We start from the raw sequence: 56,836 nt of genomic DNA, 5'->3' as shown, positions 1-56,836 counted from the left end.
CGCGGTGCCGACCACGGCCGCACCGCAGGCCATGGCTTCCAGGTTCACGATCCCGAGGGGTTCGTACACGGACGGGCATACGAAAGTCGTCGCGGCGCTCAGCAGCGCCCGCAGCTCGCGTCGAGACAGCACCCGGTCGATCCAGACGACGCCGCCGCGTTCCTGCTGCAGACCCCGGACGGCGGACTCGACCTCGGCGAGGATTTCGGGGGTGTCGGGCGCGCCGGCGCACAACACCAGCTGGACGTCGGGCGACAGCAGGGCGGCAGCACGAAGCAGGTACGGCAGCCCCTTCTGCCGGGTGATGCGCCCGACGAAGACGACCGACGGACGGTCGGGGTCCAGCCCCAGGCCGCGCGCGAGGTCCGGGTCATCGAGCGGGGCCCATTCGTCGACATCGATACCGTTGTAGATGACGTGCACCTTGTCGGGATCCAGGGACGGATAACTGCGCAGGATGTCCGTGCGCATGCCCCCGCTCACCGCGATCACCGCGGCGGCCGACTCGTAGGCCGTCTTCTCGATCCAACTCGACACCGCGTACCCGCCGCCGAGTTGCTCCGCCTTCCAAGGGCGAAGTGGCTCGAGGCTGTGCGCCGACACGATGTGCGGGATTCCGTGCAACAACGACGCCGTGTGGCCCGCGAAGTTGGCGTACCAGGTGTGCGAGTGGACGACATCTGCGCCCGCGACATCCCCGACGATCTCGAGATCCACGCCCAGCGTCTGCACGGCGGGGTTCGCCGAAGCGAGTTCACCGGGAACGGCATATGACGTCGTACCCGCTTCGTCACGGGGCGCGCCGAATGCTCGGACCCGCACGTCCATACGGGTCCGGAGCGCTCGCACGAGCTCGGTGACATGAACACCGGCACCTCCGTATACCTCAGGCGGATACTCCTTGGTGACGATGTCGACGCGCATGCTTGCAACGCTAGTCGTCGTCGGAAGTGGGGCATAGTCTGTCGGCATGGCTACACCGCCGAAGGTATTCGGAATCATCCTCGCCGGCGGCGAGGGCAAGCGCTTGATGCCACTGACGGCAGACCGAGCAAAGCCCGCGGTGCCCTTCGGGGGGCAGTATCGCTTGATCGACTTTGCGATCTCGAATCTCATAAATTCGGGGCTGCGACAGCTCGTCGTGCTCACCCAGTACAAGTCGCACAGCCTCGACCGCCATATCTCGCAGACGTGGCGCATGTCGACGATGCTCGACTCGTACGTGACCTCGGTGCCAGCGCAGCAGCGACTGGGTAAGCGATGGTTCTCGGGATCGGCCGATGCGATCCTGCAGAGCATGAACCTGATCAACGACGAGAAGCCGGACATCGTCGTCGTGATCGGCGCTGACCACGTCTATCGCATGGACTTCCGGCAGATGCTCGAGGCCCACATCGAATCGGGCGCGCGCGCGACGGTCGCGGGAATCCGCCAGCCGATCTCGCTCGCCAACCAGTTCGGTGTCATCGACGTCGACAAGGCGGACCCGACCCGCATCCGGGACTTCCTCGAAAAGCCCCAGAGCCCCGAGGGTCTCGCGGATGCACCCCACGAGGTTCTCGCCTCGATGGGCAACTACATCTTCGATGCGGATGCCCTCATCGAGGCCGTCGAGGCAGACGGCGAGCTCGCGACGTCCAACCACGACATGGGCGGCGACATCGTTCCCTACTTCGTCGGACGTGGCGAGGCCGGCGTCTACGACATGAAGCGCAACGACGTGCCCGGGTCGACCGACCGCGATCGCGCCTACTGGCGCGATGTGGGGACGATCGATTCGTTCTTCGACGCGCACATGGACCTGATCTCGACGCTTCCGATCTTCAACCTGTACAACACGGACTGGCCCATCCACTCGCAGACGGTCAACTCGCCGCCCGCGAAGTTCGTGCGGGACTCCGTCGGACGCATCGGCAACGCGATCGACTCGATCGTTTCGCTCGGATCCGTGCTCTCGGGCACGCATCTGGAGCGGAGCGTCGTCGGACCGTGGGCCCTCGCGGGCGGTGGGTCGACGATCACCGACTCGGTGCTCTTCGACTACGTCCGGGTCGGCTCGGGCGCTCGCATCCATCGCGCGATCCTCGACAAGAACGTCGAACTCGCGCCCGGGGCGACCGTCGGAGTCGATCGCGAACGGGACCTCGCCCGCGGTTTCACGGTGACGGATTCCGGACTCACGGTCGTCGGCAAGAACGTTCGCGTCGACCCCTGAACTCGGCCCTATGACCACGGGGCTGCGCGGCGGCGCGGGTGCGCCGCGCTAGCCTCGGGGGGTGAATTCCGACGCCCCCCGCCTGCTCGTCGTCCTGGACGCCGATTCCACGCTGATCCGCAACGAAGTCATCGAGTTACTCGCTGACGAGGCGGGTCGCGGACCCGAGGTCGCCGCCGCGACGGAGGCCGCGATGCGCGGCGAGGTCGACTTCGCCGAGAGTCTGCGTACTCGCGTTGCCGTCCTGGCCGGGGTCCCGGTTTCGGCCTTCGCTCGTGTGATCGCTCGCATCGAACCAACTCCCGGCGTTCGTGAGCTGATCACCGCCGTGCACGAGCGCGGAGGTCTGGTAGGGGTCGTATCCGGAGGCTTCCACGAGATCCTCGACACGGTGGCGCCCGCGCTCGGCGTCGACATGTGGCAGGCGAACCGTCTGGTGCAGGCGAACGGGATGCTGACGGGCACGGTCGACGGCGCCATCGTCGACAGTGAGGCGAAGGCCGACAGATTGCGGGAATGGGCCACGCAATACGGCGTTCCGCGCGCACGCACGATCGCGATCGGTGATGGCGCGAACGACCTGACGATGCTCGCCGTAGCCGGGCTCGGACTGGCGTTCAACGCCAAGCCGGCCGTTCGGGCCGCCGCACCGCTCGTGGTCGGTCGCGTGGACCTTCGCGAGGTCATACCGCTGCTCCCCCGCTAGCCGCGCCCCTCGCTAGTAGTACTTGGTTAGGTGGGTCCGGCGCGTTGGCAGTAGGGGCAGCAGCTGAGGAGGCGGGTGACCGCGGTTTGGAGTTCGCGGAGGATGCCGTAGAAGCTCAGGCTGCCCCTCGGGCTTTTGGGTCGGTGGCCAATCGTTGGAGGGTGATGAACAGGTGCGCGGCGGTGACGAGGGTGACGTGGTGGTGCCATCCCAGCCAGGTGCGGCCTTCGAAGTGGTCCAGGCCGAGGCCGTGTTTGAGTTCGCGGTAGTCGTGCTCGATGCGCCACCGGACCTTCCCGAGCCGGACCAGCTCTGAGGTCGGCGTGTCGGGCGGGAGGGTGGAGAGCCAGTAGTCGGTGGGTTCTGCGGCGTCCTCGGCCCATTCGATGAGGAGCCAGCACTCGGGCAATGATCCGTCCGGCTCACGGGGCAGGTTCCGGTTCGCGGGGCGGACCCGGCGGGCGGCGAATCGGCTGGTCATGGTGCCTTTGGAGCCCTGCCGCCACGACACCTGCTCGAACGCGTCGGCGGGGAGGTCCTCGGCGTATGTCTTCGCTTGCACCGGCGCGGTCTGGTAGCTGGCCGTCGTGAACGGGTGTCCTCGCTTTCCGGTCCGCTCGGGCATCTCGAAACGGGCGGCAGCGTCGTGCACGCTCGTGGAGGACTTCACCTGCACCACATACGGGATGCCCCTGTCGGTGAGTGCGGTGCGGAAGTATCCGATCTCTCCGTAGCCGGCGTCACCGACCATCACGGGCGGCACCAGACCCCAGGTCGCGGCCTCGTCGATCATCTCCAGTGCGAGTTCCCACTTCGGTCGGTGCCGGACGGTATCGGGGATCTGCGCCTTGACCCGGCGGGCAGTGACCAGCTCGGCGTGCTCGTTCGTTTCCGAGCAGGTGTCGTCCCACGCCTCGGGGAGGAAAAGCCGCCACCCCAGCGGACAGGACGCCTGATCAGTGACCGCGTGGATCGAGACGCCGATCTGCACGTTCCCGACCTTCCCCAGCGTCCCCGAATACTGCCTGGCGACCCCGGGTGAAGCCGGGCCGTCCTTGACGAACCCGGTGTCATCGACCACCCACGCCTCCGGCTCAATGACCGCGACCGCCTTGCGGGCGAGCTGCCGGCGGACCGGCTCGACAGGCCACGGCGACGAGGACACGAACTGCTGCAACTGCTGGTAATCGATCCCGAGACGGTCTCCCATCGGCTGCATCGACTTCCGGCGGCCCTCAAGCATCAGCCCCTGCAGATACAGGCCACCCTTCGCCCGCTGATCCTTCCGCTGAAGCGACGCGAATACCTCGCCGACGAACTCGTCCAACCCCGCCCGCACCCGCGCTATCTCATCTGCCCGCACGCCGCGAGGTTAACAGCCATCCCGACCATTAACAAGCACCTAACCAAGTACTACTAGCCGCCTCCCTCGCAATGTCGGAGGTCGTCCATAGAGTATCGAATATGACTTCGAATCAGACCGTGGACGTGGGGGCGCTCGACGACGTCTCCCTCCTCGGTCTGGTCGAGGGAATCGTGGCACTGCGCAAGCAAGCCGCACAGGTGCACGCGGCCGAGGTTCGGTTGCTTGCGAAAGCGGGCGAGCTCGCGGCATCCCGTTCGGCGGTGTTGCGTTCCGATGCGCGGGAGCGTGAGATGCACCTCCGCTCGATCGCAGCAGAACTCGCGCTCGCGGTCCGCGCGTCCGACCGGACGGTTCAACGGCAGATCAACGACGCCGGGGTGCTCGCTGACGGGTTCACCCCGGTGCTCGAGGCGCTCGAAGAGGGGCGGATCTTCGTGGGCCACGCGCGCGTGATCGTCGACGCGGGTACCCCGATCCTGGACGCCGAGGCCCGCCTCGCTTTTGCCGTCGAGGCCGTGGCGCGAGCCGAGAATCTCTCGCCGTCTCGCTTGCGCCCTGCCGTTGAGGCTCTCGCCGAACGCCTCCAACCCCGCACCGTCACCGAACGACACCGAGATGCGCGCGCCGACCGTGCGGTCACCGTCACCGACCGGCCCGACGGGATGGGCGAACTCATCTACACCGGGCCCGCCACCCTCGTCCACGGCATCTACGACCGGTTGACGCAGCAGGCGCGAGCGGTCCGCACAGCGAGCGCCGCAGCCGAGCCGGGTGCGTCATTCGGGCCCGCCGCCGTGGCGGCGGATGGCACGGGTGCTGGTGCTGGTGCTGGTGCTGGTGCTGGTGCTGGTGCTGGTGCTGGTGCGGAAGATGATGGGGGTGACTCTGATTGCGGCCCGGAGTTGACCCCCGACCCGCGCACGATCGACCAACTCCGGGCCGACATCTTCGCCGACATGCTCCTCACCAGCGCACCGCAAGACGACCCCACCACCGACACCGCCACCGACCCGTCACTCGGCTTCGGCGGGCTCGGCGCCATCCGCGCGATCGTGCACGTCACCGTCCCCGCATTGGCACTTGCGGGTCTCAGCGACGAACCGGCCGAACTCGTCGGACGCGCCCCGATCGACATCGATACGGCCCGGTGCCTGGCCGGTCGCGCATCCGGGTGGGACCGGGTACTCAGCGACCCCATCACCGGCGGAATACTCGCCGTCGACCGCTACACCCCGGGCGCCGACCTCAAACGCTTCCTCCGAGCCCGCGACGAACACTGCCGATTCCCCGGATGCCGCCAACCCGTCCACCGCTGCGACATCGACCACGGCCACGACTGGGCACTCGGCGGAACGACATGTGTTCACAATCTTCACCACCTCTGCCGCCGCCACCACTCCCTCAAACACGCCACCCCCTGGCAGGTACGAAACCTCGGCGGCGGGGTCCTCGAATGGACCAGCCCCACCGGCCAGATCTACATCGACGACCCACCCTCCCGCGTCCGCTTCACCCCCACCGGGCCCCCACCACCCTTCTAGAACCACCCCACCCGTGGCACGAGCACGGCCGTCGAGCGAGCACGGCCGTGCCCGTGTCAGGAGCACGGCCGTTGAGCGAGCATGGCCGTTGCGGAGCGCGGCCGTTGCGCGAGCGCGCGCCAAGGCACCGCGGCCGTCGAGCGAGCACGGCCGTGCCCGTGTCAGGAGCACGGCCGTTGAGCGAGCATGGCCGTTGCGGAGCACGGCCGTTGCGCGAGCGCGCGCCAAGGCACCGCGGCCGTCGAGCGAGCACAGCAAGACGAAACGATGAACGCATGCCACCGCACGCAACCCGCACACACGTTTCGACTCGTCACTGCGCCCCTCACTCAACGACCCAGCCAGCCCGCCGAACTGTCAAGAACTGCTGCATCCGCCGCCCAGATGGAGCGTTCTGCGACAGCTCGATCGCGCACCGCAGGCGCACTCGCCACCGGAGGGCGATCTCGTACATCCGCTCACCGCCTCGCACCCCAACCGCTCAGCGCGAGCGCCTAGAGTCACAGGCATGAGCGACGTCATCATCACCGTCCGCGGCGAACACGAAACCCGAATCGCCCCCGAAGAAGGGGTCGTCCACCTCAGCGTCCGCTGCGATGGATCCGAGCGCGGCCCGGTCGTCGAACGCATCGCCGCCATCGCCGCACCGCTGCGCGAAGAGCTCGCCGCACGCCAAGCATCCGGCGAGGTGAGCGAATGGTCGAGCCAGCGCGCGAGCGTCTGGGCCGAACGTCCCTGGAACAACGAGGGCAAGCAACTCCCCCTCGTCCACCACGCGAGTGTCGAGGTCGTCGCCACCTTCACCGACTTCGCCGCCCTGTCCTGGTGGGTGTCGGCCGTCGCCGAACGCGACGGCGTCCAGGTCGGCGGCGTCACCTGGCAACTGACATCCGCAACCCGCCGCACCGTCGAGGCCGAGGTCGCCGCCCACGCGGTCCAGACCGCCGTCTCGCGCGCCAGCGCCTACGCCAACGCCATCGGCCACGCCTCCGTCACCCCGCTCGAGATCGCCGACATCGGCCTGCTCGGACACCCCGAAGCCGACCCCGGCCCGCGCATGATGCGCGCCATGGCCTCGGATGCTTCGCCCACCCTCGACTTCCAGCCCCAGGGCATCACGGTGACCGCCGGCGTCGAGGCCCGGTTCGCCGCACGCTGAGGCCGACCATCCACTCGAGCCGTCACAAAACGCTCGATTCTCTGCTCAGATGCAGCGTTCTTTGACAGGTCGGTACCGCAAATCCGGCCGATGACGGTGGCTAGGGTGAAGATCATGAGTGCAGCTGCAGAGACCGTGACGCCACGGCCCGGCATCGCCGAACGCCTGAGCCGCATGATCCAGCTCGAGACCGTCAGCGCCGAGCTCGACCACCGAGGACCCCAGGCATTCGAAGACTTCGTCGCCCTACTCGCCGAGCTGTACCCCCTGATCCACGAACGCCTCGAACTCGAGCGCATCACCGACTTCGGCCTGCTCTTCCGCTGGCCCGGCGCGCCAACGAGCAACCCGAAGCATCCGGTCGTCCTGATGGCGCACTACGACGTCGTCCCCGTCGACCCGACCGACGCCTGGACCTACCCACCCTTCGCAGGACGCATAGCGGATGGTTCGGTCTACGGCCGCGGCACGCTCGACGACAAGGGGCCCCTGATCGTCACGCTCGAGGCCGTCGAGAACCTCCTGACCACGGGCTTCGCCCCGGCGCGCGACGTCTACATCTCGCTCGGCGGCAACGAAGAGACCTTCGGCAACGCCGCAGAAACGATCGCAAGAACCCTCCGCGACCGTGGCATCATCCCCTGGCTCGTGCTCGACGAGGGCGGCGCGGTCGTCGACGCACCCCTGCCGTTCGTCGCGGGCACGGCGGCGATGGTCGGCGTCGGCGAGAAGGGCATCGCGACCCTCCGCCTGACGGCACGGGGCGACGGGGGCCACGCATCCGCTCCCCCGACTCTCACGGCGGTCGGCCGGGTCGCCCGTGCCGTCGACCGGCTCACGCCCCGCACGTTCCCGGCCCGCACGCCGCGCGCAATCGCCCGGATGCTCGGACTCTTCGCCGACGGCACGCCCCAGCCTGCTCGCACCCTGCTGCGCACCCTCGCCACTGTGCGGCCCCTCACCGCGCAGGTCTTCGCAGCGCTCGGCGGCGAACCCGCGGCGCTCGTCCGCACGACCATCGCCGCGACGATGCAAGAGGGCGGAACCGCCGCGAACGTGCTGCCTTCACAGGCATCCGTCACGCTCAACCTGCGGATCGCTCTCGGCTCGACCGTCGCCGCGACCGTGCGCCGCGTCCGCCGCCGCACCCACGACCCGCTCATCACGGTCGAAGTCGTCGAGGGCAGCGAACCGTCGCCCGAATCTCCGACCGACAACGCGCAGTTCGCCCTCATCACAGAGGCCGTCGCGGCGTCGCACCCCGAGGCTCGGACCGTCCCCTACGTGATGATGGCCGCGACCGACTCGCGACACTTCCACCGCTTCGCGCCCGCTGTGTACCGCTTTGCGCCGCTGGCGATGTCGTCCGCCCAGCGAGCCTCGATCCACGGCGTCGACGAGAGCGTCGAAATCGCCGAACTCGAACGCGGCGAACTGTTCCACCGCACGCTCCTGCAGCGGTTACAGTGATCGCACCCCAACAGAGAGATCGACGATGAACCCTCGTGCCGGAGCCCTGGGCGCCCTCGCCAGCGTGGTCGGATTCCTCGCTTTCGTCGAGTTCACGAGCGGGATTCTGCAGGGGTATTACACCCCGATGCTCACCGACATCGCGCGCAACCTCGACATCCACGACGCCGACGTCAACTGGCTCGAGGGCTCGCAACTGATGCTCTCGGCGTTGGTCGTCCCGGCACTCGCGAAGCTCGGCGACATGGTCGGACACAAGCGGATGCTTCTGGTGTCGACCGCCGTCACGGCCGCCGCATCCCTCGTCCTCCCCTTCACCGATTCGTTCGCGATCTTCCTCGCGGCGTGGGCGCTGCAGGGGTTCTATGTCGTCTGGCTGCCGCTCGAGATCGCGCTGATCTGGTCGCGCTCGCGGTCGATGCCCGGCCGTGCCGTGCTGACCGCGCGGGCCGCGGGGCTGCTGGTCGCGGCCCTCGAGCTGGGCGCGATCAGCGGCGCCCTCATCGGCGGGGCGCTCGTCGATTCGCTACCGCTGACCGTCGTGTTGCTGATCCCGGCCATCGCGGTCGTGATCTGCTTCTTCGTCATCCTCTTCGGGGTCAAAGAATCGCCCGAACCGGTCGGCGGGCGCTTCGACACCGTCGGCCTCGTCCTGATCTCGTTCGCCCTGATCGCGTTCACGGGCGGCCTCAGCTTCTTGCGGCTGAACGGGGTCGGCGATGTGCTCTCGTGGGGACTCGTCGCCCTCGGCATCCTGCTCGTCATCCCGTTCGCGCTGTGGGAGCTTCGCCACGACGATCCCCTGATCGATGTGCGCATGTTCCGCTCCCCCGCGCTCGGCCCGGTTTTTCTCACCGCCGGGCTGTTCGGTGTCAGCGTGCTCGGCGCGCAGGCCCCCCTGTCGACCTTCGCGCGCACCGACCCCGAGGTCTACGGTTACGGGCTCGGCACCGCGGGCTTCACGACCTCGCTCATCATCGGCGTGTACCTGATCGCGATGATCGTCGGCGCTCTGCTGTTCTCACCCATCGCGCGCAAGATCACGCCGCGGCTGACATTGATGGGCGCGTCGACCCTGGTGGGCATCGGATTCCTGATGTTCCTCCCGTTCCACGACACGTACGCGCAGGTGATCACGAACATGGTGATCGTCGGGTTCGGATCGGGGGCGCTGGTCGCCGCACTGCCCGCAGCCGCGGCATCCGCTGCTCCGCCCACGCAGACGGGTGTCGCGACCGGGCTGACCAACTCGGTCAAGACCGTCGGCGGCGCGATCGCGTCGTGCGTCTTCGGGATCGCGCTGATCCAGGGTGCAACGGGCGCGGCGGGCGCCGCCGAGGGCACCGCGGGATCGTTCGCGGGTTACGTCACCGTGTGGGTGGTCTGCGGTGTGACCGCCCTGGCGGCCGCGGTGCTGCTGGCGTTCGTGCCGAAGCAGGCGTTCACGGACCGTGCGGTGGCCGAGGCCGAGGCGTAGCCCGCTTAGCGCGTTTCGACTCGTCGCTTCGCTCCTCGCTCAACGAGCGTCGGCCCGGTCGTTGAGCGAGCGTACCCCGGTCGTTGAGCGAGCGCAGCGAGACGAAACGCACGCTCCGCTCACGACGTATCAGTCGCCGAGGCGGTTCTTCGTGCGCATCGCGCGTTCGGCCTCGCGCTTGTCCTGACGCTCGCGCAGAGTCTGGCGCTTGTCGAACTCGCGCTTACCCTTGGCCACGGCGATCTCGACCTTGGCGCGGCCATCCGAGAAGTACAGCTTCAGCGGCACGAGCGTGTATCCGCCGGCCGACACGGCGTGCGAGAGCTTGACGATCTCGTCGCGGTGCAAGAGCAGCTTGCGAACGCGCTTGGTGGCATGGTTGGTCCAGTGCCCCTGCGAGTACTCGGGGATGTGCACGGCATCGAGCCAGGCTTCGTTGCCATCGATGTAGGCGTAGCCGTCCGAGAGGTTGGCGCGGCCCATCCGCAGCGACTTGACCTCGGTGCCCGTGAGCACCAGCCCCGCCTCGTACGTCTTCTCGATCGAGTACTCATGGCGCGCGCGACGGTTGGTCGCGACGACCTTCTCCCCGCGTTCCTTGACCATGGTGTTCCCCGCTGACGTTACTGAACGGACGTTGCCGTACTGCCCGAGTGGCAGCCGGTCAGTCTATCAGCCGCCCGGTCCCTGAGTTCCCGCAGCCGCCCGGTCCCTGAGCTTGTCGAAGGGACCCGACACCGCCCGAGCGTTACGCGCGCAGCCAGCGACGGATGGCGAATCCCGCCGACAGCGCGGCCAGCACGACGCCGAGCGCGATGATCACCGGGATCACGACCCACAGTTCGCCCGCACCCACCCACGTGGTGATGAACGTCACGCGATCGCGCAGGTATCCGTCAACGCCGAACGTGATGCCCGCCCAGATCGCGACGCTGGCCAGACCCGAGCCGAGCAGAGCTGCCAGCACGCCCTCCAGAATGAAGGGCGTCTGGATGAAGCGGTTGGATGCTCCCACCAGCCGCATGATGCCGAGCTCTCGCCGTCGAGCGTAGGCCGACAGGCGAATCGTCGTCGCGATCAACAGCACCGCCGCGACGAGCATGAGCCCGGCGATGCCGACCGCGATATACGTTGCGACCGTCAGTGCCTGGAACAGAGGCTCGAGATACTGCAACTGATCTTGCACTTGCTCGACGCCCTGCATCCCGCTAAACCGCTCGACGATGACGGCCGACTGTGAGGGATCGACGAGGTTGACATAGAACGCCTGGTTCACCTGATCGGGGGTGATGACATCGGCGTACTCCGGGCCCAACTGCTCGATCGTGGCCTGATATGCCTCGTCACGATTCTCGAAGCGGGTGTCGCGAATGAGGGGCTGCAGAGCAGGCGAGACGAGCGCCTCAGCGACGGCATCGACCTGTTCCTGCGTCGCTTCGCCCTCGGCGCATGTCGCGCCGGTCGAGATCGACGTGCACATGTAGACGGCAACCTGGGCACGCTCGGCCCAGAAGTCCTTCATCGTGCCGATCTGCATCTGCATCAGCATCGCGGCGCCCACGAACGTCAGCGACACGAATGTGACGAGCACGACCGAGATCACCATGGAGGCGTTGCGACGCAGGCCCGAGAACGCCTCGGCCAGGATCAGCTGAACCCTCACGACGTCGACCCCACGGTGTCGTCCTCGTCGCGTTCCCCGAGACCCAGGCGATCGGCGATGCCGACCTCGGGCAGCTCCGGCAGATCGATCACGATCGGTCCGGTGAGCGAGGCGCGCGTGGGCTCCTCTTTCGCGGGCGCGGGGGTTCCGGGGGTCCCTTCGACAGGCTCAGGGACCGTCGCAGTCGCCCGCTCCGCCCCGCTCGCTGAGCCCGCCACGGTCGCTGAACCCGGCACGGTCGCTGAACCCGGCACGGTCGCTGAACCCGGCACGGTCGCTGAGCCCGGGACGGTCGCTGAGCTTGTCGAAGCGACGACCTCGGCCTCGGCGGTTCCCGTGGTCCCTTCGACAGGCTCAGGAACCTTAGCCGTCTCCCCGGCCGCTGAGCCTGTCGAAGCGCCCACCGCCTCGGCGACCACATCGACCGCAGCGCCGGCGACCTCGAGCGGCCCCGTCGCGGGCCCGGCCTCGCCTGCGGCGACCCGCTGCTGCAGCTCGAGCACAGCGGTGAGCGCGGCGATCGACTCGGCACCGCGCGCGGCCTCGGGCGCGAGCCTCGGCAGTTGCGAGGTATCGCCATAGCCACCGTGCGTCTCGTCGCGAACGATCTCGCCCGCCGACAGCTCGATCACACGGCGCTGCATCTGATCGACGAAGCCAGCCTCGTGCGTGGCCATCACGACCGTGGTGCCGCCGGCGTTGATCCGTGCGAGCAGCTGCATGATGCCGATGGATGTCGCGGGGTCGAGGTTTCCGGTCGGCTCATCCGCGAGCAGCACCTGCGGGCGGTTGACGATCGCACGGGCGATCGCGACGCGCTGCTGCTCACCGCCCGAGAGCTCGTGCGGGAAACGCTTTTCTTTGCCCGCCAGGCCGACGAGCTGGAGAGCTTCGGGGACGGCCTGCTGGATGAATCCGCGCGATGAACCCGTCACTTGGAGCGTGAACGCGACGTTCTGGAACACCGTCTTGGACGTCAGTAGCCGGAAGTCCTGGAACACAGCCCCCACGTGGCGGCGGAAGTAGGGAACTTTGCGGTTCGACAGGGTCGCGATGTCGCGTCCGAGGACGACGACGCGGCCGGCGGACGGCACATCCTCACGCAGCACGAGCCGCAGGCACGTGGACTTACCTGACCCGGATGCGCCGACGAGAAAGACGAACTCGCCGCGCTTCACCTCGAAATCGACGCCGGCGAGGCCGGGTTTCTGAGAACCGCGGTAAGTCTTGGTGACGCTTTCGAACCTGATCATGGCGATCCGAGCCTAAGCGCGGTCGCGCGCTGGCCCCCGAGCGACACCCCCTCGCGTCAGATGGCCTGCAGGATGCGTCGGATTAGTCGTCGACCGGACGCTTACGCCAGCGGATGCCTGCCGCGATCAGTCCGTCGAGGTCACCATCGAAGACGGCCGCGGGGTTGCCGACCTCGTAGCCGGTACGCAGGTCCTTGACGAGCTGCTGACCGTAGAGGAAGTACGAGCGCATCTGGTCGCCCCAGCTCGCGGTGATGACACCGGCGAGCTCCTTCTTCTTCGCCGCTTCTTCCTCGCGCTGCAGCAGCATCAGGCGCGTCTGCAGCACGCGCATGGCGGCGGCGCGGTTCTGGATCTGCGACTTCTCGTTCTGCATCGACACGACGAGCCCGGTCGGAAGGTGCGTGATGCGCACGGCCGAGTCGGTCGTGTTGACGGACTGACCACCGGGACCCGACGAACGGAAGACGTCGACGCGGATGTCTCCTTCCGGGACGTCGACCTCGACGGCCTCTTCCATGACGGGGATGACCTCGACGGCGGCGAAGGACGTCTGGCGTTTATCCGCCGAACCGAACGGGCTGATGCGGGCGAGACGGTGTGTGCCGGCCTCGACCGACATGGTGCCGTAGGCGTAGGGGGCGTCGATCTCGAACGTCGCGGACTTGATGCCCGCACCCTCCGCATAGGAGGTGTCCATGACCTTGACGGGGTACTTGTGGCGCTCGGCCCAGCGCAGGTACATGCGCATGAGCATCTCGGCGAAGTCGGTCGCGTCGTCGCCGCCCGCGCCGGAGCGAATCGTGACGACCGCGCCCCGCTGGTCGTACTCGCCGTCGAGGAGCGTCTGCACCTCGAGCTGGCCGATCGTCTCGGTCAGCTCGGCGAGTTCCTTGCGGGCTTCTTCGGCCGACTCTTCGTCGTCCATCTCGAGCGCGAGCCCGACGAGAACCTCGAGGTCGTCCAGGCGGCTCTCGACGGAGTCGATCCGCGCAAGCTCGGACTGGCGGTGACTCAGTGCGCTCGTGACCTTCTGCGCGGCATCCGGGTCGTCCCAGAGATCGGGTGCACCGGCGGCATCGCTCAGCCGCTCGATTTCTTTGCGGAGTGCGTCGACGTCCACCACCGCCTGGATGTCGGCGAAGGTGGCACGGAGCGCCTGGATTTCGGCGGAGAGATCGAAGTCGAGCATGACAGTCCAGACTAACGTGGATGCACGTGACCCATCGCCCGCCCCTGCCTTCCCCGGGCGACGGCTCTCGGCGGGAGACCGCGGCGGTGCTCGGACGTTTCGCCCCGATGATCTACGGACCGACCGTCCTCTTCGCCGTCGGCGAGGGCGCCGTCCTGCCCCTTTTGCCCGTCCTGGCCTCCCGTCTCGGCGCCGACATCGCGGTCGCCGGGCTCGTGGCATCCGCTCTCGTCGTCGGTCAGCTGGTCGGAAACCTGCCCGCCGGATGGGCCGTCGCCCGCATCGGCGAGCGCCTGTCGATGGCGATCGCGCTCGGCATCGCGCTGCTGGGCGTCGCCGGGGCACTGATCGCTCCGAACATCGGTGTACTCATGGCATCCGTTCTGCTGATCGGGCTCTGCGCCGCGGTCTTCGGGCTCGCCCGCCACTCGTTCATGACCACGCGCGTCCCGATCTTCTACCGCGCCCGCGCCCTGTCGCTACTCGGCGGCACCTTTCGGCTGGGCATGTTCGTCGGTCCCTTCATCGCCGCCGCGCTGCTGGCGATCTTCGGCACCGAAGACGCGGCGCTCTGGTTCTTCGGCATCTGCCTCGTCGCCACCGCCCTTCTCGTTCTGCTGGGGCCCGACCCCGAGACGCGGATCGCCGCAGAGGAGTCACGCAGCACGGGGACGGATGCCTCGGCACCGCGCCCGACGGATGCCCGAGCCGCCGCAGGTGCCGAATTCGGCGCATCCGATCCCGAAGCCGTCGACCCAGAGGCCGCTAACCCGGCGGCCGTTAACCCGGAGGCGGTCAACCCAGAGGCGGTAGACCGCGAGGACACGGGCGAGGCCGTCACGGGGTCGATCCCTACGTCCGAGCGCATCGGTGTGCTCCGCACGATGTGGCGGAACCGGGGCGTTCTCGCTCGGCTCGGCCTGGCCGCCGCTTCCCTGTCGTCCGTTCGCTCGGCACGCCAGCTCGTCATGCCGCTTTGGGGACTGTCGATCGGACTCGACGCGTCCACCATCGCGCTGGTCGTCGGCATCTCGGGGGCGATCGACTTCGCCCTGTTCTACGTGAGCGGCCAGATCATGGATCGCTTCGGGCGGCTCTGGGCCGTTCTGCCGTCGATGGTGCTGATGGGCGGCGGATTCCTCGCCCTGTCGGTCACGCACGACCTCGCCGATGCGTCCATGTGGTTCGCGGCATTCGCGATGGTCCTTGCCGTGGGCAACGGCCTGTCGAGCGGCATCCTGCTGACGCTCGGCGCGGATGTCGCGCCCAAGTCGAACCCCGCGCCGTTCCTCGGGTCGTGGCGCACCCTCACCGACGCGGGCGGCGCGGCGACGCCTCTGCTGGTGTCGGGCGTGACCGCCGTGTGGTCGATCGGCGGTGCGGTGGCCCTGATCGGCGTGGTCGGGCTCGTGGGGGCTGTCGCGTTCTCGCGCTACGTCCCGCGGTTCGTGCCGCGCGTGCGCTGAACCGAAACTGAGCCGGAAGCCGAGCCGGAGCCCAAGGCCGAGCCGGAGTCGAGCCCGAGGCCGAACCCAAGCCCGAGCGGCGCGCGTAAATCCGAAGGGAATTTCGGCACCGATGCTCCCTCGCCGGGGCGAAATAAGTCCGCTTCCGGACCAGATTCCTTTCAGGTTTACGTGACAGGACTACCCGCGGGTCAGTCGACGGCGGTGCGGCTGGTCGCGGTGGCGTCCAGCGGGACCCCGGAGGGGACGAAGACCGAGAACAGAATCGGATGCCAGGTGGCTGCCACGGTCACCCGTGCGGAGACTCCGTCCGGCGACGTCGCCGACACGAGCGAGACCCCCGAACCGGCGATGTCGACCAGCGCGCTCGCCTGCGACCGAACGCCCTCGTCGGTCAGGACCGCGCGCGGTTCGCCTCCCTGAAACACGAGCGCGAATCCGTCCGCACCGGCCAGCGCCGCGGCATCAGCCACGGAGTCGACGCGCTTCTGCGCCAGGTACAGGCTCGCGGCGTTCGCGCCCACGACGATCACCGCGATCGCGAGCACGGCGTAGCCGAGTGTGAGCAGCAGGACGGAGCCCTCGTCATCCGGGTCCACGCCCAACCGGTGTCGGATCGTTCCGCGTCCGCGCATTCGGCGTTTCATTCGGCACCCCAGAACCGCGAGATCTTGTGAACCGCCGTGGCCGTTACCGGCACGCTGGCGATGTGGTCGAGGCCGAGCACGGGCGGCACGAGCGGCAGCGGCACTTGGGCCGCAACCGACACGATCATCGTTGCCCCGGCGCGCGGACAAGCCCCGCCCGCGGGAACACAGGCGAAGCCGACGTCGATGCTGCCCGCTGCGATGCCGTACTCCGAAGCGGTGGTCTGCAGAATCGCAGCCGCACGGGCATCGGCGCTCGGCGCATCCGGCGCCATCGCGATCGCTCGGGCCAGGTGTCTCGCCCCCGATTCGACGCCCAGCGCGTGCGACTGGATCAGCCCGAGCGAGGCGATCAGATACACCAGGGGCACGAGAAGAAGGAGCCCGACGACGATGAACTCGAGCGGGGCCGAGCCGCGCTCATCGCCCCGCAGGTTCCCGGACATCACGCGGCGCACCACCCGGCTAGTCGAGGGTTTCGGCGGGTGCATACGCGGTCACCTCCAGCGCCCACGGCACGCCGATCAGGCCGATCAGCGGAAGCGTGGCGCGCACCGTGACCTCGACTGCCGGGTATCCGAGATGCTCCGTGTCGCGTGCCGACACATCCTCGGCGAATGCCTCGCCCACCGCGCGCGCGATGACGTCGCGCGTTCGCGCCTCGCCCTCGGTGAGCGTCGTGTCGGCGAGGGCAGCGCGGTGCGCTCCTTCGACCGCGGCGTCGTGCACAACATTCCGCACATACACGGCGACGCCGAACTGGACGATGGCAAGGGTCAGCACGGTCAGCACCACGCCGACGAGCACGAACTCGACGGGCGCCGAGCCGCGCGAATCGAGCACGAGGCCGCCTAGATGAGTGAGTCCGTTTGGTTCAGTGGTCGTAGGCGATGAGGGAGCGTTTGGCGGGGGCGTTGGTGAGCCAGTTGTGCCAGATGCCGGCGGCGAGGGCGAGGAGTCTTGCGGCGACGCGGGAGTAGACGCCTGCGGGGGTTCTGCCGCCGTGGTCTTCGAGGGTGAGTTGGCCTTTGAGGGTGTCGAACACGGACTCGACCCATTGTCGGATGCTGCCGAGTTTCCCGAACCTGGGGGTCTCGTCTTTGCGGTCGGGGCGGATCAGGTGCGCGCCGAGGTCGTTGGTGACGAAGTCCTCGAACTGCTTCCCAGCGAAGCCTTTGTCGCCAACGATCACCTGTCCAGGCTGGATGAGGTGTCGGTCGTGGTCGAGCATCGCTTGGGTGGCTTCGCGTTCACCGATCTTCGGGCTCGCGAGTCCCCAGATCACGGGCATTCCGTCGGGAGTGCAGATCAGATAGAGCCGGAAGCCCCAGAAGTATCGGGAGTGGGATGCGCAGTATCCGTAGTCGGCGTGCCCGGCGAGGTCTGAGCGTTTCACGGTCTCCCGCGATTTCCCGCACGGTAGCGGGGTCGAGTCCACCAGCCGGGTGATCTCACCCCAGGACGGGGTGTCACGGGCCAGCTCGGTGATCACCGCAGAGAGAAGCCCGGTGGATTGGCGGACGCGTTTGCCCCACCCGGACTGGCCGGGCAGGTTCGGGAACATGCCCTTCAGGTGAGCGTGCGCGTATCGGATCCATTTCCGATCCGACGCGATCCCGAGCAGGTGTTGCGCGACCAGCAGGCAGAGCAATTCCGCGTCGTTGAGGGCGGGTTTGCGGCCCGGGTGGTGATCGCGGGTGAAGCCGATCGCGGGCAGGATCCGGTCATCGAGGTGGACGTAGAGTGTGATCAGGAGGGTGTTGAGTTCAGTTTTCACACACCGGGGTTAACACCCTCCGCCTGCGATTAACAGCATCCACGCCGACCCAGCCAAACGGACTCACTCATCTAGGCGGCACCGACGCAGGGCCATGAGAGGTCAGAGACCCGAAACGCGCGCGATCGCCTGCTGGAAGAGCTGCCCGAGAGCCGGCCCGGCGAGGGCCCAGATCAGCACAACGAGCCCGGCAGTCATGAGTGTGATCAAGACCCAGCCCGGTACATCGCCGCGCTCATCCCGAACAAGCCCGGCGAGGCTCCGGCGGGCCGAGAGTGCTCGCCTACCGATCATTGAGGTGACTGTTGCGTACATGTCGATCCTTTCGTTGAGGCCTCAGCCGAGCCCGAGGCGCAGCATGAAAACACCCGGGTAAACGGCGTAAATGACAGACAGGGGAAGAATTAAGAAGACCAGAGGGATGAGCATCAGAATTTCGGACCGCCCGGCCCGCTCAATGAGTTCGTGCCGCGCGGCCTCACGCGCATCACCCGCCTGCGCCTGCAGCACCTGAACGAGCGGCGCGCCCCGCTCGATGGCGGCCACGAGCTGATCGACAGCACGCGAGAAAGCGGGCAACTCGAGACGACGCGACAGCGACCCGAGCGATTCCCCCAGGGACGACCCAGTGCCCGTCTCGAGGACGACCCCCGCAAGCTCGCGCGACAGCTCACCGCTACCGATCGAGCCGACACGACGCAGAGCATCGAGCAGGCTTTCGCCCGCGGCCAGACACAATCCCAAGAACTCGAGCACCGGCGGAAGTTCCTCCTGCAACCGCGCCCGCCGTGCCTTCGCGGCGCGTTGCAGCAGGGCATCACACAGCACGACGCCCGCGACCGCAGCGATCACGGGCACGGCCGCGGCCACGGGCGTGAACCGCCCCGCGACGGTCACCCCGATCAGCACGACGGATCCGGCGAGTAAGCCTCCGATCCCCCACGCGAGCTGCCGCGCACGAAACTCCTCGACACCGCCGGATCGTCCCGCCTGCGCCAACCGCCGCGCGATCGTCGCCGAGCTCCCGAAGAGTCCCGCGAACCGGATGCCCGCTGCCGCGAATGCTCGCCCGAGGGTCGGGGCGGCCCAGGCATCCGTCGCCAACCAGGGCGTGACGCCTCGGGGATCCGTCACCTCCCGTACATAGGGCGCGATGCGACGCTCGAGAGGAACCGCGCGCCACCGCGGCAACAGGGCGATCAAGAGCCACACGCCGAGTCCGAACGCCGTACCGAGCACGACGGCGAGCGCCATCGTGCTCACGGGGGCACCACCCATCGACACGCCGCTCACGCGAGCCACCTCCGTGGTTCCGGAAGGCGCCCCAGGCCGAGCATGAGCCGATAAGCCAGGACGGAGGCGAGCCCACCCGCGATCACGAGAGCGATGCCCTCGGGGCTGGTGTACGCACGGGCACCCTCTGGTCGCAGCGACAACAGCGCGAGGATCACCCACGGCGCGACGACCCCGAGCAGCGCAGCGCCCCGAATCCACGACTGACGCGCCTCGACCTCCGCCCTCAGCGCAGCATCCGCCCGCACGGCCGTCGAGAGCGCCCGGAGCACCCCGGGAAGTTCAGTACCGCCGACGTGCCGCGCCATCCGGAGCGTCTCGACGATGCGGTCGGCGATGGGATCGGCGAGCAGCGCCTTCAGGCGCAGGGCGCTGGAATCGAAATGACCGGAAGCCGCCATGTCGCGTGCGAATGACGAGAACGCGGGCCGCAAGAGTGGGGGCGCCGAAACCGCGAGGTTCGCGACCGCGTCGGGCAGGGACATCCCCGCCCGCACGGCCGAAACGAGGTGATCGCAGACATCCGACCACAGCCCACGCCGCGACCGGATGAGTTGGGTGCGCCGAGCGCGCAACCACAACACGGGCGCCGCCGCACCGAATGCCGCTGCGCACATCACAAGAATCGGCACGCCGAGTACGAGCCAGACCAGAGCCGAAGCGATTGCGGCAAGCAACAGCGACACGGCGACAAGAACACGAGGCCGCACGTGTGACATCCCGGCTTCGTCGAGCAGCCGCGAGAGCGCGCTCGCCCCCGCACGCGAGGGTCGTGACGGACGGCTCGGCCAGAGCCAGGGCGACAGCACCAAGAGCAACCCCGCACCGAGCACGCCGCCCCACAAGAACGTCACGCGTCGCCCCCGACCCGCTCGCCCCCGACCCGCTCGAACTCGACCGCTCCCCCGACGACCCGGCCCGTCGTTGCCGCGATCTCGCTCACTCGGCGCCGTCCGTCCGCCGAGCGCGAGCAGTGCACGACCAGGTCGACGCCCGCGGCAATAGCGGGCAGGACGAAGGATGAATCGATGTTTCGACCCGCCAAGAGCGGCAGCGCGGCGAGTTTGGCGAGAGCATCCTTCGCGGTGTTCGCGTGGATCGAGGCCATGCCGGGCACCCCCGTGTTGAGGGCCAACACGAGGTCGAGCGCTTCGGCGTCACGCACCTCTCCGATGACCAGCCGGTCCGGACGCATCCGCAACGCCTCTTTCACCAGACGCCGAAGCGAAACCTCACCGGTGCCCTCGAGGCTCGGCTGCCGTCCCTGCAGCGCCACGATGTCCGGAGCATCGACACCCAACTCGAATGTCTCCTCCACAGTCACGACCCGATGATCAGGCGGGCATGCCGCGATCAACGCCGCAAGCAGCGTCGTCTTGCCCGCGTGGGTGGGGCCCGAGACCAGGATGCTGCGCCCTCCGGCGATCGCATCGCGCAGCAGATCCGCGTCGTCGAGACGCAGCGACCCGAGGGCGACGAGAGCATCGAGGTCGCGATAGGCGGGCGTGAACTTGCGGATGTTGACCGACCAATGGCGTCGGGTGATATCCGGGATCACGACGTGAACACGGGACCCGTCGGGCAGCGACGCGTCCACGAAGGGTTGGCTGAGGTCGACCCGTCGTCCGGTCGGATGGAGCATCCGCTCGACGAGATCACGCACCTGCTCGTCGGTCAGGCGAATCAGCAAACGCTCGGAAACTCCCGCTCTGGCGGCGAATATCCGATCGGGGGCGTTGATCCAGATTTCCTCGACCCCGGGATCGTCCAGGTATGGCTGCAGCGCCCCGAACCCGGTGACCTGGGCCAGGGCACCGCGCACGCAGGCCACCTCATCCTCGACCAGAGGAAGACCGCGGGCGAGAGCCACGTCGTTATGGCGCCGCACCTCGGCGAGCGCGAAACGATGTGCCGCGTCGGGATCACGGGCTGGGTCGATGTGCTCGGCGCGAAGCCGGTCGCGCACCCGAGCCGCCACCACGGCCTCGGGAGCCGCATCGGGACGCGCGGCGGGGTGAGCGAGGGCGGGGCTCGGGGAGATCGACACCCGGGCATCCTCGCAAGATGCCCGCGGCTGCATCCGGAGTTATCCACAGACGCACCGAGAGGCGGCGCGTGGCGCTGCTCACAAACTCGCCCTGCAGGCTTGACCGCTCGCCGTCCGGTTGTTGGAATCGAGGCGTGGATTCCCTCGCCGTGCTCAGCGTCATCTTCGGGATGGGGCTGTTGACCTGGTCGGCGATGCTGCTGTCGGCCGCCAACGCTTCGAGCCGTCTTTCGGTGTGGGCGCGGCCCGAACATACCCCCGCACGCTCGACGGCGTTTCGTGCTGCGGGTGCCGGTTCTGTCGTATTCGGGGTCATCCTCTTCGGGCCCGCGATCGGAATCGGCTCAACCGCGATCGGCTTCGCGACCTTCGTGCCTGGGGCCATCATCATCGCAATGCACAACCGAGGACTCCAGGGCTGATACTTCACCGACCGCCGGTTCACCGACTGACGCGACGAGGCCGTCAGTCGACCGGCAGACCCGCATCGCGTCGCAGCACACCCAAGCACGCGAACGCGAGGGCGAGCTGCGCGATGCCCGTGCCGATGTAAATCGTGTGCAGGACCGAATAGACCGGAAGCAGCACGACCTCGATATAGATCCACAGCACCATGCCGAATCCCGCGACCGCATTCGCCAGAGCCGCATACGGGCGACGTAACAACAGCAGCACGAACGCGAGAGTCTGAGTGCCGCCGACCACGATGAGCAGGACCAGCCCGGCGCCGAGGTAGGTGAAGCCGCTGTCTTCCACCCACCACGCGGGCATGCCGAGCGACCCCGGTGTCATCAGTCCGACGCCGCCGCCAATCGCTGAGAGCGCGCTGAATCCCGCGACCACGAGAAGCAGGATCCGCCAGAGCCGGGTCGTGTCCATCACCTCGCCACCATGACCTCACGATAGGCAGCATCGCCATGCGAACGAATGCGTGAGGGCCGGGTTTATCCCTCGCTCGCACGTCCGGGTGCTCGCCGGATCAGGCGAAGCCGAACAGCGCCGGAACCACCAGCACGACAACCGCCGCCCACACGCCGAATACCGGTAGATACGACGTCTGCCAGCGGACCAGGCGCGACGCGGGTGCGCGCCCGATCAGAAGCCGAATCGACAGCCACGCCGTGACCGCAAGGTTGACGATCAGCAGCGCGTTCAGACCGATCGCGGCGATGCGGTTCGGCGTGAGTCCGAGCTCACCGATACGGCCGACGAGCGAGCCGAGCACCAAGGCATCGAGCACGAGTGCCGCCACCACCGCGACGAGACGGATGACGTCCATCACTCCCGCGCGCGCCGCTTCGGGCCGGGCTGAGAGCCCGTAGAGCACCAGTCCGAGCACGACGAGCAGCAGCACGTCGAATCCCGTCAGCAGGTCGCGGTCGAACTCACGACCGATGCCGGCGACGGCATAGAGCACCGCGGCGGCGACGAGCATGACGGCGAACAGCGGCGTGAAGATCGCCGTTAGCACGGGAGCGATGTTCTCAATCACGCTCTTCTTAGCCTCGACGAGCCAGGCCGCGACGATCACAGCGGCAGCACCGCCCGAGGGTACGGTCCACATATCCAGCCCGCTGATCGATTCAGGCGCGATCGGCGAGATCACCAGAACGGTCAACCCGACCAGCACCCCGCCACCCAAAGCGATCAACACGAGGTAGATCGCCCACTCCCCCGTGAACCGGATGAAGTCCATCCGCCGGGCGCTCGTCCGCCACTCCGAACCGACATACGCAGCGCCCGCGACGAACCACAACACGACCGGCAGATGTATCGCCACGAGGGTGGCGGTCGACGACGAATCGTCGAACGGCAACACGTTCACGCCGACCGCGAGAATCGCCACGATGCCGCCGAGAACGGCCGCTCGCGATCGAGTGACACCACGCGTCCACGCGAGGTACCCCGCCAGCACCGGAAGCACGAACAGACTCACGTTGCGCGGAAACCACGAAGCCATGCCGCCGTCACTCCCCGCCGCGATCCGCCCGACCTGAATCGCCACGGCAGCGAAGACGGCGAACGCGATCATGACGACGAGCGGATGCTTCGCCCTGGCACCCTCAGCATCCACCTCGGGAGCGAGCACCAGGTGCTTCCACAAACGGTCGCCGTGCTCGCGGGCAAACTCCGCGGTCAGGCGGTCCGCCGCCCCGAGGCGCTTCAGCGCAATCAAGAACGCCTCGTCTTCACTCAACCCCGACTCGGTGAGATCCTCCGCCTGATCGCGCAGGTGCTCCTCGAGCTCATCCAGATCAGCCGAGTCGATCACCCGTCCGCGCGCCAGCGAAGCACGCCATTGCTGCACGCCGTCATCCAGCGCCCCCACGTCACGCCCCCGCCACGGCGATGCCGCCAGGAAAGTTGCCCGGAAGGCTGCCTGGGGCTGCCAGGCCCCAGATGCCGCTCAAAGTGCGGGTTGCGGTGGCCCACTGCCGGCGCTGCTCGACGAGCTGTGCGCGTCCGGCATCCGTGATCCGATAGTTGCGACGGCGGCGACCCTCGGGCGAAACACCCCACTCGGCCTCGACGTGCCCGAGGCGATCCAGCCGGTGCAGCAGCGGGTAAAGCATGCCGTCCGTCCACTCGAGTTCACCTGCCGACAGCTCGCGGACGCGCTTCAGAATGGCGTAGCCGTAGCTCTGCCCGTCATTCAGGATCGCGAGCACGAGTGGTGCTGCCATCGCGGCGACCAGGTCTTTGTCGATGTTCATGGGACCTCCTACCCTTGCAGAACTATACATTGTGGTTCTATGTATAGAACCGCGAGTATTCACCTCTCGGGAATGGTCGAGGGGATCGGTAGACTATTGAGTCTCGCGGGAGTGGTGGAATTGGCAGACACGCAGGATTTAGGTTCCTGTGCTTTCGGGCGTGTGGGTTCAAGTCCCACCTTCCGCACGGGGCTGACTCTTCGCACATCCGCGAGGCGGGCGACCTGCCCCAGAACGACGGGAAAGTAACTCGTGCAGCCTGCAGCCCTCATCCCCTGGCTCGATCCCGAGACGTTGATCGCTGCGGCGGGCCCCTGGGCCCTTCTCGTGGTCTGCTTCATCGTCTTCGCCGAGACCGGCCTGTTGGTCGGCTTCCTGCTGCCGGGCGACACGCTTCTGATCATGGCGGGGCTGCTCTCGCACGCGAGCGATGTCGCGCCGAACGGCGTCTTCGGAATCAACGTGTGGTGGGTCGCGCTGCTCATCGCGCTCGCAGCTTTCCTCGGTGGTGAGGTCGGGTATTACATCGGCCATAAGGGCGGCCCCGCGATATTCGAGCGCAAGGAATCCGGGCTTTTCAGCCGAAAGAACGTCGAGCGGACGAACGCCTTCTTCGCCAAATACGGCGGTCTCACCGTGATCATCGCGCGCTTCGTGCCGATCGTGCGCACCTTCGCCCCGGTGGCGGCGGGCGTCGGTCATATGCCGTGGCGCCGATACTCGCTCTACAACTTCATCGGCGCGATGATCTGGGGCTTCGGGCTCACGATGATCGGGTATGTCATCGGATTCATCCCCGGGCTCGGAGACTTCGTCGCGGAGTACATCGACGTCATCCTGCTCGCCGCTGTGGCGGGAACGCTCCTCGTCACGGCGTACCACTACTTCAGCGAACGCCGGAAGGCCAAGAAAGCCGCGGGCGAGGATGTCCTCACGGACGCCGTCGAAGCTCAGGAACTCGTGCTCGAGCCCGAGGTGTTCGAGAAGGCGCCCGAGATCGGCCACCACGACTCACACAGCGAGCACCGCCCCGGCGCATAGGGCCGCGCGTCAGGTCTCCGTCAGGATGCCTTCGCGGCTTTGTTCTTCGGCGCCGACTTCTCGGCGGTCTTCGCGGTAGGCTTCGAACCCGCCCCTGACTTCTTGGCAGGCGCATCCTTCTTCGTCCCTCCCCCTTCGCGCGCGGCGCGGGACCGCTCGACGCTCGCGCGGAGGGCGTCCATCAGGTCGATGACCTCGCCACCCTTGTCTTCTTCGGCCGCCCCGCCGAAGGTCGCGGATGTGTCGAGGGTGTCCCCTTGCTCGAGCTTCGCCTCGATCAGCGTCTTGAGTTCGCGCTGGTAGTCGTCGACGAAATCGTCGGGGCGGAAGTCCTCGGCAAAGCTGTCGACGAGACTCGCCGAGAGTTCGAGCTCCTTCGCCGAGATCTTGACGGGCTCGTCGAGCGCGGGGAAGGATGCCTCGCGCACCTCGTCCGACCACAGCAAGGTCTGCAACACGAGCACGTCGCCCCGCACCCGCAGCGCCGCGAGGCGCGTCTTCTGGCGCAGCGTGAACCGCACGATCGCGGTGCGGTCGGTCTCTTCGAGCGTCCGCCGCAGAAGGACATAGGCCTTCGGTGACGTCGAATCGGGCTCGAGAAAGTACGAGCGGTCGAGCATGATCGGATCGACCTGCCCGGACGGCACGAACTCGACGACCTCGATCTCGCGACTGCGCTCGGACGGGAGCGAGGCGATGTCATCCTTCGTCAGAACGACGGTCTGCTCGCCGTCGTCGAACGCCCGATCGATGTCGGCATAGGGTACGACCTCGCCGTCGATCTCGCAGATGCGCTGATACCGGATGCGTCCGCCATCCGCCGCGTGCACCTGGTGCAGCGAGACGTCGTGATCCTCGGTAGCGGCATACACCTTCACCGGCACGTTCACGAGGCCGAACGCGACGGCACCCTTCCAGATCGCTCTCATGTGACCAGTACACACCCCTGCCGCACGCGGATGCCAGCGCTTGACATCCGCTCCCGGCACCCGCCGCCCAGGTCCGCCGCCACACCCGCTCCCCTGGCACAAAACGTGATGCGCACGCGCGTTACACCGCATCTACTGCCAGGCGAGCGGTTCCGGAGGTCGAGAGAGGAGGACGAGTAGCCTCGACGCATGGCGGGAGAGCAGGTGGTGCGTGTTGCGGGGCGCCGCCTGCGCGTGACCAACCTCGACAAGGTGCTGTACCCCGAAACGGGCACGACCAAGGGCGAGGTCATCGCGTACTACACGCGCATCGCGCCGTTCCTGATCCCGCACGTCACGGGGCGACCCGTGACCCGCAAGCGATGGCCGGATGGCGTGGGCACGGCGGAGCATCCCGAGTCCTCATTCTTCGCCAAAGACCTCGAGGCCGGCGCACCCGACTGGGTTCGGCGCACGCCGATCGAGCACTCGGGCGGGCCGAAGGACTATCCCCTCGTCGGGGATGTCGCCACGCTCGTCTATCTCGCGCAGGTCGCGAGCCTCGAGCTGCACGTGCCGCAGTGGCGCTTCACCGCGGACGGCGCCCGCGGCAACCCCGACCGGCTGGTGCTCGACCTTGATCCCGGTCCTGGAGTGGGGCTCGCGGAGTGCGCCGAGGTCGCGCGCTGGTGCCGCGAGATCCTCGCCGGAATGGGCTGGGACGCGCACCCCGTCACGAGCGGGAGCAAGGGAATCCATCTCTACGCCGCGCTCGACGCGAGACAGACGAGCGATCAGATCTCGGCGTTCGCCAAGGAGCTCGCGCGCGCCGTCGAGGCGGACCATCCCGACCTCGTCGTCAGCGCGATGAACAAGGCCGCGCGCCCCGGCCGCGTGTTCATCGACTGGAGCCAGAACAACGGCGCCAAGACGACGATCGCGCCGTACTCGCTGCGCGGACGCCTGCGCCCGACGGTCGCCGCTCCTCGAACATGGGACGAGCTCGAGGACCCGGGCCTGGCGCACCTCGAGTTCGCCGAGGTGCTCGAGAGGGTGGAAGCGGATGGCGACCCCCTCAGCGCACTCGGCTTCCACGCGGGCGGTCGCGCCGCGGACGACGGACCCCTCGCCGTGTATATCGCCAAACGCGAGGCGGGCAAGACCCCCGAACCGGTGCCGGCCAACGCGCTGGGCGCTTCCGAGGCATCGGGGGAACGCCCGCGCTTCGTCATCCAGGAGCACCACGCGACTCGCCTGCACTGGGACCTGCGCCTCGAACGCGACGGCGTGCTCGCCAGCTGGGCGGTGCCCCGCGGCATCCCCCCGACCGCCGGGCGCAACAACCTGGCCGTGCAGACCGAGGACCACCCCCTCGAGTACGCGGAATTCGAGGGCACGATCCCGGCGGGCGAGTATGGCGCGGGCTCGATGACGATCTGGGACGACGGACGCTACGAGCTCGAGAAGTGGCGCGACGACGAGATCATCTTCACCCTCAAGGGGCGTCCCGGCGGCCCGCTCGGCGCGGTGCGCCTCGCACTCATCCGCACGGACGGCGACGGCGAGAAGTCGACCTGGCTGCTACATCGGATGAAGACGGATGCCTCGGGCCAGCCGCAGCCGGAAGGCACGCCCGTCATTGCCCTGGACGAAGAATCACCGCCACACTCCGATATCCCCTCCGGCGAGCGCTTCAGCCCGATGCTCGCGACGGGCTCCACACCCGGGCTCGCGGCCGGGTCGATCCGGCGTTGGTCGGCACGCGCCGGCGCGGAGCCATGGGTCGAGTTCAAGTGGGACGGCATCCGTGCCCTCGGCGTCTGGGATGGCGATGTGCTCCGCCTCATCGGTCGTCGTGGCACCGACATCACCGCGCGCTACCCCGAACTCACGGCCGAGTCGCTCGGGCTCCCGCCCGAACCCGCGGTGCTCGATGGGGAGCTCGTCGCGCTCGATGAGACGGGTCGACCCAGCTTCTCGCTTCTGCAGCACCGCATGAATCTGGTCAAGGCCCAGGACATCGCCGCCGAGGCCCGGCGCACTCCGGTGACGTACTACGTGTTCGACATCATCGAGCACGACGGAGCGGATGTTGCGGCCCTCCCCCTGCATGAGCGTCGGGCTTTGCTCGAACGTGTCGTGACGGATGCCCGACCTCCGCTGTCTGCGCCGCCCGTCTTCGACGATCTGGACGCCGCCCTCGCGACGGCTCGCGAGTTCGGCCTGGAGGGGGTGATGGTGAAAGACCCGGCGTCGGCGTATCGCCGCGGCATCCGCACCGAGTCGTGGCTGAAGCTCAAGCTCACACACACGCAGGAGGTCGTGATCGGCGCCATCAGGCCGGGCCGCGGTGGCCGGAGCGGATCGATCGGGTCACTGCTGCTCGGTGTTCCGGGTCCGGATGGGCTGCAGTACGCAGGGCGTGTCGGCACCGGTTTCAGCGATGCGACCCTCGCGCGGCTCACGGAGGCGTTGACGCCGCTGCGAACGAATACAAATCCGTTCGTCGGAGTCCCGGCGGCGGATGCCTCGGACGCCCTGTGGGTCCGGCCGGAACTCGTCGCCGAGGTGGAGTTCGCCGAGTGGACCCGGGATGGGTCGCTGCGTCATGCGCGCTGGCGGGGCCTGCGTCCCGACAAGGACCCCGCCGACGTGGTGCGTGAGGGCTGAATCAGCGTCGGATCTGCGGGAGTGGAGGACTTCGGCACGGGATGAGGATGCTTCAAGCGCGATACTCCTCTCCCGGCGCCGAAGTCCTCCCCCGAGGGCGAAGCAGGCGGCGGTCCGGTCCCCGGCGCGACAACACCAGGGACCGGCACAGCCCTCAGCCGCGAGCCTGGTCGAACGAGACCGAACGAACGCCGAACGCGTCGCCCTCTTCTGCAGCGAGCTCGCGCTCCGCGGAGAGGTCCAGCCCCCGGGCCAGAAGCACGTAGGCCAGTGCGGATGCACCGAGGCCCACGAACAGCGCGATGTCGATGCCGCCGATGGCCTGCGCGAGCGGCCCGACGAACCATGTCGTCACGACGAACGGGATCATGGCCGCGATGCCGACGAGGTAGGCGACGATGCCGCGCCATCCCCACGCGCCATAGATGCCATGCGGGCGGAACATCTCCGCGATCGCATAGCGGCCTCGGCGGATGAAGTAGAAGTCCATGAGGTTCACCGACGTCCACGGGACGAGCACGTAGAGCAGAATCACGAGGAAGCTGCCGAACGAAGCCAAGAACTCCCCGGTCGAGAACACCGCGCCCAGAAGGCCCGCGAGGGCGACGATCGTGCACGCGACGATGCGTGTCCTGCGTGTCGGCCGAACGGTCGCAAACGAGTCAGCCACGGTGATCAGTTCAATGCTCGCCGCGTAGATATTGATCGTGATCACGGTGATGAGGGCAGGCAGGGCGCTCCACAGCAGGACAACACCCAGGCCGGGCAGGAGAGCATCGGCCGTGGCGGCGATCGCCTGCACGGGATCGGCGTCGGAGAAGAGCGAAGCGACGAATGCACCCAGCGCCATGAGCCATCCGGCGCCGACGATGACGCCGGAAGAGGTGTAGAACAGCGCCTTTCGTGGGCTTGTCTGGGGCGGAAGGTACCGGGAGTAGTCGGAAACGTAGGGCGCCCAGCCGAGCGCATACGCCGCTGCCGCCGCGAACTGGACGAGGAACGCGGGCCCGTTGAATTCGCCGAGCGACAGCGCGCCGTCGGGCAGAGGAAGAACCACCACGGCGACGACCGTAAACACGCCGAACGTGGCTAGGAAGAGCCAGGTGAGCCACTTCTGCACACGGTGGATCCAGTGGTAGCCCACGATCGCGAGCGTCAACGAGAGCGCGGTGATCAGGATGTACCATCCTGCCCCCGCGTCGACCCCTGTCGTCATCGTCAGGACTTCACCGGCGAGCAGTTGATTGAAGATATTGAAACCAACGATGCTGGCGATCACGACGAGGCACACTAGAGCCACGCCCCGGTAGCCGAACTGCGCCCTCGACTGGATCATCTGCGGCAGTCCCAGCTGCGGGCCCTGCGCCGAGTGGAACGCCGTGAACACGGTCCCCACGCACACGCCGGTGATGATCGCGAGCAGAGACACCGCCAGGTTAGCCCCCAGCGCCACGCCCACCATCCCGGTAGCCAGTGTTGTGAGATTGGCATTCGACATGAACCAGAGCGAGAAGAGGCTCGACGGTTTTCCCGTCCTCTCGGATAGGGGTACCCAGTCGATCGATTTCACCTCGATGCCCGCGGTCGTGGGCAACGCCACTTCGGTCTGTTCGATCTCAGGTCGGGGCTCGTTCATCGTTGTCCTTCTCGGGTGTCGGGTGCGGATGGCTCATAGATCTCGGGGCGTCGGTCAGCGAAGAGGTCGTTCCACGGCCCGAGTGCCTTGTGACCGGGCGTGATGTCCAGCACCGCATCGGCGCTGCCGCGGACGCTGTCGGCGACGACCCAGCCGTCGCCGTCGATCACCGCCGTACCGCCCGTCCAGACGACCCCACGCTCGGCGCCGTGGCGATCGGCGACGACCCAGCCGTCGCCGTCGATCACCGCCGTACCGCCCGTCCAGACGACCCCACGCTCGGCGCCGTGGCGATCGGCGATGACGGTGGGCAGCCTCGAGGAGCGTGCGGCCGCCATCGCCTGAACGGTCTCGGGCGGGCGTTCTCCGCGCGGGCGGGGCACAAGCGGCCAGTTCACCGGCAGCGCGAGGATGTCGGCACCGGCAAGCGCGAGCCGACGAGGCACCTCGGGGAACTCGTTGTCGTAACAGATCGCCACACCGACACGCCCGATCGCGGTGTCCACGACGGCGCCCGCCGTCGGTCCCGGACGGAATATCATCGACTCGGCGCTCCACAGATGCGACTTGGCGTAGACCGCCTGGATGCCGTCCTGCGTGATGACCGCGGCACTGTTGAAGAGATCGTCGCCGTCACGCTCGCAGAACCCCACGACCGCGACGGTGCGTGGGCCGATCGCGCGGGAGAGTGACGCGAGCCGTGTGTCGGACCGCGACATCCCGAGCCCCCGTGCCTCGGCCCGGTCGACGAAGACGTACCCGCTCGTGGTCAGTTCGGGCGCGACGACGAGTTGGGCGGTATCGCCCGCGACGTGATCGAGCGCTTCGGCGACGCGCGCGATGTTGCCGTCGACGTCGCCGAAGCGGATCGTCGGGCTGACCGCAACCGCGCGCACCCTGTGCGACGCGGGGTCACTGGCGTCCTCGTGCTCCATCGTCTCTCCTTGTCCTGGAAGCGACCGTCCGGCCGCCCGCTCGTCACTATGCCGTGTGCACGGGCTCCCGATATGTCGCGAGGCGCATTGTCGCAGTGGCGCTGTGCGCGGCCATCCCCTCGGAATCCGAGATGACCTGCACCGCGTGCGCAAGACTCGGCGTCGCCTCGCGCGAGATGCGCTGGTACGTGAGCGGCTTGAGGAACCTCGAGACCGACAGCCCGGCACTGTGCTTGGCGCCCCCTGCGGTGGGCAGGACGTGGTTCGTGCCCGCCATGCCTTTGTCGGAGTACGCGACCGTGCTCCACGGGCCCAGGAAGATCGAGCCGTAGTTACGCAGGTTCTGGTGATACCACTCGTCATCCGACGTGATCACCTCGAGGTGCTCAGGGGCAAGGTCGTCCATGAGGACGACGGCCGTCTCCCGATCCGTGGCGACAGTGATGGAGCCGTAGTCCCGCCACGCGGGTCCCGCGATCGATGCCGTCGCGAGCCCCGCCAGCTGACGCTCGACGGCTTTGAGTACGGCAGCTCCGTGTTCGGCGGACGTCGTGACCAGAGCGGCCGGTGAGTTCGGGCCGTGCTCCGCCTGACCGAGCAGGTCGGCCGCGACGATCTCTGGGTCTGCCGTTTCATCGGAGAGGACCGCCACCTCCGAGGGCCCCGCAAGGAGATCTATCGCGGCAGTGCCGAACAGCTGACGCTTGGCCTCAGCGACATAAGCATTTCCCGCTCCCACGAGCATGTCGACCGGGAACTCCTCGAGCAAACCGAAAGCCATCGCCGCGAGCGCCTGAACGCCACCGAGCACGAAGATCCGGTCGACTCCGGACACATGAGCGGCATAGACCACCGCGTCATTGGCACGCCCGCCGGGCTGCGGCGGGGTGCATGCGATGACAGAGGGGACTCCGGCCGCCTTGGCGACACCGACAGTCATGAATGCGGATGCTGTGAGCGGGAATCGGCCGGCAGGCAAGTAGGCGCCCACCCGCGAGACGGGGATGTAACGCACGCCGGTGGTCAACCCCGGCTCGAGCTCGGTGGAGAAGTCGACGAGCTTCCCCCGCTGGACATCGGCGAAGGCTCGGGTGCGGGTGGAGCCCAGCTCAATAGCCGCGCGCAGCGCGGGCTCGAGCTGCGCGCCACTCCTCGCGATCTCGGCACCCGACAACTCGATCTCGCCACCGGTGTACCCGTCGAGCTTGCGCGCGTAGTCGCGCACCGCATCCAGCCCGCCCCGTTCGATCGTCTGCAACATCTCGGTGACGGTGCGGATGACGGCCGGATCGCGCTGAGCGGCGGGAGCGTCGACCGCGGGCGTCTTGAGGTGGACGAAGGAACTGCTGAGCTGAGCGAGCAAAGGAGGAGAAAAGCGCATGCGTGAAACAGTAGGGATCACAGTGATCACCCACAAGCCCGTTGAGTACGGTGAAAACCAACGTGTTTGCCTATACTTCGATGGGCACCCACGAAAGGCAGTGCACATGACTCTGACGCAATTGAAGGCATTCCTGGCCGCGCTGGAACAAGGCAGCTTCACCGCCGCGGCAAACGAATTGGATTCCACCCAAGCATCCATCTCGGAACTCGTCGCCCGTCTCGAACGCGAACTCGGTCTGAAGCTCTTCACACGAGGTGGAAGACGCCTCGTCCCCACGGCGGCTGCATTGGAGCTTCGCGAGCATGCGCTGCAGGCCGTGACAGCCATCACGAACGGTGTCGACGCCATCCGCGCCCTCGCATCGCTCGAAGGCGGCACGTGCACCTTCGGCGTTTTGCGCAACGCCGCGTACTACGACCTATCGGATCTCGTCCAGCGTTTTCACACGCGCTACCCACGCGTCAAGGTGCGTCTCGTCGGTCTTAATTCCTCGCTCGTTGCCGAGTCGGTTATTTCGGGCGAGATCGAAGCAGGTCTCGTCGTCCTTCCCGTCACAGACGACGGACTCGAGGTGAAGCCGCTTTTCCGCGACGAGGTCGTCTATGCATCCGCGCACCGCCGTCCCGAGAAGGGACCCGTGACGATCGAGGAGGTGTCGGACGCGAAGCTCGTGCTGTACGACGCGTATGCCGGCTGGGACGATCCCACCCGGCGGCAGCTGCTCGAACGCGCGCGACTGCGCGGACTGACCATCGATCCCGCCATCGAGGTCGAGCACGTCGAGACGGCGCTCAACCTGGTCGCGACCAGTGCAGCCGACACTATGGTCTGCCGCACCATCGCGGAAGGCGCGGCGTTCCCCGAGTCCATCCACGTGACAGCCTTCGCGGAACCCATGTACGACACGGTCGCGCTCATCTGGCGGGAGGGCACGTACCTGTCACCCGCGACACGACGCCTCGCCGATCTCGCTGAGCACACGCTCTTGACCAAGCTCGCTCCTGTGGTGTGACCGACCCCCGTCACGCGTGCGCGGCCGGATCGCGGTCGGCGTGTCCCGCGGGCTCGATCTGGAACGTCGAGTGCGCGACGTCGAAGTGATCCGCGAGGCACGACTGCAGGCTCGCGAGGAGTTCCGCTGCTCTCCCAGCCTCGAGCACGGCGGGCTCGACCACGACGTGCGCGGTGAACACCGGCGCCCCGCGCGTCAACTGCCAGACGTGCACGTCGTGAACGTCGGCGACGCCCGGCGCGCCCAGAATATGGTCGCGGATCTCGGCGATCCGCGTGCCCTGCGGAGCAGACTCCGACAGTACCGAGAACACCTCGCGCAACAGCCCGATCGCACGCGGCACGATCATGGCGGCGATGAGCAGCGACGCGATCGCATCGGCCTGTACCCACCCCGAAAGCACGATCACGAGCGCCGCGACGATGACCGCCGCAGACCCGAGCAGATCCCCCATCACCTCGAGATACGCCCCGCGGACGTTGATGCTGTTCCGCTGCGCCGAACTCAACAGCCAGAGCGCGACGGCATTCGCGACGAGCCCGACGATCGCGATGACGAGCATCACACTGCCCTCGACGTCGACATCCCCCGGCGCCATGAGACGTCCGACGCTCTCGACCGCGATCCAGACCGACAGCACGATCAGCACGGCCGCGTTGATCAGCGCCCCGAACACCTCGGCGCGCTGATAGCCGTAGGTGCGCCGGTCATCGGCCGGTCGCGACGCGACGGCATTCGCGACGAGCGCGATGACGAGGGCCGCCGTGTCGGTGAACATGTGCGCCGCGTCGGCCAGCAGCGCGAGCGATCCGCTCAGCACACCGCCGACGATCTGCACCACCATCACGATCGCCGTGATCGCCAGCGAGATCGCCAACAGCCGTCGGTTCGAGGCGTTTCGGATGCCTCCCCTGAGTATTCGGAGCTTTGGGGGCCGGGGATTATCGTGTTTCAGGGCCACCGAATATTGAGGTTCAGGGCCAGACGATATTGCCGGTGAGCGCCAGCCGTCGTGCTGGCGCTCACCGGCGTCGGGTCAGCTGCTCATGTTGGTGTGTTCGCGCATGTTGGTGCTGCCGGTTTCGATCCAGATGGTGTTGTGGACGATGCGGTCCATGATCGCGTCGGCGTGGACGTCGGAGCCGAGGCGTTGGTGCCAGTCCTTTTTCGCGTATTGGGTGCAGAACACCGTCGACGTGGAGTCGTAGCGCCGTTCGAGGAGCTCGAGGAGCATGCTGCGGACGTCGTCGCTGGGTGGGTCGAGGAGCCATTCATCGATGACCAGCAGCGTGAACGCGGCGTATTTGCGGAGCCATTTCTCCTTCCCGCCGGGCCGGTCACGGGCCGCGGCCCAGGTCTCCTCGAGGTCGGGCATGCGGACGTAGTGCGCCCGATACCTGTGCTGGCAGGCTTGCTTCGCCAGCGCCGAGCCGAGGTAGGACTTCCCGGAGCCGGTGAACCCTTGGAACACGACGTTCTGCTGCCTGCTGATGAACGCGCAGGTGCCCAGCTGCGCGATGATCCCTCTGTCGAGGCCGCGCTGTTCAATGAGGTCGAGGCGGCGGAGGTCCGCGTTCGGGTAACGCAGCCCGGCCCGGCGGATCAGTCCCTCGACCTTGCCGTGGGTGAACGTGGCGTGTGCGTCGTCGACGGCGAGCTTGATGCGTTCTTCGAACACCATCCCCAGCGTCAGGGTGTCGTCCTGGACCTCGAACGCGTCGACCAGCGCCGTGACGCCCATCTCCCGCAGCTTCCTCTTGCTCTCGCTGTCGATGCGGGTCATCGGGTGCCTCCCGCGTAGTAGTCCGCGCCGCGGACATACCCGGCTGGCTCGGCCGTTCGGCCTGGTGTCGACCATGCGTCGCGGGCGTCGGGGTCGTCCTGCCTGGTCTCGAGGATCGGTCTCAGGTGCGCGTAACGCGGCGACCGAACGCGGGTCAACGCGACCTCCGCCGCCGCTTCAACACGAGCAGCGGAGTAGCGGCGGGTCAGCCGCAATACGGCCAACGCGGCGCCCAGGCCTTGTTCGTCGACCGGGACCGACTCGAAGATCCGATTCACGACTGTGGTGGTGTTCTCCCCGATCCGGGCCGCCCATTCCCTGACCCGCGGAGAGTCCCACTGCCGATAACGCGGCCCGTCCGGTAGATCCCCGTCATGCGTCCGATACTCGTTCACCACCCCGGTCGGCGCGAGGAGGTGGCTGGTCAGCCGCTGATCCCCGGCGAACACCTCGAGGGTGGTGTCCGTGACCCGCAGGTCAACGGCCCGGCCGATGTGGGCGAACGGGACGGAGTAGAAGTTCCGCTCGAACACCACGTGCCCGTTCTTCTGAACCCGACGCCTATAAACCCAGCGGGAAATCTCGAACGGAACCTGCGGCAGCGGCCGCAGCAGCTGCTTCTCCTCCGCCTCGAACACGCTCGCTCGTGATCCGGCGCGTTTCTGGAACGGTTCGGTGTTGTAAGCGTCGACGCGTTCATAGATCGCGGCGCGCAGCTCCGGCAGCGTCGCGAAGGTCCGGTCCCGCAAGCTCGCGATCACCCAGGTCGCGATGTTCCCGACGGTGTTCTCGACACTCGCCTTGTCTTTAGGCTTCTTCACCCTCCCCGGCAGCACCGCTGCCGAATAGTGAGCCGCGAGCTCCCGATACGCGTCGTTCAGGACCACCTCACCCTCCGCAGGATGCTTGATCACCCCGGTCTTCAGGTTGTCCGGCACGATCCGAGGAACACTCCCGCCGAACCAAGCGAACATCGAGACATGCGCGCGCAACCAGGTGTCCTGCTTCATATCCAGCGCCGGCTCGACGAACGCGAACCTCGAAAACGGCAACGTCGCGACGAACAAGAACACCCGCGTCTGCTGCCCGGTGACCGGATCGGTCAGCTGCATCGTCGGACCTGACCAGTCGACCTCGACGCTCTGGCCCGCCTTGTGACCGACGCGCGACGCTGCGCCGGCGATCAGGAGGTGCTGCTGGTAGGTCTTGCAGAACCGGTCATAGCCCATCGCCGGCGATCCCGTCGCCCGGCAGGCGTCGAGATACTCGCCGTGCAACAGCTTCAACGTCACCCCGACCCTCGCGAGCTCGCGATGCACCCCCTCCCACTCAGGTTGCGCGTGAACGCTGTCATGCTCACCACGTCCGGGGAACAACCGCGCATAGACCGTCGCCTCGTCAAGCTCGGCGACGTCGTCCCAGCGGACGCCTTCACGGTCGGCGGCGTCGATGACTGCGGCCACGCTCGTGCGGGACATGCCCTGCGCGGCGATCTGCCGCCCCGAGAACCCCTCCCCCCGAAGCCTCAGCACCAGCTTCGCTCTGATCTTGCGTACCATCCGAATCACTCCTTCTGCCGCGTGATTGGCCACGCGGCAGAAGGAGCCTAGGAACGGTGGCCCTCAACCCGAATATCGAGTGGTCCCCACCGACGCGATCACGTCGATCAGAACGTGGCCCTCAACCTCAATATCTGTGGCCCTCAGAGGAGCGAATACTCATCCCCCGGCCGACGCGTGATCGTGCATGTGTCCAGGCTAGGCCCGAGAATGCCCGATGCCGGGTCGTTTCGCCTAGCCGAGAATGACTTCGATTCTCAGAGTCACTCGTCGGGAGTTGGCAGCGCCGCCAGCGTCTCCCCATCTGCCTGCGATATATCACAGGTTCAGGGATTGGACACAGACATGGCAAGGCCGAACGGTCTGCACCACGTCGAGTCGATGGAATACGTTCTGGGTCTATACCAGACGGGCTCGCAGAGGCCGCACGCGTACCGCGCAGGGGCGGTCGTGGCTGATCAAGTGTGGCGATAGGACACTCTCAAACCGACTCCACCTCCTGCACGTTGACGTGCTCCGGATGTTGTCCGGGTCCGGGTTGGAGATCGCCGACCTTTTCGCCCTTCTCAACCGTGACCACCGCCCTGCCCGAGGCAATCAACGGCGAGCACGTCGCGCCCACACGTACATGATCGTTGCGATCAGCGCCCGCTAGGAGTTGAACTGCCAACCGAGAGCGCGAGCGAGCTGTTCCATGTTGAAGACAGCGTGCCCCTTGTCATTGCAGACGTTGGGTATGTGGGGTTTCGCGATGCTCGGGGACAACTTCTCGTACGTGACGACAGGGAATCCGCGTGCGATGCCTAACCCGATCACGAACGGGTCGACGGTCGACCGCTTCCCACCCGCAGTGATCAAGCCCGGATGAGTCTTCAGCACGTCCGCAGTAGCTGCCTGGATATCTGGGTCCAGCGGAACGAAAAAATGTGGCCGCGCCTTCGCCCACTTCGCCACGTCGTCATCCCGCTTCGTCAACTCGCCTTTGACAGGGTCAATCGCCTGAAGAACTCCCGCGTCGACCGCCTCGTTGAACTTCTCCCAGAAACCTGGAAAAACGTCCGGCCAATAATGGTCCCGCCATGCGGTGATCAGGACGCTCGTGTCCACGGAGTACATCAGTCCACCTCTGGGATGCGCGCGCGGTCCAACAGCTTGGGTATCTGATCCACCTTGGCGTTGAGCATGTTGGAGGTCTCGTACGTGCTCAATAAGCCCTCTGACATCGCGCTGACCACGTTTCGTACGTAGCCCTTCCCGAGATTGCGCACCTTGGTGCGCAGGCCGTCGCCACCGTTGGCCTTCCTAGGTTCTGGTCCGTTGGACCACCGGTCGATGTCGTTGTAACCTTCGCGCCAGTTCTCGTAGAACTCCTGGCTAGCCTTGCCGTGCGTGAAGAGCTTCCGCAGGATGACTTCGGGGCTGACGCCCCAGGCACGTGCCTCCTCGCGCAACTGCCATAACTCCCAGTCCTCGGCGTTCTCACGCGCGTTGAGCACGATGGGGCGTTGGGAGAAGGCAGCAGTGGGCACAAGCATCTCGGCGGCGAGACGGTTGCACTCGACTTCGATGCGATCTACGTCGTCTGCTCCGGTTGATTCCTCATGCAGATCACACAGGGCGGAGGTGTTGAGCAATAAATGCGCGTATTCGTGCAGCAGCGTAAAGATGCGCCTGTTGAAATGCGTGGACCCGTTCACGCCGACGATAGGCACCGGGTCAAGCGCGACAGAGAACCCATCAGCTTCCTCTTTGGGGACAGCGTTCGCGGTCACGACGAGAACCCCCACCTCTTCCAGGGCGCTACTCCAGTAAAAGAACCAGTCGGTCGGCTTTCCTGACTGACCCGGAAGCTTGATAAGGGAGTGAACGTCGAGCATTATCCGAGCCCGCGCCGCCACATCCTTAAACCGGGCAGGCTCCTTCCACTCGCTGTCCGGCTCATCGTCCCGCAGATCCATGATCTCCAGCATGTTGTCGCGCTGTGCCTCGGCGCGTCGGATCTCAGCGGCGAGAATCGGGCTCTCACGACGCCGCGCCGTCAGCCAGGGACGCCTGTAATCGCGAACCCGCTCCTCGACTGGAGGTCGCTCGCTGAGGAAGAAGGCGGCAAGGGGACGCCGGTACAGGTCGGCGACAGTCTGGAGCTTGGCCACGGTTAGGCCTGGATCTCCGCGCTCCCATGCGAGCAGCTGGGCCTCATCTACCGAGAGTTTCGCTGCGGCGACACCTGGCTCCAAGCGCGAAGTTTCCCGAGCCCAGACAAGCATGTCGGGATTCGGGAAGGCGGGGATGGATCGGGGCACGGGTCCTCCGGCGATTGTTCAGGCGAGACTATCGCGCACGTCTACTAAACCGCACGCCACCGACACGCGCCCCGCCACTATCTTCGGCCGCCCCACAAAGGTGTCCGAGGCCGGTTCTACCGTCACCCTACGGGCTATGACGAGGCGTCCGAGCGCGCCTAGGGGAGTCAAACCGCGCTGGTTACGTGTGGGGCGTGACGGAACGAACGTTGCGGACACACCGGCATTGTCGGGCGATAGGGACCGTGAGAGGCGTGAATGGCCAGACGCGTCAAATATTCAGAGCTAGGCCGCGTCCTGTGCATAAGCATGTGTCCATGTCGTGTCCAAAACGGTGGACACGGGCAAGTCTGAAACCGCAAGAAGACGGGGTTCAAGACATGTGTTGAGAACGTGATTCGGCCAAAACTGAGCATGACTTCGATTCTCATCCGCGTCTCGCGCGGATCGTGCAGATTAGAGCGAGAGCGTCGACAGCAACGGCACGAGCGCGACGAAAGCGCGAGCGCGGTGCGACGAAGCGTTCTTCTCGGCCGACGAGAACTCGGCGGCAGAGCGCTCGGCACCGTCCGGTTGGCCGTCCGGGACGAAGATCGGGTCGTAGCCGAAGCCGTTCTCTCCCGAGGGGGCCAGAGCGAGGCGACCGGGCCAGCGCCCCTCGACGACATGCTCGGCGGCTTCTCCCCCGTCGGCCGCAGGAACGACGAGCGCGATCGTCGACACGAACTGGGCGGCGCGGTGCGGATCCGCGACATCCGAGAGCTGGTCGAGCAGCAGCGTCAGGTTGGCCGAAGCATCCTTCGCGTGCCCGGCCCAGTAGGCCGAGAACACTCCCGGCGAGCCGCCGAGCACGTCGACGCAGATGCCCGAGTCGTCGGCGAGGGCAGGCAGTCCGGTGTGCAGAGCCGCCGCGCGGGCCTTGATCAAAGCGTTCTGCGCGAAGGTGACACCGTCCTCGACCGGTTCGGGGCCGTCGTAGCCGATCACCTCGAGGTCGGGACGCGTCTCACGGACGATCGCGCCGAACTCTTCGACCTTGTGCGGGTTGTGCGTGGCGAGCACGACGCGGCGTTTCGTCTCGCTGCGCTCGCTCAACGACCGACCCCGGTCGCCCCGCGAAGAACGAAGCGAGGAGTCGAAACGCACATCAGCGCTCGACCGCCAGCGCCGCCAGCTGGTGCTCACGGAGCGACGCGCACCCGTTGACACCGAGCTCGAGCAGCGCGTCGAGCTCGCGCTTGTCGAACGGGGCGCCCTCGGCGGTGCCCTGCACCTCGACGAAGAGTCCCCGGCCCGTCACGACGACATTCATGTCGGTGTCGGCACGAACGTCCTCGACGTACGCCAGGTCGAGCATCGGCTCGCCGTCGATGATTCCGACCGAGACAGCAGCTACGGAATCGTGGAGCGGCTGTGAGCGCTGCGCGATGAAGTTCTTGCGCTTGCCCCACTCGATCGCGTCGGCGAGGGCCACATAGGCGCCCGTGATCGCGGCGGTGCGGGTGCCGCCATCGGCCTGCAGCACATCGCAGTCGATGACGATCGTGTTCTCACCGAGCGCCTTGGTGTCAACGACCGAACGCAGCGCCCGGCCGATCAGGCGCGAGATCTCGTGCGTGCGACCGCCGATCTTGCCCTTGACGCTCTCGCGGTCGTTGCGGCTGTTCGTCGCGCGCGGCAGCATCGCGTACTCGGCCGTGACCCAGCCCTTGCCCTTGCCCACCAGCCAGCGCGGCACCCCGTTCGTGAAGGATGCGGTGCACAGCACCTTGGTGCCGCCGAACGAGATGAGCGCGGATCCCTCGGCGTGCGCGCTCCAGCCACGTTCGATCGTGATCGGACGAAGCTGGTCGGGGGTGCGCCCGTCGGCGCGAATGATCTCGGTCATGTCGGTCTCGTTTCGTTCGTGGAGTTTCGTAGCGTCAGTCAGTGGGCGGCAGCTCGATGGCTCCGGTGTGCACGAGCTGGACGGAGCGCACCTCGCGCCCCATCAGCCGGTTCGCGAGGTCGATGAAGGCATCCGGTGATCCCCCCGTCGCTTCATAGACGTGGGACCCCGGATGATCCGACGAGGTCAGCAGGTCGCGGGTCACGAGCTGGCGATACACGTCGTTCGCGGTCTCGTCGTCGCTCGCCACGAGCGAGACATCCGGTCCCATCACGTAGCTGATCGCGCCCTTGAGAAACGGATAGTGCGTGCAGCCGAGCACCAGAGTGTCGATGCCCGCGTGCCGGAGCGGCGCGAGGTACCCCTCGGCGATCTCGAGCAGCTCGGGCGATCCCGTCACGCCCCGCTCCACGAAGTCGACGAACGCGGGGCACGCCTGGGCGAAAACCGTGAGTGCATCGTTGAGTTCGAGCATGTCCTGGTACGCGCCCGAGCCGATCGTGCCCTCGGTGCCGATCACGCCGATGCGGCCGTTGCGGGTCGTCGCGATCGCCGTGCGGACGGCGGGACGGATGACCTCGACCACGGGTACGTCGTAGCGCTCGCGGGCATCGCCGAGCACCGCGGCCGATGCCGTGTTGCAGGCGATCACGAGCATCTTCACGCCCTGGTCGACGAGCGAGTCGAGCACCTCGAGCGAGTACCGCCGCACATCCGCGATCGGCTTGGGGCCGTACGGCGAGTGCAAGGTGTCGCCAATGTAGACGAGGGATTCGCGGGGCAGCTGGTCGCCGATCGCCCGGGCTACCGTGAGTCCGCCGACACCGGAGTCGAAGATTCCGATCGGCGCGTCATTCATGGTTCCCCAGCCTACCGGCGCGGATGCGCAGGCCCCGCGTCGGTAGAGTGACCCGCATGACCGACCCGGCCGGCAGCCGCAGCAGCGCCCTGCACACCGATCGTTACGAGCTCACGATGTTGGGCGCCGCGCTCCGCGACGGAACCGCCGACATCCCGTGCGTCTTCGAGATGTTCGCACGTCGCCTGCCCGGCGGCAGACGCTACGGCGTCGTCGCGGGCACGGGGCGCCTGCTCGGTCTGCTGCGCGACTTCCGCTTCGGCGACGAAGAGCTCGCCTTCCTCCGCGACGAGAAGATCGTGGATGCCGAAACCCTCGCCTACCTCGAGAGCTACCGCTTCCGCGGCTCGATCTCCGGCTATCGGGAGGGCGAGCTGTACTTTCCTGGCTCCCCCGTGCTGACCGTCGAGGGCACCTTCGCGGACGCGGTCGTGCTCGAGACACTCGCCCTCAGCGTGCTCAACCACGACTCGGCCATCGCGACGGCCGCCGCCCGCATGTCGACGGCAGCGGGCGCCCGCCCCCTCTCGGAGATGGGTTCGCGCCGAGCGGGAGAAGAGTCGGCTGTCGCCGCCGCGCGCGCCGCCTACATTGCGGGATTCGCAGCGACGAGCAACCTCGAGGCCGGTCGCCGGTGGGAAGTCCCCACCATGGGCACGGCCGCACACGCCTGGACACTCCTGCACGACACGGAAGAACAGGCCTTCCGCGCCCAGGTCGACGCCCTCGGCCCGAGCACGACGCTCCTCGTCGACACCTACGACATCCGCCGCGGAGTCGAGACCGCCATCCGCGTCGCCGGTACGAACCTCGGCGGGGTCCGGATTGACTCCGGTGACCTCCCGATCGTCGCCACCGCAGTCCGGGCCCAGCTGGATGACCTCGGCGCGACCGAGACGCGCATAATCGTCACGAGCGACCTCGACGAATACGCCATCGCGGCCCTCGCCGCCTCGCCGGTCGACGCTTATGGGGTCGGCACCTCGGTCGTCACGGGGTCGGGCGTCCCGACCGCCGGCATGGTCTACAAGCTGGTGGCGCGCCAGGATGCCGCGGGCAACTGGATCTCGGTGGCCAAGGCATCCGCGTCCAAGGCCTCGGTTGGTGGCCGCAAGTCCGCCTATCGAAACTTCGAGAACGGTGTCGCGACGAGCGAACTCGTGACCTCCGATCCGGTCGACGGCGCGGGACCGGATGCCTCGGCATCCGTCACCTCCCATGCCCGAGCGCTCCAGGTCCGACTCGTCGTCGACGGCGAGATCGGCACCGCGGCAGAGGGGCCACAGGGCACCCGCGCCGCCCGAGCACATCACGCCGTTGCGCGGGCCGAGCTGCCTCTGCACGCGCTCGCACTCAGCAAGTCCGGTCCGGCGATCCCGACCGTCATGGTCGGGCGTTAGCGCCGAGTTCTTGGACGAAGATCAGGTCTGCAGCGACTCGTAGATCTCTTTGCACGAAGGGCAGACGGGGAACTTCTCGGGATCGCGACCCGGAGTCCACTTCTTGCCACACAGCGCCCGCACCGGCTTGCCCGTCAGAGCCGACTCGAGGATCTTCTCTTTCTTGACGTAATGCGAGAAGCGTTCGTGATCGCCGGGTTCGACGTTCTCTTCGCGAATCAGCTCCTCGAGTTCGCGTTCGAGGGTGGCAAGGCCGCCTTGGTCTGGGGTATCGAGAGGCGTGCTCATGGCTGGTCAGTCTATCGGCGCGAGAGGCGGTGGGGCCCGACTCAGGCGGTCTCGGCAAGTTCGAGCAGCCGACCACCGCGACGGCGGAAGACGGCCCCACCGATGGCCACCCCGATGATGAACACAGCGAGTCCGATCCCGAGTCCCAGACCCAGCGCTGACATGCTCGCTTCGGCGTCACCCGCGACGGTTCGCCACGTCCACAGCAAGGCCGGAGCGCTCACGACGATGGAGCCGAACAACACGATGCCCTGGGCTATGACGCCCGACGAGCCCGTGCGCTGCGGCTGCCGGAAGGGGTTGTCGCCCGGCCGTGTGACGGCGTACGGGGCGACGACCGATGCGATGCTCGACAGGCCGAGACCCGACAGATACAACGAGGCACAGAGTCCGATCATCGCGGGAAGCACGTCCCAACTGCCGTGGACCGCGACAGAGAACAGCAATCCGATCGCCAGAACGGGAGTCGCAAAAAGCAGGATGGGCGCGAGCCGTCCGACACGATCCGATACGCCGTGGACGTCGGATGCGACGTGCATCCACACCGCGGTCGAGTCGTACGCGACGTCATCGTGCGGAAGCCACCCGAGGAAGAGGGCGGTCAGGGTCACGGGAACGAGGATGGCTGTCTCGATCGACACCCCCGCCACCAGAAGGGGCACGATCGAGATGGCGGCGGCAACCGGCACGATCACGACGTTCATCAAATATCGGCGATCGTGCAGCCAATAAATCATGCTGCGTGCCGCGATCGCCCCGCCGGGGGTTGCGGGCATGATGCCGAACCAACCCAGGCCCGCGTGGTCGTGGCTGGGCGTCGAACGGATCGCCCCCGACATGAGGCGATGAGCCAGCCAGGACCACGAAGCCCACAGGACGACGAGGGTCGAGACGGCGATGACGATTGCCACGGGGGCGTTCGCGTTCGGGTTGCCGATCGCCCAGGCGGCGCCGAAGGGAGTGAGCGCCAGGATCTCCGCCACCGATTCGACGGGAACAGCAGGGGTATCAGCGGCTGTCGCGAGGTACACGCCGATCGGCACACCACCGGCGAGAGCTCCCAGCGCGAACAGCCCGACGAGCGATCCGCCGCGCCCTTCCCGGACGGCGATCGTGGCCAAAGCGAAGCCGACCCGACCCGCGAGCGCGCACGTGAGGACCGCAAGGATCGCACCGACGGTCGCGAGCACGGGGCTCGTACCGTCATCCACGCGGACGACCACACCACTGACCGCGAGCACGACGACGAGCGCGAGAGGGATGCTGATGAGCGACGCGAGGCTCAACGTCGCGACGAGTACCCGCGGGGCCAGACCGAACACCGAGAAACGGCGAGGATCGAGAGGATCGGGGGTCCCCGTCAATGCGGGGGCGAGGGCGAAGGCCAGCACCAGGGCTGAGCCGGTCCAGACGAGGACCGTGCCGGTGCGATCGGACGACGCGTCGGTGAGCGACAGGATGCCGAGGCATCCGATGATTGCAAACGCGATCAGCGCGGCGAGCCCGAGGACAGCGCGAACCACATGTGACGAATCGCCGCGAAGCGCACCGACGAGAAGCGTCGCCCTCAGTCGGAGAACGTGTGCAACCACTCGAGACCTTCCGCATCGTCGACGCCGCCCGAGAGTTCGACGAAGCGCTGCTCGAGCGTCATCTCGCCCCGCACCTCATCGACGGTTCCCGTTGCCAGAACCTCGCCTTCGACGAGGACCGCGACCCGGGTGCAGACGCGTTCGACGAGCGCCATACCGTGACTCGAGAGCACCACTGTGCCGCCGTGCTCGACATACGTTTCGAGGATGTCGAGGATGACCTGTGACGACGCCGGATCCAGCGACTCGAACGGCTCGTCGAGCACGAGAACGCGAGGCGAGTGGATCATCGCGCCGGCCAGCATGACCTTCTTCGTCATGCCCGCGGAGTAGTCGGACACGACGCGGCCGAGTGCGTCGACCAGGTCGAACGCGCGCGCGAGATCGGCGATGCGCGACTGCACGACCGACGCCGAAAGCCCCCGCAGCACACCGTAGTAATAGAGCAGTTGGCGGCCGGTCAGGCGGTCGAATGTCCGCAGACGATCCGGCAGCACACCAATGAGCTTCTTCGCCCGCGAAGCGTCTGTCGCCGAGTCGATTCCGCAGACCTCGATCGTTCCGCTGTCCGGACGCAGGAGCCCGGCGATCATCGAAAGTGTGGTCGTCTTGCCGGCACCGTTCGGGCCGACGAGTCCGAAGAACGACCCCGCGGGGATCGTCAGATCGATGGCATCGACAGCACGCGTGTTGCCGAACTCCTTGACGACGCCGCGGAGGGCCAGCGCCGGCGTGGCTGACTCGGGCGCGTTGTCGGCGGAGCTACCGAAGATGTCGGGATCGATCACCGCAGCGGGAACGGGCTCGTCAACGATCACATCGTCGATCGATTCGTCGACGACATCCTCATCCGTGTCGGCGACAGGCTCGTCGACCTGGGGCTCGTCCACGACAGGCTCCTCAATCTCGGGCTCAGCTACATCGTGCTCAGCGACATCCGAGACGACGAGATCAGACTCGCCCCGTTCGCCCGCCGTGTCCGTCCGCTCGGAATCGGGGGTCGTTGCCGGCTCCGGCAGAAAGAGCGGCGGGATCGGCGGAATGTCTGCCTTCTCAACAGGTGGCGCCTCGACGGGGCGCGCCTCGGCGTCCGTGACTGCCGAATCCGCCTGAGCCGACACGGGCAGCGGCGGCGGGGGCCCGGGAACCGACACGGGAGGTGTCCGGGACGGAGCACTCGGTGCACTCTTCGCGGCGCGAGGCGCCGTAGGTTTGCGAGGGGCAGCGGGTTTGCGGGCAGTAGAGCCGCTCGGCCGTGGAGCGGCGGGCTTTCGCGCAGCCCGCGAACCGGAGGTCTTGGCCGCAGGCCGCGCAGGCTTCGACGGTACGGCCGGGGTCGAATCATCCCTCGCCGGAACAACCTTCTGCGATTCAGCGTCTGTCTGTTTGTCGCCTGCCGGCGTCGAGTCGGCGGGCGGCGCAGGGGGCCGCGGCGCACGGGGTGCACGCGGACGCGGCGGGACCTTGGGGGCTCGCTGAGGCTCGGCGGGGGAAGTCGCTGCCTTGTCGGAAGGATCCCGCGGGTCAGGCGTGGGAGCGGTCACCGACCCAACGTATCAACCATCTGGACCCAGACCCGGGGGACGTGCCGGGCATTCACAGCCAACGGTCATTCGTGTCACGAAAGGACAACGACGGCGATCCGCCCCTGCTGCTTCCCAGGGTCGATCTGTAGCATGACAGGAGCACAAAGGCGTGTCGCGTATCTGAATTGATGGTGAACGCACACGAACTTCTGGAGCATCATGAGCCTACAAATAGTTATCCTCGCAGCCGGTATGGGCTCGCGACTCGGTCGCGCCCTGCCCAAACCGCTCACAGAGCTGAGCGATGGCCGGTCGATCATGCGTCAGCAGCACGACAACGTCTACAGCGCGTTTGGCGATGACGCCCGCATCACGACGGTTGTCGGTTACCGCGCCGAGACCATCGTCGAGGCCTTCCCGGACGTCGACTACGTCTACAACGATCGGTACGACCAGACGAACACGTCCAAGTCGCTGCTGCGCGCCCTCGAGAAGACCGGTCGCGATGGCGTCCTGTGGATGAACGGCGACGTCGTCTTCGACCCCCGCGTTCTCGGCCGCGCGATCGACTTCATCGAACGCGGGCAGTCCTTCGTCTCGGTCAACACCGCCAAGGTCAGCGACGAAGAAGTCAAGTACACCGTCACCGCCGAGGGCTACATCAACGAACTGTCGAAGACGGTTCGTGGCGGCATCGGCGAGGCCGTGGGCATCAACTACATCTCCGCCGCAGACAAGAAGGCGTTCACGCACCAGCTCGGCCGGGTCGACGACCAGGACTACTTCGAGCGTGGCCTCGAGCTGGCGATCATCGAGAACGCGCTGCTCGTCGAGCCCCTCGACATCTCGGACCTGTACGCCGTCGAGGTGGACTTCGCCGAGGACCTCGAGCGAGCCAACCTGTTCGTCTGAGCCGGACTCTTCCAGCCCGTCCTCAGCCCTCGCGGATAGGCTCGCGAGGATGGCCGACAAGGTACACAGGATCCACTCCCTGTCCGACGAGGCCCCCTGGCAGGGGGGCCTTCCGCCCGTGGGTTCGGAGGAGCATCCGCGCATCGTTCGTGCTCTCGACCGTGCGCTCGCGATCCAGCGTCCGCTCGTCGTGGCCCACATCCGCAGCATCCGACTCCGGCACCCGGATGCCGTGACCGCGGATATCGTTCGTATGCTCGAGCGACGCTATCTCGCGGCCGTCACAACAGGCGGCGCTGCCGTCGGTGCGACCGCTGTCGTGCCCGGCATCGGGACCGGTGTCACACTTGCACTGTCGGGAGTCGAGACGATCGGATTCCTCGAATCGACGACGCTCTTCGCGCAGTCCGTCGCCGAGGTCCACGGCATCGCCATCGAGGACCCTGACCGCGCCCGTGCGCTGGTCCTGACGCTCATGCTCGGCAAGGAGGGGGTCGACCTCGTCGCCCAACTCGCGGGTCAAGCCGCGGGCGAGGGCACGGCTCGCCCCGCCTACTGGGGTGAGATGGTCACGAAGACCCTCCCACGCGCCGCCGTCGGTCCCCTCGTCGATCGCCTGAAGACGGTCTTCGTACACCAGTTCGCAGCCAAGGCCGGTGCGTCGTGGGTCGGCAAGGCACTGCCCTTCGGTATCGGCGCTGCCGTCGGCGGCGCGGGCAACAACATCCTGGGCCGTCGCGTTCTGGTCGGCTCGCGTCGGGCGTTCGGCGCCCCGCCGCTCGAACTGCCCGCCGACCTCGAGCCCCGTCCCGGAGCCCGGCGCGTGGAGCACTCCACGATGGCGGGAGCATCGCGGCTCGGTGGCACGATCGCAGGCGTCGTGGGTGGAGCTGTCGGCAGTGCGGCTCACGGTGCCGGGTCCGCGGGGCGCAAAGTAGCGGGCACTGTCGGCCGGATCATTCCCCGACCGAAGAACAAGGCCCTCGACGAGAAGAAGTCGGACGCCGATACGGCAACCGACGAGCAGGCGTAAGCCCCCGCATCCGTCCTCCCCCGCGACCCGTGCGGCAGGCTTTCCACCGACGGTCGTCAGAGCGGCCCGATTCGGCCCCGCGCTGTCCGCGCTCGACCCTAGCGTGCCTCGCATGCTCACACCCCTGGTCCCTCGTGGCGACCGTTCACGAGATCGCGCGTACCCCGTCCCCTGGCACGTCGAGCGCCTGCACGACAGCCACAGTCTTGTCTCGAACGTCGGCGCGACACCGCTCGATGTCGTGCGGGTCTTCGTCCACGTCGGAGCCGATCACGGCGGAACCAAACGCGTCGAGACGCACCTGTGGGGAGGAATGATGCCGGGCGAGAGCGCGGAGCTCTGCCTGTGCGCGGTCGATCCCGAAGATTGCGTCATCACCGTGGCCTGGTTCCGGCCGGACGATGGGAGCGAGTACGTCTGGCGGTACGCGCCATGAGTCGGCGCCGATGGCGCGGATCAGGCGTCGAACTCGGCCTCGTCGATTTCTTCGGGGTCGCCCGCGGCGACGGAGCGCGCGTGCCAGGTGTCCCAGTCGTTCATGAGGCGCTCGATCGCGGCCCGGAATGTCGCGGTCGGAGCGCCCGGGCGAACGTCGCCGAAGTAGTGCTCCACCCAGTAACCGAGGCGCGCAGCGACCTCGGCATCATCCGTGACGCGCTCGAGTTCTGCGACGAAGCCCGTCGGAGCTTCGGCATCGAGCCACTCGCACGCGGCGAGGTATCCGCCTGTGTCGACGGATGCCTCGGGGTCGCCCGGCTTCGTGACCAGCAGTGGGCGGCCCGCGGCCAGCCGGTCGTAGACCATCGCCGAGATGTCGACCACCGCGATGTCTGCCGCAGACAGCTGCCAGCCGAGCTCCGGCCTATCGTCGTAGACGTGGTGCGCCGATGCATCCCGCGCGTTGGCCGCGGAAATCGCGGCGATGATGCGTGCGTTCGCTGCACCGTACTCGGGGTCGATCACGCCGCTGCGGGGATGCGGCCGGTAGATGACGCGATGCCGACCCGTCACGAGCAACTCGGTAACGAGCCGCTCGCCGTGGGTGCGGATGGACCCGTAGTGCGCCGAGGGCCGGTCGCCCTCCCAGGTGGGGGCATACAGTACAACGGTGCGCTCATCCGGCGTGTACGGCAGCTCACCCGAGTAGTAGTCCGCCTGCGGGCGCCCGATCGGGATGGCCCGACGATCGAAGTCGTAGTCCCACAGCACCCGCGACAGCCGCTCACGCGCCGCGGTCCCAGCGATGAAGGCGAAGTCGTACGCCTTGAACTGGTTGGTCGTCATGTACATCTTGTCGGACTCACCATGATTGATGAAGACGTGCCAGCGATGCCCGTAGCGGAACATCTGAAAGTTGCGGGTGTTTTGGTTGACGTACAGGACGATGCGGATGTCCTGCGTCGCGACGAACTCCTCGAGGCTCCGTACCGAGGGCACGTACGCCACCGGAAGCACGCCGTCGGCCAGTATCGCCCGCGCTCCCGTGGCCGAGCGCGAGAGCACCACGACCGGCCAGGTACTGGCTAGCTCGGCGAGCGGCCGGTACCACTGCCTGATCTGGTACATGTTCACGTCGCCGTCGGCGAAGTAGACGGCGATTCGGAAGTGCCGCGGGGGGTGCGGTGGGCGGTTCTCGAGTTCTTGCAGCACGCCTCGGTGAGCAGTGCGGTTCGTGAGGGCTCGCCGCGCCAACGTGGCGAGTTTGCGGCCATCCGACACAAGACTCATCCGATCAGCCTACCCAGCGCCCACTCGGGTCCACGGCGAGCCTCGTGACATGATCGACGGGTGCATCAGGAGGAACGCGGGACGGACGCGACGACGGATCGGGACGCACCGATCGTTGCGCCCGGTTCCGGAGTGTCGTTCGTGATGCCGGTGCTCAACGAACGTCGCTACCTCGAGCGGGCCGTGCAGACCGTTCTGGATCAGGACGTGGCCGGCCCGACCGAGCTGGTGCTCGCCCTGGGGCCCTCGACCGACGGCACGACCGAGTTCGCCCATGAGCTCGCGGATCGAGAGCCGCGCATCACCCTCGTCGACAACCCCGCCGCCGATATCCCGATCGGGTTGAACGCCGCGATTCGTGCGAGCACGCTGCCGACGATCGTGCGCGTCGATGCGCACTCCGAGCTCGCGCCCGACTACACGCGTCTCGCCCTGCAGACCCTCGAACGTACGCGCGCCGCGAACGTCGGCGGCGTCATGCACGCCTCCGGGCGCACCCCGTTCCAGCGGGCGGTCGCGCGCGCCTACAACTCCCCCATCGGCCTCGGCGGTGGCGCCTACCACGGTGGTACCCGCGAGGGTGAGGCCGAATCGGCCTATCTCGGGGTGCTTCGACGCTCGGTGCTCGACGAGGTCGGGCTGTTCGATGAGAGCATCCGACGCGGTGAGGATTGGGAGCTCAACCTGCGCATCCGGGCAGCCGGTTACCGCGTCTGGTTCGATCCGACGCTCTCCGTGACGTACTGGCCCCGCGAGAGCTGGGTGCGACTGGCTCGCCAGTTCCGCGCCACGGGAACCTGGCGCGGGGAGTTGGTCCGTCGCTACGGTCGGCGCAACTCACTGAGATTCTTCGCACCTCCCGCGCTCGTCGTGGACGTCGCCCTCAGCATCGTCCTCGCTGTTCTGCAGGTGACGGGCGTGATCAGCGGATGGCCGGCGCTCGTTGCATCCGTCGTCTATCTGCCGGTCGCCGCCTACGCTGTGCTGATCGTCGCGGTCGCCGCGGGACGCGGTGGCGGAACCGGATGGCGCGACAAACTCTGGACTCTCGCGGTGCTGCCCACGATGCACCTGGCGTGGGGCACGGGCTTCATCGTCGGGTTGATTCGTGGCGCACACGAGACGGTCGACACGTCGCGTCTCGGCGACCGCAACACCCCACTGCCGTAGGGCGTGGGTCACAGCGGGTCACTTCGACAAGCTCAGTGGCCGACGGCTCAGCGACCGCAGTCTGAGTGACCGCGGTGTCTCAGAACGGCGGTGGGTCTGAAGAGGGCGTGAAGATGACCAGCGCGGGCGGTGGTTTGTCGATGTAGACATGGCCGCCGGGTGAGGTCCATTCGAGGATTCCGCCGCCGAGTTGTCGGACGGTCCACGCCGTTTCGCCTTTGAGGGTGTGGTGTCGTTTGCAGAGGCAGGCGAGGTTGCACACATCCGTGGCGCCGCCGAGGGCGTAGTCGAGGGTGTGGTCTCGATCGCACCGGTGGGCGGGTTGTCGGCATCCGGGGAATCGGCAGTGTTGATCCCGAGCCCGGAGGAACCGTTTCATATCCGCCGACGGGGTATATCGGTCCACCGCGAGAGCACATCCCGTGATCGGGTCGGCGAGGACCCGATCCCACCCGGCCGCGTGCCCTGCGAGCTGGCGGGCCGTAGCCGGGTCGATCGGGCACCGCCCGACCAGGTCGGCGGGCTCATCCGTGACGCCCGCCAACGCGAGGGCGGGGATGGTGACGTTCACGATCGCTTGGATCGACCCGAGTCCACCGAACCCGTCCGACATTCCCGCACCGGTCTGCGCGTCGGGTGTGGTGGTGAGGAGCATGTCAGCGACGAGGTCGGCGCGGATCTGATCCAGGGTCCGCACATCCGTGGGGTCGGCGTTCTTGATCGCCTGGGCCTGCTGCGTGATCCGGTCGTGCATCGCGTGCGCGAGGACGGCGGGTTGGATGGTGCTGAACTCCGCCATCCCATCCCCGATGTCCCGAACACACGCACCTCGCGACGCGCGCGCCTCTTGGTGCCGTTCCGCGAGCGGGCGCGGCTGCAGGGACTCCGCAAGCCGCGCGAGCGACGCCCCGAGGCGTCCCGGCGTTGTCCCTTCAGCCCGGACCAGCGCTTCACGTTCGAACACGGCCCGCGCGTCAGGATCCGTGAGTGGTAGGCCGTGTTCCATGATCACCGCGACATGCCCGCCGCTGACCCGTCCTTCATCCCACGCGTCGAACGTGGCTGGGAACGACTCCTCCAGCACCGCGGCATCGTTCATGCGGCGTTGCACCGTCCGGTCGGACATGTTCGTCGCGGCCCCCAGTTCCGCCGCCAATGAACGAAAAGGCAGTTCCGCCTCACGCGACGAGGGCGAGGCGAGTTCCGCGACCCGGTGCATCCCCTCCGCGGCTGCCTCCGCGAAAATGCGGGCCAGTGCGGCCTGTCCTTGCTCGGCCACACGCATCGCCTCAGCGCACCGGTCTGCGAAGTCCCGAGCTTTGGCGTCAACCCCACGAACCATCGAATGCATGTTCGAAACTCTACGGGCCACCACCGACACCCACGCCCCGAAAAGCCCCCAAATCACGCCAAAACCACGCCGAAAAGATGAGAGCCTTCACACGAACGATGACGAGGACTATCGCGCTCTCAGCCGCGATCGACGAAGCCCTGATCGAGGATGCGAGCCACAACCCGCTCCGCCGCCCGACCGTCCTCGCGAGCGGAGAACTTCCGCCGCCAGGCGTCGTACCGGGGGCCGTAGGTCGTCTGCGTCGCCGGGTCCTCGATCGCGTCCACGAGATCGTCGAGAGTGCGGACGACCGGCCCCGGCGCGTGCGCCTCGAGATCGAAGTAGAAGCCCCGCAGCTCGCCGCGGTAGTGCTCGAGATCGGGGACGAAGAAGTGCATCGGCTTGCCCGTCACGGCGAAGTCGAACATCATCGACGAGTAGTCCGTGATCAGCGCATCCGCCGCAAGCAACAACCGCGAGACATCCGGATATCGCGTCACGTCGATGACCCGCGCGCCAGCGGCATCCCGCCCCGCCGGGAGCGTCCGCGAATGGCCCCGCACCAGAACCACCGACCCGGTCCGGCGCGCAAGCTCGGCCGGGTCGAAGAAGTCGACGATGAGGTCACGGTCGTCGCGCCACGTGGGCGCGTACAGCAGCACCCGCTCGTCCGCTGCGATTCCGAGCTGCGCCCGCACCGCCGCCCCATCTCCCGTCGTGAGGACATCGTTGCGGGGATAGCCCTCGACCCACACCGGACGGGTGAGGAAGGCGTACGCCTTGCGAAGGATGTTCTCGCTGTACGGGTTCGCCGCGAGAAGGACGTTCCACCGCCGCGATTCCCGCACGACGGCCACGGCCCGCCGCGGGTCGAAGCCCGGGCGATGCAGAGCCAGTCGCTTGAGCGGTGTGCCGTGCCACGTCTGCAGCACATGCTGACCCGGCCGCCGCGCGTAGGCCCGACGAAGCCAGTCGTTCACGACGAGCAGCCGAGCCGAGCCGCGCGCCCGCCACCACTCGGGGCTTCCCTCGACGACAGCGATCGCGCCCTCGGGAACCGCGATCGAGAGGTCTACGACACTCCAGTATCGGGTGACCGCGGGCGCCACGCGCGCGAGTTCGCGATCGATCGCGAGGGGGTTGCAGCTCGCAGAACGGCCATAGAAACTCTCGAAGAAGACGGCGTTCTCGAGCGGAGAGGTGCGACCGACGTAGCGTCGCGCGAGTGCGTCCTGACCAGCTCCGGAGTCGTACGCCGGATCGACGGGGGGCCCGATGACGAGCGTGGCGTGCTCACCCTCGAGCGTCGCGCGCAGGCCGTCGAGGATGCTGAGGGGCAGTGAATCGGTGACGAGAGCCTCGTCTGCGGCGTTCGCCGTCGTCCGAACACGGATCGTGTATGAGCCGCTGGGCAGGGGCAATTTCGGACCACCCCACCGAGAAGCTGCGAGCGGCAGGCGTGCCTTCCAGGTCTTCCCGCCGCCTGTCACGACGGCGTCTACGCGCGCCCGGGGGCCGTCGAGCCAGACCGTATCGGGACGCGGCCCGCTCCCCTGCAGCACGAGTTCTTCGGTGCCGTCACTGTCGAAACGTGCGGAGGTCATGCGGTGCTCTTTCGGTGCTCGGGGACTCGGCCTCGCAGCTGAGCCCCGTTCAGGATCGCACGGTACACCCGCGCGGTGTTCTCGCCGTCCCGGTAGCTGTGGACCCTCGCGCTGAGTTCTTCGGCGCGAGCGATCCGCTCCTCACGGACACCCGGATCGCCGAGCAGCGCGTCCAGCTGAGCGACGGTGTCATCCCAGTTCACCCCCGCATCGGTGCCCGCGACATCCGAAAAACGCCCGTAGAAGCCGCGCCGGCGGGCGTACGCATTGACATCGGGCGCGAGAAACAGCACCGGGAGCGGCACGAGCGAGGCATCGAAGGCCATGGACGAATAGTCCGTGATCAGCGCGCTCAGGGCCGGAAGAGCGGGGGTTGCATCCCGGAGCCGTGAGCTGCCGAGCGGAAGCACGCGGTCGGTCGCGAACGGCGGCTCGTAGTCGCCGGCGCCCAGCGGGTGCGAGCGCACCAGCAGCACGGCATTACGCGCCTGGAGCACATCGATGAGGCCGCGCCATTGCGCGGGCGTCGGGATTGCGGGGTCGGGTTCGCCATCGCGCCACGTCGGGGCGTACAGCACGAGCCGGGAATCGCCGAGAGGGGGCAGGCCCGCATGTGCGAGCACGGCACGAGCCCGCTCACGACGCTCATCTGGCGTTCCCGTCGACAGCACGTCGACACGCGGCTCGCCTGTGACCGGAACGCGGGCATCAGGCAGCCCGAATGCGGACTCGAGTCGCCCGCGCACGAGCGGCGAGGCCGCCGGCAGCAGGTCGATCTGGCGAGCCGCCCACCGGTACATTGCGCCCAGCACGCGGCGCAGCAGTCGCGAACGCGGCAGGATGCTGCTGCGGAGCGTCTCCGGAGAGTCGAGCCCGATCCGCTTCAGCGGTATACCGTGCCAGAGCTGCGCGACGAACGCACCCGAGACCGCGTACCGGTTGACGTCGCCGAACCCGTGGGTCACGACGAGCACCCGTGCACGCGCCGTGCGCCAGAAACCGCGCCACGACGTCCGTGGGATGTGCGGAATGCCGAGGGCCGAGGCATCCGCCGCTTCCGTGTCGGACCCGGTGAGCCAGAGGGCCGGGTGAGCGTCGGCGGCAACCCGCTGCCACAGGGCGAGAGCCCCATCACCGATCCCCGCACCACAGCCGAAGACCCATTCGTCGCGCGAGCGGGGAATAACGAGGGTGGCGAGACGACCGACCGCATACAGCGGGATGCGAGCGAGCTTGGCCGCATTGCCCGCACCGAATGAGAAGGACGCCACGATCCCCTTTCCGCACGCGAGCCTACCCGGTGGGGTCATCCGACGGGCGGAACACAGGCGACGCCCCCGGCACCTCTTCACGAATGAGGGTGCCGGGGGCGTCGCCTGTGGAGCTGGGAGGGCTTTAGCCGAGCGCCCCCAGGGTGACATCCACGCTCTGCGTTTTTCCGTCACGGACGAACGTGACGGTTGCGTCGCTTCCCGCCGCGGCCGCCCGGACCTGAGCGGTCAGGTCGATCGAGTCGGTGATCGGCACCCCGTTGAATGCGGTGACGATGTCGCCCTTGCGGATGCCAGCCGCTTCCGCCGCGCCGCCTCGCGAGATCTCTTGGATGTACGCGCCCGAGATGGTTGCGTCTTCCACAGAGCTCGATGCGACCACCGAGGCGCCGAGCAAACCGTGTGTCGCGGACCCATCCGCGATGATCTCGTCGGTGACGCGCTGGACGACGTTCGACGGGATCGAGAAGCCCACACCGATCGAACCGGCCGTGCCGGACGATGAACCCGCGCTCGCGATCGCGACGTTGATGCCGATCAGCTTGCCGTCACCGTCGACCAGAGCGCCACCCGAATTACCTGGGTTGATCGCCGCGTCGGTCTGGATGACGGCGATGCTGATGGTTCCCGCCGAGGGACGGCTCTGCTCGCGCTGTCCCGGAATGTCGAACTGGAACGGGCCCTGACCGGGACCCTGCTCCGGCGCATCCTCGTCCTCGTCCCCGCCACCACGCGGTTCCGGCACAGCGGACGAGGCGATCGAGATGCTGCGATTCAGAGCGCTCACGATTCCGGTTGTGACGGTGTTGGACAGGCCGAGCGGGGCGCCGATCGCGACCGTCTGGTCGCCGACGTTCAGCTCGGACGAGTCGGCGAACTCGATCGGGGTCAGGCCCGAGGCATCCTCGAGCTTGATCACGGCGAGGTCGTAGGTGGGATCCGTTCCGACGATCTCGGCGTCATAGATCTTGCCGTCCGAGGTCGTCACGCGGATCGCCGGGGTACCCGTCGCGCC

Annotated in this window: 53 protein-coding genes and 1 tRNA gene (2 of these 54 cut by a window edge); 17 read left to right on the top strand and 37 right to left on the bottom strand. The window is 67.4% G+C overall.

Annotation, left to right across the window (positions count from 1 at the left end; translation table 11 throughout):
• On the bottom strand, positions 1–924 hold the 5' portion of the coding sequence (gene glgA / locus ACT9TC_RS15510; RefSeq protein WP_458041341.1) for a glycogen synthase. It extends 264 nt beyond the left edge of the window; only the first 924 of its 1,188 coding nucleotides appear in the window; the start codon lies at positions 922–924; its stop codon lies beyond the left edge, outside the window.
• A 46-nt stretch (positions 925–970) separates the two neighbouring features.
• Between glgA and glgC the strand changes: the two genes are divergently transcribed.
• On the top strand, positions 971–2,215 hold the full coding sequence (gene glgC, locus ACT9TC_RS15505; RefSeq protein WP_458041340.1) for a glucose-1-phosphate adenylyltransferase: 1,245 nt from the start codon (positions 971–973) through the stop codon (positions 2,213–2,215).
• A gap of 61 nt (positions 2,216–2,276) precedes the next feature.
• The gene (gene serB / locus ACT9TC_RS15500) at positions 2,277–2,921 is read left to right on the top strand and encodes a phosphoserine phosphatase SerB (RefSeq protein ID WP_458041339.1); all 645 of its coding nucleotides are present in this window, start codon (positions 2,277–2,279) and stop codon (positions 2,919–2,921) included.
• 115 nt (positions 2,922–3,036) lie between these two features.
• Here serB and ACT9TC_RS15495 read toward each other — a convergent pair whose 3' ends face one another.
• Positions 3,037–4,284, bottom strand: a complete 1,248-nt coding sequence (locus tag ACT9TC_RS15495; RefSeq protein WP_458041338.1) for an IS701 family transposase — start codon at positions 4,282–4,284, stop codon at positions 3,037–3,039.
• A 101-nt stretch (positions 4,285–4,385) separates the two neighbouring features.
• Between ACT9TC_RS15495 and ACT9TC_RS15490 the strand changes: the two genes are divergently transcribed.
• The 4 genes from ACT9TC_RS15490 to ACT9TC_RS15475 all read left to right on the top strand — a co-directional run bounded on the left by ACT9TC_RS15490 (position 4,386) and on the right by ACT9TC_RS15475 (position 9,934).
• Entirely contained in the window at positions 4,386–5,828 is a 1,443-nt protein-coding gene (locus tag ACT9TC_RS15490; protein ID WP_458041337.1) for a DUF222 domain-containing protein, read from the top strand.
• A 508-nt stretch (positions 5,829–6,336) separates the two neighbouring features.
• Complete coding sequence (locus tag ACT9TC_RS15485; RefSeq protein WP_458041336.1) at positions 6,337–6,987, top strand: SIMPL domain-containing protein; 651 nt, start codon at positions 6,337–6,339, stop codon at positions 6,985–6,987.
• Between the two features lie 114 nt (positions 6,988–7,101).
• Positions 7,102–8,457, top strand: a complete 1,356-nt coding sequence (locus tag ACT9TC_RS15480) for a M20/M25/M40 family metallo-hydrolase (protein WP_458041335.1) — start codon at positions 7,102–7,104, stop codon at positions 8,455–8,457.
• 25 nt (positions 8,458–8,482) lie between these two features.
• Positions 8,483–9,934, top strand: coding sequence for an MFS transporter (locus tag ACT9TC_RS15475; protein ID WP_458041334.1), 1,452 nt, complete (start codon positions 8,483–8,485; stop codon positions 9,932–9,934).
• A gap of 129 nt (positions 9,935–10,063) precedes the next feature.
• On the opposite strand, the gene smpB is transcribed toward ACT9TC_RS15475, so the two are convergent.
• From smpB to prfB, 4 genes are all read right to left on the bottom strand, one after another.
• On the bottom strand, positions 10,064–10,540 hold the full coding sequence (gene smpB / locus ACT9TC_RS15470; protein WP_036294512.1) for an SsrA-binding protein SmpB: 477 nt from the start codon (positions 10,538–10,540) through the stop codon (positions 10,064–10,066).
• A gap of 142 nt (positions 10,541–10,682) precedes the next feature.
• Positions 10,683–11,597: a permease-like cell division protein FtsX gene (gene ftsX, locus ACT9TC_RS15465; RefSeq protein ID WP_458041333.1), complete on the bottom strand. Its 915-nt coding sequence runs from the start codon at positions 11,595–11,597 to the stop codon at positions 10,683–10,685.
• Positions 11,594–12,850, bottom strand: a complete 1,257-nt coding sequence (ftsE, locus tag ACT9TC_RS15460; protein WP_458041332.1) for a cell division ATP-binding protein FtsE — start codon at positions 12,848–12,850, stop codon at positions 11,594–11,596. The genes ftsX and ftsE overlap by 4 nt, the downstream gene beginning before the upstream one ends.
• Positions 12,851–12,932: 82 nt before the next feature.
• Complete coding sequence (prfB, locus tag ACT9TC_RS15455; protein WP_458041331.1) at positions 12,933–14,042, bottom strand: peptide chain release factor 2; 1,110 nt, start codon at positions 14,040–14,042, stop codon at positions 12,933–12,935.
• A 20-nt stretch (positions 14,043–14,062) separates the two neighbouring features.
• On the opposite strand from prfB, the gene ACT9TC_RS15450 reads away from it, so the two are divergent.
• Complete coding sequence (locus tag ACT9TC_RS15450) at positions 14,063–15,508, top strand: MFS transporter (protein ID WP_458041330.1); 1,446 nt, start codon at positions 14,063–14,065, stop codon at positions 15,506–15,508.
• A 191-nt stretch (positions 15,509–15,699) separates the two neighbouring features.
• Here ACT9TC_RS15450 and ACT9TC_RS15445 read toward each other — a convergent pair whose 3' ends face one another.
• The 8 genes from ACT9TC_RS15445 to ACT9TC_RS15410 all read right to left on the bottom strand — a co-directional run bounded on the left by ACT9TC_RS15445 (position 15,700) and on the right by ACT9TC_RS15410 (position 21,266).
• Positions 15,700–16,143: a pilus assembly protein TadG-related protein gene (locus ACT9TC_RS15445; protein WP_458041329.1), complete on the bottom strand. Its 444-nt coding sequence runs from the start codon at positions 16,141–16,143 to the stop codon at positions 15,700–15,702.
• Between the two features lie 8 nt (positions 16,144–16,151).
• Positions 16,152–16,616, bottom strand: a complete 465-nt coding sequence (locus ACT9TC_RS15440) for a TadE family protein (RefSeq protein ID WP_458041328.1) — start codon at positions 16,614–16,616, stop codon at positions 16,152–16,154.
• A 4-nt stretch (positions 16,617–16,620) separates the two neighbouring features.
• Entirely contained in the window at positions 16,621–16,998 is a 378-nt protein-coding gene (locus tag ACT9TC_RS15435) for a TadE/TadG family type IV pilus assembly protein (protein WP_458041327.1), read from the bottom strand.
• 31 nt (positions 16,999–17,029) lie between these two features.
• On the bottom strand, positions 17,030–17,932 hold the full coding sequence (locus ACT9TC_RS15430; RefSeq protein ID WP_458041326.1) for an IS982 family transposase: 903 nt from the start codon (positions 17,930–17,932) through the stop codon (positions 17,030–17,032).
• Between the two features lie 102 nt (positions 17,933–18,034).
• On the bottom strand, positions 18,035–18,226 hold the full coding sequence (locus ACT9TC_RS15425; RefSeq protein ID WP_458042956.1) for a hypothetical protein: 192 nt from the start codon (positions 18,224–18,226) through the stop codon (positions 18,035–18,037).
• 42 nt (positions 18,227–18,268) lie between these two features.
• Positions 18,269–19,225, bottom strand: a complete 957-nt coding sequence (locus ACT9TC_RS15420) for a type II secretion system F family protein (RefSeq protein WP_458041325.1) — start codon at positions 19,223–19,225, stop codon at positions 18,269–18,271.
• Positions 19,222–20,079: a type II secretion system F family protein gene (locus tag ACT9TC_RS15415; RefSeq protein ID WP_458041324.1), complete on the bottom strand. Its 858-nt coding sequence runs from the start codon at positions 20,077–20,079 to the stop codon at positions 19,222–19,224. The genes ACT9TC_RS15420 and ACT9TC_RS15415 overlap by 4 nt, the downstream gene beginning before the upstream one ends.
• Complete coding sequence (locus ACT9TC_RS15410; RefSeq protein ID WP_458042955.1) at positions 20,076–21,266, bottom strand: CpaF family protein; 1,191 nt, start codon at positions 21,264–21,266, stop codon at positions 20,076–20,078. The genes ACT9TC_RS15415 and ACT9TC_RS15410 overlap by 4 nt, the downstream gene beginning before the upstream one ends.
• Before the next feature lie 140 nt (positions 21,267–21,406).
• On the opposite strand from ACT9TC_RS15410, the gene ACT9TC_RS15405 reads away from it, so the two are divergent.
• Positions 21,407–21,694, top strand: a complete 288-nt coding sequence (locus ACT9TC_RS15405) for a hypothetical protein (RefSeq protein WP_458041323.1) — start codon at positions 21,407–21,409, stop codon at positions 21,692–21,694.
• Between the two features lie 43 nt (positions 21,695–21,737).
• On the opposite strand, the gene ACT9TC_RS15400 is transcribed toward ACT9TC_RS15405, so the two are convergent.
• From ACT9TC_RS15400 to ACT9TC_RS15390, 3 genes are all read right to left on the bottom strand, one after another.
• Entirely contained in the window at positions 21,738–22,154 is a 417-nt protein-coding gene (locus ACT9TC_RS15400; RefSeq protein WP_458041322.1) for a hypothetical protein, read from the bottom strand.
• A gap of 97 nt (positions 22,155–22,251) precedes the next feature.
• Complete coding sequence (locus ACT9TC_RS15395) at positions 22,252–23,580, bottom strand: permease prefix domain 1-containing protein (protein ID WP_458041321.1); 1,329 nt, start codon at positions 23,578–23,580, stop codon at positions 22,252–22,254.
• Positions 23,581–23,602: 22 nt separating this feature from the next.
• A complete protein-coding gene (locus ACT9TC_RS15390) occupies positions 23,603–23,986 on the bottom strand; it encodes a PadR family transcriptional regulator (protein ID WP_458041320.1) in 384 nt (127 codons plus the stop codon).
• Between the two features lie 105 nt (positions 23,987–24,091).
• Between ACT9TC_RS15390 and ACT9TC_RS15385 the strand changes: the two genes are divergently transcribed.
• Both ACT9TC_RS15385 and ACT9TC_RS15380 read left to right on the top strand, forming a co-directional pair.
• A tRNA-Leu gene (locus ACT9TC_RS15385) sits at positions 24,092–24,173 on the top strand.
• A 65-nt stretch (positions 24,174–24,238) separates the two neighbouring features.
• The gene (locus ACT9TC_RS15380; protein WP_458041319.1) at positions 24,239–25,027 is read left to right on the top strand and encodes a DedA family protein; all 789 of its coding nucleotides are present in this window, start codon (positions 24,239–24,241) and stop codon (positions 25,025–25,027) included.
• A 20-nt stretch (positions 25,028–25,047) separates the two neighbouring features.
• Here the strand turns inward: ACT9TC_RS15380 and ku are convergent, their stop codons facing one another.
• Positions 25,048–25,956, bottom strand: a complete 909-nt coding sequence (gene ku, locus ACT9TC_RS15375; RefSeq protein ID WP_458041318.1) for a non-homologous end joining protein Ku — start codon at positions 25,954–25,956, stop codon at positions 25,048–25,050.
• Between the two features lie 189 nt (positions 25,957–26,145).
• Here ku and ACT9TC_RS15370 point away from each other — a divergent pair, with 189 nt between their 5' ends.
• Positions 26,146–28,605 (top strand): ATP-dependent DNA ligase, encoded by a 2,460-nt coding sequence (locus ACT9TC_RS15370; RefSeq protein WP_458041317.1) that lies wholly within the window; start codon positions 26,146–26,148, stop codon positions 28,603–28,605.
• Positions 28,606–28,759: 154 nt separating this feature from the next.
• On the opposite strand, the gene ACT9TC_RS15365 is transcribed toward ACT9TC_RS15370, so the two are convergent.
• The 3 genes from ACT9TC_RS15365 to hisD are packed head-to-tail and all read right to left on the bottom strand — an operon-like array spanning position 28,760 to position 32,557.
• Positions 28,760–30,241 (bottom strand): purine-cytosine permease family protein, encoded by a 1,482-nt coding sequence (locus ACT9TC_RS15365; RefSeq protein WP_458041316.1) that lies wholly within the window; start codon positions 30,239–30,241, stop codon positions 28,760–28,762.
• The gene (locus ACT9TC_RS15360; RefSeq protein ID WP_458041315.1) at positions 30,238–31,176 is read right to left on the bottom strand and encodes a nitrilase-related carbon-nitrogen hydrolase; all 939 of its coding nucleotides are present in this window, start codon (positions 31,174–31,176) and stop codon (positions 30,238–30,240) included. Before ACT9TC_RS15360 ends, ACT9TC_RS15365 begins: the two co-directional genes overlap by 4 nt.
• Before the next feature lie 46 nt (positions 31,177–31,222).
• A complete protein-coding gene (hisD, locus tag ACT9TC_RS15355; protein WP_458041314.1) occupies positions 31,223–32,557 on the bottom strand; it encodes a histidinol dehydrogenase in 1,335 nt (444 codons plus the stop codon).
• A gap of 106 nt (positions 32,558–32,663) precedes the next feature.
• Here hisD and ACT9TC_RS15350 point away from each other — a divergent pair, with 106 nt between their 5' ends.
• The gene (locus ACT9TC_RS15350; RefSeq protein WP_458041313.1) at positions 32,664–33,572 is read left to right on the top strand and encodes a LysR family transcriptional regulator; all 909 of its coding nucleotides are present in this window, start codon (positions 32,664–32,666) and stop codon (positions 33,570–33,572) included.
• Between the two features lie 10 nt (positions 33,573–33,582).
• On the opposite strand, the gene ACT9TC_RS15345 is transcribed toward ACT9TC_RS15350, so the two are convergent.
• The 8 genes from ACT9TC_RS15345 to murI form a co-directional block, all read right to left on the bottom strand.
• Entirely contained in the window at positions 33,583–34,449 is an 867-nt protein-coding gene (locus ACT9TC_RS15345) for a cation diffusion facilitator family transporter (protein WP_458041312.1), read from the bottom strand.
• A 159-nt stretch (positions 34,450–34,608) separates the two neighbouring features.
• Positions 34,609–35,355, bottom strand: coding sequence for an ATP-binding protein (locus tag ACT9TC_RS15340; RefSeq protein ID WP_458041311.1), 747 nt, complete (start codon positions 35,353–35,355; stop codon positions 34,609–34,611).
• Entirely contained in the window at positions 35,352–36,914 is a 1,563-nt protein-coding gene (gene istA, locus ACT9TC_RS15335) for an IS21 family transposase (protein WP_458041310.1), read from the bottom strand. Before istA ends, ACT9TC_RS15340 begins: the two co-directional genes overlap by 4 nt.
• A gap of 651 nt (positions 36,915–37,565) precedes the next feature.
• The gene (locus ACT9TC_RS15330) at positions 37,566–38,021 is read right to left on the bottom strand and encodes a DUF4411 family protein (protein WP_458041309.1); all 456 of its coding nucleotides are present in this window, start codon (positions 38,019–38,021) and stop codon (positions 37,566–37,568) included.
• An 8-nt stretch (positions 38,022–38,029) separates the two neighbouring features.
• Positions 38,030–39,067 carry an ImmA/IrrE family metallo-endopeptidase gene (locus tag ACT9TC_RS15325; protein ID WP_458041308.1) on the bottom strand — a complete coding sequence of 346 codons (1,038 nt, stop codon included), beginning with the start codon at positions 39,065–39,067 and terminating at the stop codon, positions 38,030–38,032.
• 606 nt (positions 39,068–39,673) lie between these two features.
• Positions 39,674–40,312: an RdgB/HAM1 family non-canonical purine NTP pyrophosphatase gene (gene rdgB / locus ACT9TC_RS15320; RefSeq protein WP_458041307.1), complete on the bottom strand. Its 639-nt coding sequence runs from the start codon at positions 40,310–40,312 to the stop codon at positions 39,674–39,676.
• Between the two features lie 52 nt (positions 40,313–40,364).
• Entirely contained in the window at positions 40,365–41,105 is a 741-nt protein-coding gene (gene rph / locus ACT9TC_RS15315; RefSeq protein ID WP_458041306.1) for a ribonuclease PH, read from the bottom strand.
• Between the two features lie 34 nt (positions 41,106–41,139).
• Positions 41,140–41,964, bottom strand: coding sequence for a glutamate racemase (murI, locus tag ACT9TC_RS15310; protein WP_458041305.1), 825 nt, complete (start codon positions 41,962–41,964; stop codon positions 41,140–41,142).
• A gap of 56 nt (positions 41,965–42,020) precedes the next feature.
• On the opposite strand from murI, the gene ACT9TC_RS15305 reads away from it, so the two are divergent.
• Positions 42,021–43,364 carry a nicotinate phosphoribosyltransferase gene (locus ACT9TC_RS15305; RefSeq protein ID WP_458041304.1) on the top strand — a complete coding sequence of 448 codons (1,344 nt, stop codon included), beginning with the start codon at positions 42,021–42,023 and terminating at the stop codon, positions 43,362–43,364.
• A 21-nt stretch (positions 43,365–43,385) separates the two neighbouring features.
• Here the strand turns inward: ACT9TC_RS15305 and ACT9TC_RS15300 are convergent, their stop codons facing one another.
• The 3 genes from ACT9TC_RS15300 to ACT9TC_RS15290 are packed head-to-tail and all read right to left on the bottom strand — an operon-like array spanning position 43,386 to position 46,398.
• Positions 43,386–43,652 (bottom strand): DUF3039 domain-containing protein, encoded by a 267-nt coding sequence (locus ACT9TC_RS15300; protein WP_036297062.1) that lies wholly within the window; start codon positions 43,650–43,652, stop codon positions 43,386–43,388.
• 41 nt (positions 43,653–43,693) lie between these two features.
• Complete coding sequence (locus ACT9TC_RS15295) at positions 43,694–45,175, bottom strand: hypothetical protein (RefSeq protein WP_458041303.1); 1,482 nt, start codon at positions 45,173–45,175, stop codon at positions 43,694–43,696.
• A 44-nt stretch (positions 45,176–45,219) separates the two neighbouring features.
• A complete protein-coding gene (locus ACT9TC_RS15290) occupies positions 45,220–46,398 on the bottom strand; it encodes an ATP-binding cassette domain-containing protein (RefSeq protein WP_458041302.1) in 1,179 nt (392 codons plus the stop codon).
• A gap of 591 nt (positions 46,399–46,989) precedes the next feature.
• On the opposite strand from ACT9TC_RS15290, the gene ACT9TC_RS15285 reads away from it, so the two are divergent.
• The 3 genes from ACT9TC_RS15285 (at position 46,990) to ACT9TC_RS15275 (ending at position 49,151) form a co-directional block, all read left to right on the top strand.
• The gene (locus ACT9TC_RS15285) at positions 46,990–47,682 is read left to right on the top strand and encodes a phosphocholine cytidylyltransferase family protein (RefSeq protein WP_458041301.1); all 693 of its coding nucleotides are present in this window, start codon (positions 46,990–46,992) and stop codon (positions 47,680–47,682) included.
• Positions 47,683–47,731: 49 nt separating this feature from the next.
• Complete coding sequence (locus tag ACT9TC_RS15280; protein WP_458041300.1) at positions 47,732–48,715, top strand: hypothetical protein; 984 nt, start codon at positions 47,732–47,734, stop codon at positions 48,713–48,715.
• 112 nt (positions 48,716–48,827) lie between these two features.
• Positions 48,828–49,151, top strand: coding sequence for a hypothetical protein (locus ACT9TC_RS15275; RefSeq protein WP_458041299.1), 324 nt, complete (start codon positions 48,828–48,830; stop codon positions 49,149–49,151).
• 20 nt (positions 49,152–49,171) lie between these two features.
• Here ACT9TC_RS15275 and ACT9TC_RS15270 read toward each other — a convergent pair whose 3' ends face one another.
• Positions 49,172–50,443: a CDP-glycerol glycerophosphotransferase family protein gene (locus ACT9TC_RS15270; RefSeq protein WP_458041298.1), complete on the bottom strand. Its 1,272-nt coding sequence runs from the start codon at positions 50,441–50,443 to the stop codon at positions 49,172–49,174.
• Between the two features lie 144 nt (positions 50,444–50,587).
• On the opposite strand from ACT9TC_RS15270, the gene ACT9TC_RS15265 reads away from it, so the two are divergent.
• Positions 50,588–51,613, top strand: coding sequence for a glycosyltransferase (locus ACT9TC_RS15265; RefSeq protein WP_458042954.1), 1,026 nt, complete (start codon positions 50,588–50,590; stop codon positions 51,611–51,613).
• A 79-nt stretch (positions 51,614–51,692) separates the two neighbouring features.
• Here the strand turns inward: ACT9TC_RS15265 and ACT9TC_RS15260 are convergent, their stop codons facing one another.
• The 4 genes from ACT9TC_RS15260 to ACT9TC_RS15245 all read right to left on the bottom strand — a co-directional run.
• Entirely contained in the window at positions 51,693–52,964 is a 1,272-nt protein-coding gene (locus ACT9TC_RS15260; protein ID WP_458041297.1) for a DUF222 domain-containing protein, read from the bottom strand.
• A 119-nt stretch (positions 52,965–53,083) separates the two neighbouring features.
• Positions 53,084–54,550, bottom strand: a complete 1,467-nt coding sequence (locus ACT9TC_RS15255; RefSeq protein WP_458041296.1) for a CDP-glycerol glycerophosphotransferase family protein — start codon at positions 54,548–54,550, stop codon at positions 53,084–53,086.
• Complete coding sequence (locus ACT9TC_RS15250; protein ID WP_458041295.1) at positions 54,547–55,821, bottom strand: CDP-glycerol glycerophosphotransferase family protein; 1,275 nt, start codon at positions 55,819–55,821, stop codon at positions 54,547–54,549. The genes ACT9TC_RS15255 and ACT9TC_RS15250 overlap by 4 nt, the downstream gene beginning before the upstream one ends.
• Positions 55,822–55,945: 124 nt before the next feature.
• Positions 55,946–56,836 carry the 3' portion of a trypsin-like peptidase domain-containing protein gene (locus ACT9TC_RS15245; protein ID WP_458041294.1) on the bottom strand. Its footprint extends 768 nt past the window's final position, so only the last 891 of its 1,659 coding nucleotides appear in the window; its start codon lies off the right edge, out of view; the stop codon is at positions 55,946–55,948.

The sequence above is a fragment of the Microbacterium sp. HM-570 genome (assembly GCF_054165885.1).
This window is presented reverse-complemented; position numbering and strand designations above follow the sequence as displayed.

What these genes read in the sequence shown, in the direction of transcription:
- glgC (WP_458041340.1), top strand. Translation starts at nt 971, where the DNA reads ATGGCTACACCGCCGAAGGTATTCGGAATCATCCTCGCCGGCGGCGAG.
- ACT9TC_RS15490 (WP_458041337.1), top strand. Translation starts at nt 4,386, where the DNA reads ATGACTTCGAATCAGACCGTGGACGTGGGGGCGCTCGACGACGTCTCC.
- ACT9TC_RS15485 (WP_458041336.1), top strand. Translation starts at nt 6,337, where the DNA reads ATGAGCGACGTCATCATCACCGTCCGCGGCGAACACGAAACCCGAATC.
- ACT9TC_RS15480 (WP_458041335.1), top strand. Translation starts at nt 7,102, where the DNA reads ATGAGTGCAGCTGCAGAGACCGTGACGCCACGGCCCGGCATCGCCGAA.
- ACT9TC_RS15475 (WP_458041334.1), top strand. Translation starts at nt 8,483, where the DNA reads ATGAACCCTCGTGCCGGAGCCCTGGGCGCCCTCGCCAGCGTGGTCGGA.
- smpB (WP_036294512.1), bottom strand. Translation starts at nt 10,540, where the DNA reads ATGGTCAAGGAACGCGGGGAGAAGGTCGTCGCGACCAACCGTCGCGCG.
- ftsE (WP_458041332.1), bottom strand. Translation starts at nt 12,850, where the DNA reads ATGATCAGGTTCGAAAGCGTCACCAAGACTTACCGCGGTTCTCAGAAA.
- prfB (WP_458041331.1), bottom strand. Translation starts at nt 14,042, where the DNA reads ATGCTCGACTTCGATCTCTCCGCCGAAATCCAGGCGCTCCGTGCCACC.
- ACT9TC_RS15450 (WP_458041330.1), top strand. Translation starts at nt 14,063, where the DNA reads ATGCACGTGACCCATCGCCCGCCCCTGCCTTCCCCGGGCGACGGCTCT.
- ACT9TC_RS15445 (WP_458041329.1), bottom strand. Translation starts at nt 16,143, where the DNA reads ATGCGCGGACGCGGAACGATCCGACACCGGTTGGGCGTGGACCCGGAT.
- ACT9TC_RS15425 (WP_458042956.1), bottom strand. Translation starts at nt 18,226, where the DNA reads ATGATCGGTAGGCGAGCACTCTCGGCCCGCCGGAGCCTCGCCGGGCTT.
- ACT9TC_RS15390 (WP_458041320.1), bottom strand. Translation starts at nt 23,986, where the DNA reads ATGAACATCGACAAAGACCTGGTCGCCGCGATGGCAGCACCACTCGTG.
- ku (WP_458041318.1), bottom strand. Translation starts at nt 25,956, where the DNA reads ATGAGAGCGATCTGGAAGGGTGCCGTCGCGTTCGGCCTCGTGAACGTG.
- ACT9TC_RS15370 (WP_458041317.1), top strand. Translation starts at nt 26,146, where the DNA reads ATGGCGGGAGAGCAGGTGGTGCGTGTTGCGGGGCGCCGCCTGCGCGTG.
- ACT9TC_RS15365 (WP_458041316.1), bottom strand. Translation starts at nt 30,241, where the DNA reads ATGAACGAGCCCCGACCTGAGATCGAACAGACCGAAGTGGCGTTGCCC.
- ACT9TC_RS15360 (WP_458041315.1), bottom strand. Translation starts at nt 31,176, where the DNA reads ATGGAGCACGAGGACGCCAGTGACCCCGCGTCGCACAGGGTGCGCGCG.
- hisD (WP_458041314.1), bottom strand. Translation starts at nt 32,557, where the DNA reads ATGCGCTTTTCTCCTCCTTTGCTCGCTCAGCTCAGCAGTTCCTTCGTC.
- ACT9TC_RS15350 (WP_458041313.1), top strand. Translation starts at nt 32,664, where the DNA reads ATGACTCTGACGCAATTGAAGGCATTCCTGGCCGCGCTGGAACAAGGC.
- ACT9TC_RS15340 (WP_458041311.1), bottom strand. Translation starts at nt 35,355, where the DNA reads ATGACCCGCATCGACAGCGAGAGCAAGAGGAAGCTGCGGGAGATGGGC.
- istA (WP_458041310.1), bottom strand. Translation starts at nt 36,914, where the DNA reads ATGGTACGCAAGATCAGAGCGAAGCTGGTGCTGAGGCTTCGGGGGGAG.
- rph (WP_458041306.1), bottom strand. Translation starts at nt 41,105, where the DNA reads ATGACCGAGATCATTCGCGCCGACGGGCGCACCCCCGACCAGCTTCGT.
- murI (WP_458041305.1), bottom strand. Translation starts at nt 41,964, where the DNA reads ATGAATGACGCGCCGATCGGAATCTTCGACTCCGGTGTCGGCGGACTC.
- ACT9TC_RS15305 (WP_458041304.1), top strand. Translation starts at nt 42,021, where the DNA reads ATGACCGACCCGGCCGGCAGCCGCAGCAGCGCCCTGCACACCGATCGT.
- ACT9TC_RS15300 (WP_036297062.1), bottom strand. Translation starts at nt 43,652, where the DNA reads ATGAGCACGCCTCTCGATACCCCAGACCAAGGCGGCCTTGCCACCCTC.
- ACT9TC_RS15285 (WP_458041301.1), top strand. Translation starts at nt 46,990, where the DNA reads ATGAGCCTACAAATAGTTATCCTCGCAGCCGGTATGGGCTCGCGACTC.
- ACT9TC_RS15280 (WP_458041300.1), top strand. Translation starts at nt 47,732, where the DNA reads ATGGCCGACAAGGTACACAGGATCCACTCCCTGTCCGACGAGGCCCCC.
- ACT9TC_RS15275 (WP_458041299.1), top strand. Translation starts at nt 48,828, where the DNA reads ATGCTCACACCCCTGGTCCCTCGTGGCGACCGTTCACGAGATCGCGCG.
- ACT9TC_RS15270 (WP_458041298.1), bottom strand. Translation starts at nt 50,443, where the DNA reads ATGAGTCTTGTGTCGGATGGCCGCAAACTCGCCACGTTGGCGCGGCGA.
- ACT9TC_RS15265 (WP_458042954.1), top strand. Translation starts at nt 50,588, where the DNA reads ATGCCGGTGCTCAACGAACGTCGCTACCTCGAGCGGGCCGTGCAGACC.
- ACT9TC_RS15260 (WP_458041297.1), bottom strand. Translation starts at nt 52,964, where the DNA reads ATGCATTCGATGGTTCGTGGGGTTGACGCCAAAGCTCGGGACTTCGCA.
- ACT9TC_RS15255 (WP_458041296.1), bottom strand. Translation starts at nt 54,550, where the DNA reads ATGACCTCCGCACGTTTCGACAGTGACGGCACCGAAGAACTCGTGCTG.